Below are 56711 nucleotides of genomic sequence, written 5' to 3' on the forward strand. Positions count from 1 at the left end.
GCGGTATCCACCCCACCGGGAAACCGACACCCCAACCCCACCACCGCAACCGGCTCAACATCACCCTTCTCAGCGATCTGCAACCGCGCACTCAAATCATCAATCTTGCGCAACGCCTCAGTAATAACCACCCGACGATCCACCGATTGAGCCATCGCACTCAACCCAGCCATTCCGAAAGGTGCTGCAACAGCTCGGACTCTTGACCGGCGGCCCTTGCCAATTCGTTTGACGACGTCATGCGGTGTCCAGGCGGGTGAATTCGTTCTGCCGGTAACGTTCGGCGCACGCCGAGCGGCGAACCTTGCCACTTGTGGTGATCGGGATCGAGCCTGGCGGCACCAGGACCAGATCTGCGACCCGCAAGCTGTGATACCTCGAAATCGCTGATGTCACTTCGCGTTTCACGGTATGAAGCCTGCTCAGCGCTTCTTCAAGATTGTTGCCGCGTTTTTTGAATTCGGCGATCGCGACGAGCCGCTCCGTTCGATCGTCTGGGATGGAGATCGCGGCAGCACGGCCCCCGGTGATCTCCTGGATGGTCGCCTCGATATCGTCGGGGTAGTGGTTACTTCCATCCACGATCAGCACATCCTTGATGCGACCGATGATGAAGAGCTCACCGTCGGATATGACGCCCAAATCTCCGCTCCTGAGCCAGGGTCCTTGCGGCGTGCCGGCCGATGGATCGACCAACTGTGCATCGAAGGTCCGTGCCGACAGTTGCGGGTTTCGCCAATAGCCATCGGCGACATTGCCGCCGTGCACCCAGATCTCCCCGAGCTTGCCGGCCGGATTCTCGACACGGGTCTCGGGGTCGACGATCCGCACGGTGCAGGCGCGCGGTGCACCGTGGCTGACCAGCTCGACACCGCCTTCGTCGCAGCGCTTTGCATGGCCGGCCGACAGCTTCTCGTCGTCGAAACGGACGGCCGTCGGGGGGCGCCCGGCCGACGACGCCACGTACACCATCGCCTCGGCAAGCCCATACGATGGCCGCAGCGCGGTGTCGGGAAGGTTGAAGCGGGAGAACCGCTCCGTGAAACGTCTAATCGTCGCGGCGTGTACCCGTTCGCTGCCGGTGGTGATGCTGAGCACGTGCCCCAAGTCGAGCCCCGACATGTCGTCGTCGGACGTCCGCCGCACAGCCAGTTCGAAAGCGAAGTTCGGCCCCGCCGAAAACGGTCGGGTATTGCTGGCTAACAGCTGCATCCACCGGGCGGGCTTCTGCAGAAAGGCAATCGGGCTCGTCAGAACTGCGTGCAGTCCTGTCAATACCGGACCGACGATTCCGAGCAGCAGGCCCATGTCGTGATAGAACGGCAGCCACGACAGGAGCGTGGTATCCGGTGGTGGAACCTTCCCGTTGTCCTCGAAATGGTCGGACAACACCTGCTCGACATTCGCGAAGATGTTGCTGTGCGTCACGACCACGCCAGTCGGCTGACGTGTCGAACCGGACGTGTACTGCAGTAAGGCGGTCTTGGTCTGCGGCGTGCCGGTGGAGTGGAGAGCCGAAGGCGTATCGAGTTCGAGCGCGTCGATTTCGATCACTGTCGGCGGCGAGCCGGGGAGCGCACGCACACATGCGTCGACGTCGTTGACGACACTCGATGTAGTCAGGATTGCCACCGGCGAGCTGTCCGTCAACGCTGCGGAAAGTCGTTCGTCGTGTGCGCCGTATAGCGGCGCGGACACTGGGACCGCGATGAAGCCGGCCGCCACGGCGCCGAGGAAACCGACGATGTATTCGAAGCCCTGCGGAGCACAAATCGCCACGCGGTCCCCCGGCGATCCGCACGACGCGAGTTCCGCGGCGACCACCTGCGCCCGCCGGTGGACCTGAGACCACGTCAAGCTCTCGGAATACCCAGCAGGGTCGAGCTCGTAGTCGATGAACGTGTACGCGGGCGCATCCGGACGTTGCCGGGCACGCTCTTGCAGCACACCGGGTATGGACGATTCGATTGCCGACATTGAATCCCCCCTTCGGTTCAGAGTCGTGTGCACCCGCCGTCAGGCTCACGTCGGCCCTTGTCAAGAGCCGTCATGCGGTGTCCAGGCGGACGAATTCGTTCTGCCGATAACGCTCCGCGCACGCGGAGCGGCGGATCTTGCCGCTCGTGGTGATCGGAATCGAGCCGGGTGGTACGAAGACGAGGTCGGCTACCCGCAATCCATGGGTCTTCGAGATCGCTGATGTCACTTCGTATTTCACGGTGTGAAGTTTGTCCAGCGCATCCTCGTCGGAGCTACCCCGCTTCTTGAGCTCCACGACCGCGACCAACCGCTCGGTGCGCTCACCTGGGACAGAGATTGCTGCGACACGCCCTCCGCTGATCTCCTGAACCGTCGCCTCGATGTCGTCGGGATAGTGGTTGCGCCCGTCGACGATCAGCAGATCCTTGATACGGCCGATTATGAAGAGCTCGCCGTCGTAAATGACGCCCAGATCTCCGGTCCGAAGCCAGGGCCCCTCGGGCGTGCCGGGCGATGGATCGACGAGCCGTCCACCGAAGGTCCGCTCCGACAGTTGCGGCTTTCGCCAGTAGCCGCTCGCAACCTGGTCGCCATGCACCCAGATCTCGCCAACCTTCCCGGCCGATTTCTCAACGCATGCCTCAGGATCGACGATGCGCACGGTGCAGGCGCGCGGAGGCCCGACGCTAACAAGCTCGGAAGCGGCTTCACGTGCGCACGGCTTCGCGTGGCCGACCGACAGCTTCTCGTTGTCGAAACGGACGGTCGTCGGGCGGCGCGCCGGGGCCGCCGATCCGACGTACACCGTCGCCTCGGCCAGGCCGTACGACGGCGCCAGCGCGCTCTCAGGAAGGTTGAAGCGGGAGAACCGCTCCGTGAACCGCCGGATTGTCGCGGCCTGTATCCGTTCGCTACCGCTGAGGATCGTGTGCACATGCCCTAAGTCGAGCCCTGACATGTCGTCGTCGGAGGTTCGTCGCACAGCCAGTTCGAAAGCGAAGTTCGGCCCCGCCGAAAACGGTCGGGTAGTGCGAGCCAACGCCTGCATCCACCGGGCCGGTTTCTGCAGAAACGCCATAGGGCTCGTAAGCACTGCGTGAAGTCCCAACAGCACTGGACCCGTGACCCCAAGTAGCAGGCCCATGTCGTGATAGAAGGGCAGCCACGATACAAGCGTGATATCCGGTGGTGGAACCTTCCCGTTGTCCTCGAAATAATCGTCCACTACCTGCTTAATATTCGCGATGACGTTCTTGTGCGAGATCACAACACCGGCCGGCTGACGAGTCGAGCCGGAGGTGTATTGCAGCAGGGCCGTCGTTGTCTGTGACGTGCTGGTGGGGTGGACGGCGGGCGGCGCATCCAGGTCGAGGGCATCGATCTCGATAACTGCCGGCGGCGAGCCTGGGAGCACACGTGCATACGGGACGACGTCGTTGACGACCGCCGATGTTGTCATGATTGCGGCTGGCGTGCTGTCCTTTAGGGCCGCGAAGACCCGTTCGTCGTGCGTGCCGAACAGCGGCATCGGCAACGGGACCGCGACGAAGCCGGCTGCCATCGCACCGAGGAATCCAATGATGTAGTCAAGGCCTTGCGGGGCGAGGATGGCGACGCGATCACCCGGTGATCCGCAGCGCCTCACTTCCTGGGCGACAATCCGCACGCGCTGTTGGGCTTGACACCACGTCAGGGTCTCGAAGTATCCGTCAGGGTCAAGTTCGTAGTCGATGTACGTGAACGCCTGCGCATCGGGACGTTGTCGGGCTTGTTTCTGCAGCGCGGCCGGGATGGAAGATTCGCTCACGTGCATCGGGCCACCTCCCCGCTGTGGTTTACAAGCCCTCAGGCGCCAATCTCCCCAAGGGCGCTGACCTTCCGCGAGGCTAACACTCAATGTCCAATGTGTCGGATTATTGGTCCAACTATATGAACCACGTCGGCCAGTCCACGGTGACAAAACTCGCTGTCAGCGTGCGGCGTATGACGTGTTGATGGCATCCGGAGTGAGGCTGGCGCCAGCTGGGCCGTTTGCAGATGATTGCGCAGCAACCGTTATAACCCCAGTTCATGGGGTTCGACAGCTAAAATCTCTGTACGACGATGGATGGTCGGCCGAGCGCCGCGGACTGCTTGCGGATGGCAATCGACGTCCGGAACCCGTAGCAGACTTGATTGCTATTGTCCAATATGCCGGATACATTCTCTGCTTATGTTCCCAGACGACTCCGAGAAAGACCTCGGCGCGGTCCTCTCCTACATGACTGGACGCACCCTGAGTAAAGAAGAGATCTGGAGGGCGCTGGAACTCCCGCGGTCGACGTACTACGACCAGCTGGAAAAGGGAACTCTGATCACTGCGGACAATCTGCGGAAGGCCGCGACGAACCTCGGCATCAACCAGGTTGAGTTGCTGATTCGGTACCGGCTTATCGACCCCGAAGAAATCAGATCGCTGGCCGAAGAGATCGGCGGGTCCCAACCTTTCGCACTCCCCCCGTCACGGACGGGGGTGATCAGGAACCCGGTGAAGACCATTGCGCAAAAGCCGGCGACGATTTCCCATTTACGGCGACGTCATGATGCGCCGCCGCTATAGGGCGTCTGGGATTCGTTCGCTTCGCCACCTCGCGGGTGACTCCGAAGGTCACTATGGACGAAGAAGGCGACCTTGCCGGCCGACTAATTCGACGGCGTCAACTTTCGCTGGAGAAGGCTTTCGCGTAGCGGACGTAGTACTGCGCAGGACCGCGGCATGCGCCACAGCACCGTGAACCGCGTGCTCGGCGACACGGTTGGGGCGACGGCACCTACCGGGTCATCTAGATCGTCGGAGGTCGTGCGCGTGAATGCCGGGCGGGGTCATGATCAAGGGCGAAGGCGCAAACCTGAGTTGGTATTTTGCTGGCTATTTGATTTGTCCAAGAAACCGGATATTGTGGTGTCGTGTATCCCGATGACACCGGCAAGGACCTCGCCGCCGTCCTCTCCTACCTGATGGGCCGCACGCTCACCAAGGAAGAGATCTGGACCGCGTTAGAGCTGCCCCGCTCCACGTACTACGACCAGCTGGACAAGGGCACCTTGATCTCGGCGGATAACCTGAGCAAAGCCGGAGCCAATCTCGGCATCAACCGCGCTGAGCTTCTGACCCGATATAGGTTCATCGGCCCAGAAGAGGTTGCATCGCTGGCCGACGAGATCAGTGGGCGCGGCGCTGCCCCGCCCCCAAACGGGACCGGGGTGACAGCTCCGGAGCAGACAGACTTGTCCGAATCGCGCCTCCGCCCGGACGCGCCACCGTTGTAGGGGATGCGTCAAGGCGGTCGGGGACCGTCCAGCATCGAGTATTCCCGTGCGCCCCGGGAGAAATCGGGTGTTTCCCTCGAAAACTGTCACGGCCGCTTTGACAGCCAGCTGACCTGCGGGAACATGATCACCCCGTCAGACCCGACCAGACATGGGGTAGATCCCCGACGGTAACCGGCTCCGGCGGTCCGATGGTGAGCGGACGGCGTTCTGGTTGTGATCTAGCAATCCGTGAGTCATCAGATGGCGGAGTAGCTTGGCAATCACAGCCATGTCGCCGTGATCAACAATGAATCCGGCATAGAAGCCCATCCCCAGGAACATCGCGAGCAACATATTCGCCACTGCCGCCGCATCCATGCCCGGCGGGATCTCACCTCGCGCGATCGCGTCGTCGATCATCGACGTATAGAAAGCCTCCATCGCGGCGACGACGGGTCCGTCACCATGCCGAAGGGTCGGGCTTCGGTGGAATTCCAGGCGGGCGATGATGATGAACCGCATCATCGACCGCTCGGCAAACCCCAACCGTGAAGCTGCTGCAACAAACGACGACAGCTGCCCCAGAAGCGTGTTCTCACACCGGGCTTCGTTGATGCAATCCGCGACGATCGACGACGCCTCCTGAACCAGGCTGTCGTAGATCTCCTCCCGGGTGTGGAAGTAGTAGTGCATCGTCGGCCGGCTCAGCCCCGCCCGATCGGCGATGGCCTGAAAGCTCGCGGCCTCATACCCGCGGTCGTTGATCACCTCGCGCGCGGCGCGCAGGATGCCGGCCCGGGTTTCGGCGGAGTTGGAACCGATCGGACGCCCACGTCCGCGGCCGGCAGGTTCGGGCCGGGTGTCGAACGACATTGGCAAACGCTATGGCATTGCTGATGGCCGGTCAACCGGATACTTCGCGCAAACGCCGCGAGAGGTAGTCGGCCACCCCGGCATCGGTGGTCAGTTCGATGGCCTTGCGGTATGCGTCGGCGGCTGCGGCCGCGCGGCCGGCCCCGGCGAGCAGATGGGCTCGCGTCGTCCATGCGGGCTGAAACCGCTCGACGGCTGGGTCTGCGATCGCGTCCAGTGCGCGCAACCCCGCCTCGGGTCCGTCGAGTTCTCCGTCGATCGCGGCCGACGCCACCGCCGCGCCCAGCGACGGCGACACCCGCATCAGCGCGCGGTGCAGCCTTCGCAGCGCTTCGGTGTCCACGTGTCCGTGCGTGGCGCGGCCGCAATGGGCCGACTGGATCGCCGCCTCGTACTGAAATCGGGCCGGCCGACCGAACGCATGGGCACGGCGCAGCAGCGATTCGCCGCGGGAGATCAGCACTTCGTCCCACAGCGTGGTGTCCTGGTCGTCGAGCGGAATGAAGCGCCCGCCGGCGCTTCGACGTGCCGGTCGCCGTGCTTCCGACAGGCACACCAGCGCGGCCAGGCCCAGCACCTCCGGCTCGTCGGGTAGGAGCTCGGCGAGCACCAGCGCCAGATGAAGGGCCTCGGCCGACAGCGATTCGATCGGCGCGCCCTGCGGCGCGAGCTGCCAGTCGATCGAGTACGCGCCGTAGACGGCCTCCAGCACCGAGGGCAGGCGCCGGACGAGGTCGTCGCGTTCGGGCAGCACAAACGCGATACCGGCATCGCGGATGCGTTTCTTGGCCCGCACCAATCGCTGTGCCATGGCGGCGGGCTCAACAGCGAATGCCGACGCGATCGCCGCGGCGTCCACGCCAAGCACCGTCTGCAGCATCAATGGCGTGCGGACGTTGGCCGCGATGGCGGGGTGAGCGCAGACCAGCATCAGCTGCAATCGCCGGTCCGGTAGGGCAGTCATGTCGTCGGCTTCCAAAGTGCTTGGAACGTCGTGAGTTTCGTCAAGCGGCTCGGTAGTGCGGTATGCGGACGACTTCCACAGGTCGCGTAGTCGGTTGCGCGCCACGGTGAGTATCCACCCCTCGGGGTTGGCTGGTATGCCCTCGTCGGGCCAGCGGGACAGCGCACGTTCCAACGCGTCGGCCAGCGCGTCCTCGGCGGCGGCGATGTCGCGACTCGGCGCCGCGAGCACGGCAAGCAGCCGGCCGTACGAGTCCCGGGTGACCGCAGCCACCCGGGCCTGTGCATGTTGGTCTTCGCGCAAGCGGCTCATCCGGCCCTTTTACGGGGCATACCACCCGAGGTCGGCGGCGTATGTCCGCGCCACCGGGCGGATTTCGATCGAACCCCAGCCGTTGGCGGGGTTTCGTTGCGCCCACTTCAGCGCCTCATCGAGGTTGTCAACCTCGATGACGAAGATCCCGCCGAGCTTTTCTTTGGTGTCGACGAACGGCCCGTCCTGCACCTCCAGCGTGCCGTTGCGGGCGGTGACGGTGGTGGTGGAGACGACCGATTCGAGCACTTCGGTGTCGATGAGCACTCCGGCGGCCGACAGGTCGTCGGCGTAGGCCTTGAAGGCCTCCATCGCAGGGGCCATGTCCTCTTCGGACAGGCCGACCTCGTGGCCCTCCTGGTAGTGCATCAACAGGCAGTACCGCATCGTGGTGTCCTTTCTGTCGTAGATGGTGTCACCGGTATGACGACTCAGGCACCGCCCGATCGACACGTGCCCGCCGGATCGCATCGCCGCTGAACACTGCCAGCGCAACCCAGATCAGCGCCAAACCCAGCCACCGTGCCGCGGGCATCGGCTCGTGCCCGACGACCACGCCCCAGGTGAGCTGCATCACCGGTGTCAGGTAGAACAGCAGGCCCATCGTGACCATTGGCAGCCGCTGGGCCGCGGCGGCGAACAGCAGCAGCGGCAACGCCGTCAACACGCCCGACAGGATCATCAGCGCGACATGGCCCGCGCCGTGATTGGTGAACGTCTGATGGCCGCCGGCCTGTAAGACCACGAGGTAGGCCAGAGCAAAAGGAGCCGCCACCCCAGCCTCGATGCCGACACTCACCCGGGGATCGACCGGCACCACCTTCTTCACCGCGCCGTACAGCCCGAAGGACAGCGCGAGCCCGAGGGCAATGAGGGGCACCGTGCCGACCTCAACGGTCAGCACTACGACGGCGGACACCGCGACGGCGAGTGCGACGAACTGCGCGCGGTTGAGCCGCTCGCGAAATATCAACAAGCCCAACGCGACCGTGACAAGCGGGTTGATGAAGTAACCCAGCGCGGCATCCACCACATGGCCGTTGTTCACCGCGTAGATGTAGATCACCCAGTTGACCGAGATCAGGGCCGATGCGAACGTCAGCAGCAGCCAGGTGCGGCCCGTCATCGCCCGGATGTCGCCCAGTCGGCGCACCACCGCGACGACCACGACCATCAGCGCGAAACACCACACGATTCGGTGCGCAAGGATTTCGAATGCGCTGGCGGGCTTGAGCAGCGGGAAGAACGCCGGGAACAGGCCCCACGACGCGTAAGCGCCAACCCCGAACAGCAACCCGGAACGACGCGTCTCGCTCACAGTTCGTGGTTGCGCAACATGTCTAGAGCGTGCTGCAGGTCGGACGGGTACGGGCTGGTGATCTCGATGCGGCGACCGTCGGCGGGATGCGCGAATGCCAGCGACCGCGCGTGCAGCCATTGACGTTCCAGCCCAAGCTTTTTCGCCAGTGTCGGATCTGCGCCGTACGTGAGGTCGCCGCAGCACGGATGGTGCAGTGCGGCGAAGTGCACCCGAATCTGATGTGTGCGACCGGTTTCCAATTCGATGTCGAGCAAGCTGGCGGCCTGGTGCGCCTCCAGGGTGTCGTAGTGGGTGATGCTGTGCCGGCCCTGTTCGGTGACGGCAAACTTCCAGTCGTGTCCGCGGTGGCGGCCGATGGGTGCGTCGATTGTTCCGCTGGACGGGTCCGGATGTCCTTGCACCAGTGCGTGATAACGCTTTTCGACAGTGCGTTGCTTGAAGGCTCGTTTAAGCAGCGTGTAGGCGCGCTCAGATAGCGCCACCACCATGACACCCGACGTGCCGACGTCCAGCCGGTGCACGATGCCTTGGCGCTCATGGATTCCCGATGTGCTGATCCGGAACCCCGCTGCGGCAAGGCCACCCAGCACCGTCGGCCCGCTCCAGCCGACGGTGGCATGCGCGGCGACCCCGGGTGGTTTGTCGACCGCGACAATATCGGCGTCGGAGTACAGGACTGCCATGCCTTCGATCTCGACAGGCGTGTTCTCCACGGGCGCAGGCGCCTCCGGCAGCCGGACCTCCAACCATGCGCCCGCTGGCAGCTTGTCCGACTTGCCGGCGCGCGTGCCGTCGATGTCGACGCCGCCATCTTCGGCGAGCTCCGCCGCGGCCGTCCGCGACAACCCGAGCAGCCGGGCGAGCCCGGCGTCTACGCGCATGCCCGCCAGCCCCTCGGGGATGGGCATCGAGCGGGTGGCCATTACGCCGTGTTGGCCTTGCGGCGGCCGACCGTGTCGAAGTCAAATCCGAAGAGCGACAACGCAACCAGCAGGATGGCACCGCCCACTACCGACGGGTCGGCAACGTTGAACACCGGCCACCAGCCGATGGACAGGAAGTCCACGACGTGCCCGCGCAGCGGCCCGGGTGAGCGGAAGAAACGGTCGACGAGGTTGCCCATCGCGCCGCCGAGGATCATGCCGAGGCCGATGGCCCACCACGGCGACACAAGCCGGCGGCCCATCCAGATGATCCCGATCACCACACCGGTCGCGATCAGGGTGAGCACCCAGGTGTAGCCGGTGGCCATCGAGAATGCGGCGCCGGAGTTGCGCACCAGCGTCCACGTGACGGTGTCACCGATGATCGACACCGGCTGGCCTGGCGTCAGCAGCCTGACGGCGAGCACCTTGGTGACGATGTCGAGAACGAGAACCACCGCCGCAACGGTGAGCAGCAGGCGGATCCGCCGCCGGGGCCGCGGGCCGCGCGCCTCGTCTTCGGTCACCGGCTCCGCGGAGCCGGATGTTTCATCAGTCACTCCCCCATCATCCCCTAGCGGTCATGCGCGATGATTCCACCCATGGGTCGCCTCGTCGTCATCACCACGGGCGGCACGATCTCCACCAGTACCGACGAGGACGGAGTCAAGCGGCCGACCCGCAGCGGCACCGATCTGACCTCGGGTTTGGACGTCGACGTCGTCGATCTGATGGCGCTCGACAGCTCACAATTGGCGCCGGCCGACTGGGACAGAATTCGTGGCGCTGTGCCGTCCGAGGCCGACGGTGTGGTGATCACCCACGGCACCGACACGATGGAGGAAACGGCGCTCTGGCTCGAGCTGACCTATGCCGGCGAGGCCCCTGTGGTGATCACCGGCGCACAGCGCAGCGCCGACGCGCCCGACGCCGACGGCCCGCGTAATTTGCGCGACGCGTTGACGGTGGCGGCCAGCCCCGACGCCCGAGGCCTTGGTGTGATGGTGGCTTTCGCGGGCACCGTGTGGCAGCCACTCGGGCTGCAGAAGGTTGCGACGGGCGGCCTGCGCGGCTTCACCGGTGAGCCGATCGGTGATGTCGTCGACGGCCGCTTCACTGCCCACGCGGTGAAGGACCGGCCATATCTCGGCCCGCTCTCGGCTGCCGTCGCGCCACGGGTGGACATCCTCGCGGTGTACCCGGGCGCTGACGCCGTCGCCATGGATGCCTGCGTGGCAGCCGGAGCGCGGGGCATCGTCCTGGAGGCGCTGGGCTCGGGCAACGCGGGCGCCGAGGTCATCGAAGGAGTGCGCCGGCACTGTCGCGACGGCATCGCGGTCGTGGTGTCGACGCGGGTACCCGGTGGGCGCGTCAGTCCGGGGTACGGGCCCGGCCGTGAATTGGTGGACGCGGGTGCGATGGTGATATCGCGGCTACGACCGGCGCAGGCGCGGGTGCTGCTGATGGCGGCGCTGGCGGCAGGTTCACCCGTCGAGGACATCGTCGCCCGCTGGGGCTGACCGGGCCGCGAGGTCGCTGAGATAGTCGGGCCAGTCGAGGCTGTCTACCGGGTTCGCACGGGCGATATCGGGGGTGTCGTCGGCGAAGGTGCGTGCCTGCCCCGGCCCCGTGCCGCGGGTCTCGAACCGCACCGTCATCACACCGTGGCCGGCGCCCTGGATCCAGCCGTGCCCGTAGGTGGTGTGCGTGACGTCATCGCCGACGCGCCAGGCGGGCGCGGTCGCGGCGGCGTCTGTGCGTGTTTGCGGCAACTGGGTGTTGGACACCTCCTCGGCAACCAGCTCGAGGTCGGAAAACAGCGACTCCTGGCGGACGTCGGAGAGGCCCGAAAAGCCAACGCCGACAAGGCGAATCGGGCCGATCTCAATCGGGTCGAGCAGCAGCCTGCGGGCCATCGTGATCAACGTGGCGGCGTCGGTGGTCGCATACGGCAGCGTCGCGGAGCGGGTCAGAATGCTCATGTCGGACTTCTTGAGCTTGACGGTGACGGTGCGAGCGCCGCGGCCGTCTTTCTCAAGGCGTGTGTGAGCGTGCTCGCCGATCGGGCCGATGGCTTCGCGCAGTTGATCGAGAGTGGTCAGGTCCTCTGGGAACGTCGATTCGGCACTGATCTGCTTGGCAGGGGCGTTCTCGGCGACCGGCCGGTCGTCGATGCCTTGCGCCAGGCGGTGCAGAGCCGGGCCGATCGTGGCGCCGAGGATGTTGGCCACCTCGGCATCGGTCAGAGCGACGAGCTGGCCGATGGTTTCGATGCCGAGCCGGTGCAGTTTCTCCTCGGCGACGGGCCCGATGCCCCACAGCCGCCGCACGGGTAGCCCGTCGAGCAGTACGCGCTCCTCGTCTCGGCGCACCACCCGGATGCCGTCAGGCTTGGCCAAGTCGGAGGCGATCTTGGCGATCTGCTTGCCCGATCCGGCGCCGACGGAGGCGACGAGCCCCGTCTCGCCGCGGACCTTGGCCCGTAGCTCCTGACAGAAGGCCTCGACGTCGTCCGCGGACGCGCCAGCCAGTTCGGCGGGTTCGCCGAACGCCTCGTCGAACGAAAGTTGCTCCAGCACGGGGACCAAGGTGCGGACGGTCTCGAACACGCGGCGGCTGGCGACGCCGTAGACAACGCCGCGCGGCGGCAGCACCACCGCAGGGGCGCCGACCAGGCGGCGGGCCTGATGCATGGGCATCGCCGAGCGAGCGCCGTACACCCGGGACTCATAGCTCGCTCCGGCGACGACGCCGCGTCCGCCAAGTCCGCCGACGAGGACGGGCCGTCCGCGCAGGGTAGGCCGGGTCAGCTGCTCGACGGATGCGAAAAACGCGTCCATGTCGAAGTGCAGCACCCAGCGAGCATCCACATTGCCGATGCTAGGGCGGTACGTCGTCGCCGCGGTGGCGGCTGGCTCGCGAAACGTCAGCTAGGTCTTACTGATCGCCACCCGCACGCCGTCGCCGATCTCGGTTCCGTCGGCGGGCTCGCCGAATTCGAAAGTGGTGGCCAGGATTTCGCGGGCGATCAGGCCGCTGTGCGCGCTGGCCCAGTCCGCTCGCTCGGCAGGCACCGACATCACGACGCTGATGCGGTCGGACACGTCCAGACCGGTCGACTTGCGCAGGTCCTGCAGTTCGCGGATGCGATCTTTTGCCCAGCCCTCGGCCTCCAGCTCCGGCGTCACGGTGCCGTCGAGCACCACCAGCCCGGCGCCATCGGGCAGCGCGGTGGTGTAGTCGGGATCCGCCGCCACGAGCCGGGAGCTGTACTCCTCGGGCTGCAGCACCGCGGGGCCTGCGGTCAGCGTGCCGTCGGCGTTGACGACGGCTTCGCCGGCCTTGACCGCCTTGATCGCGGCCTGCACGTCCTTGCCCAGCCGCGGACCGGCGACGCGCGCGTTGACCGTCAGCTCGAAACGGCCGTACGCGTCGATGTCGTCGGTGAGCTCGACACGCTTGACATTGAGCTCCTCGGCAAGCAACTCGCGGTACGGCCGCAGCCGCTGCGGATTATCCACCGCGACAATTAGTTTCGGTAGCGGCAATCGCACACGCAATTTCTTGGCCTTGCGCAGCGACGACCCCGCCGACGCCACCTCGCGCACCTGATCCATAGCGGCCACCAGATCCGGGTCGGCGGGCAGCAGACCGGCCTCCGGCCAGTCCGTCATGTGCACCGACCGATCACCGGTCACGCCGCGCCAGATGACCTCGGTCACCAGCGGCAGCAGCGGGGCTGCGAGCCGGCCGGTCACCTCCAGTACGGTGTGCAGCGTGTCGATGGCGTCCGGGTCCTCTTCCCAGAACCGCGAACGCGACCGTCGCACATACCAATTCGTCAACGCCTCGGTGAATTGGCGAAGTTGGTCGCATGCCCCCGAGATGTCGCACACATCAAGCGATTCGGTCAGGTCGTCGCGCAGCTCGGCCAGCTTCGCCAGGATGTAGCGGTCCAGCACGTGCGACGAGTCAGTACGCCACGTCCCCTTGTTCGGCGCATAGAGAGCGAGGAACGTGTAGGCATTCCACAGCGGCAACAGCACCTGGCGTGCGCCTTCACGGATGCCCTGTTCGGTGACGACCAGGTTGCCACCGCGCAGGATCGGCGAGGCCATCAGGAACCATCGCATGGCGTCGGAGCCGTCCCGGTCGAACACCTCGGTCACGTCGGGATAGTTGCGCAGCGACTTGCTCATTTTCTGCCCGTCGTTGCCCAGCACGATGCCGTGCGCCACACAGGTTTTGAACGCCGGCTTGTCGAATAACGCAGTGGCCAGGATGTGCAGCGTGTAGAACCAGCCGCGGGTCTGGCCGATGTACTCGACGATGAAGTCACCGGGAAAATGCGCATCGACCCCGACCTGGTCGCCGTCACCACTGACGCCGTCAAACCATTTCTGGTTCTCGAAGGGGTAATGCACCTGCGCGTATGGCATGGAACCCGAGTCGAACCACACATCGAACACGTCCTCGATGCGCCGCATGGTCGAGTTGCCCGTCGGGTCGTCGGGGTTGGGCCGGGTCAACTCGTCGATGTACGGACGGTGCAGATTGGTTGGCCGTACACCGAAGTCACGTTCCAGCTCGTCAAGGCTGCCATAGACGTCGATGCGCGGATAGGCCGGATCGTCGGACATCCACACCGGAATCGGCGTGCCCCAGTAGCGGTTTCGCGAGATCGACCAGTCGCGGGCGCCGGACAGCCACTTGCCGAACTGACCGTCCTTGACGTGTTCGGGGTACCAGGTGATCTGCTGGTTGAGTTCGACCATCCGGTCGCGGAACTCGGTGACCTTGATGAACCACGACGACACCGCCCGGTATATCAACGGGTTTCGGCACCGCCAGCAGTGTGGATAGGAGTGCTCGTAGGTCTCGTGGCGCAGCAGCACCGCGCCATTGGCCGCAGCCGACCGGCCCTGGTTCTTAAGGTCACGGATGATCTGCGGGTTGGCGTCGAATACGTGCTGGCCGGCGTAGTCAGGGACCGTTTGACCGAACCGGCCTTTGGAGTCGACCGGTGTGACGGCGGAGATGCCTGCCGGCTGTGTGGTGGCCATGTCGTCCTCGCCGTAAGCGGGCGACATGTGCACGATGCCGGTGCCGTCGTCGGTGCTGACGAAGTCGGCAGGCAGCACCCGAAACGAGTTGGGCGCGTCCATGAAATACGGGAACGGTGGCAGGTAGCGAGTCTCGAGCAGATCCCGCCCGGTGTACGTCGCCACGACCTCAGGCTCCTCGCCGAGCTCGCGGGCGTAGGCGGCAAGCCGTGCCTCTGCCAGCACATAGCGCCGCCCGTCCGGGGCTTGCACTTGGACGTAGGTGACCTCGGGGTTGACGGCCACGGCCTGGTTCGACGGAAGCGTCCACGGGGTCGTGGTCCAGATCAGCAGATGGGCACCGTCGAGCGGGCCGCCGTCGACCTGGAAGCCCACCGTGATGGCGGGGTCTTGACGGCTTTGGTAGACGTCGTCGTCCATCCGAAGTTCGTGGCTGGACAGCGGCGTTTCGTCGTTCCAGCAGTACGGCAGTACGCGGATGCCCTCATATGCCAGGCCCTTGTCCCACAGCTGCTTGAACGCCCAGATCACCGATTCCATGAAGGTCGGATCGAGGGTCTTGTAGTCGTTGTCGAAATCGACCCAGCGGGCCTGGCGAGTGACGTAGGCGCGCCATTCGTTGGTGTACTTGAGCACCGATGCTCGACACGCGCCGTTGAACTTCTCGATGCCCAATTCTTCGATCTGGGCCTTGTCGGTGATGGCGAGCTGTCGCTGCACTTCGAGTTCGGCAGGAAGACCGTGGGTGTCCCAGCCAAAGCGGCGCTCCACTTTGTAGCCGCGCATGGTGCGGTACCGCGGAACGATGTCCTTGACGTAGCCGGTGAGCAGATGGCCGTAGTGAGGTAGCCCGTTGGCGAACGGCGGCCCGTCGTAGAAGACGTACTCAGGCGCGTCGTCGCGGCGTGCGACACTGGCGCGAAACGTGTCGTCGCTGTCCCAGTAGTCGAGGACGTCGGATTCGAGCGCCGGGAAGTTCGGTGCTCCGGCGGCCGGCTTCGGGTAGGCGGTCACTGTGGTGCGTTGTCTCCTGTGCCGAATTGAGGCCTCCGGCCTCGGAAGCCAATTGTTCAGGCACGGGGACGACGTCGCGCCGGTGCGCGAGCGCCGCGGTACCACCCCGCTTGCGCACAACCTGTGCGCCGCTCAACTCGGGCGATGACGGGCCCACCCGTTCGGGTCTACTGGGCTGTATCAGCTGTTCTTCCGAAGGCTCCCCGGTGATGGCCGGATCGGTGCCGTTGCACACGATTCTAGTGTCCGGCGCAAATTGACCCGGCTGGCGTCCCCTACCGGCTCGGCGGCTGACCATCGGGCGGCCAACTGGAGACTCCCTCCTCCAACGGCACCTCGAGGCTGTGCAGGATCGACGCGATCATCCGCCACGCCCCGATGGCCGTCACCAACTCCACCAGCACCGCGGAACTCGACCCGAGCTCGCGCTCGCAGGCGGTCCACGTCTCTTGGCTCACCGCACCTTCACGCACAACTTCGTCAGTCGCCGCCAGCACCGCGCGTTCGGCAGTACCGAACCCGTCGTGCGTCGTCCAGTCGCGCACACCGATGAGGTCCTCGGCCGGGACACCCAGCCCGCAGGCGACCCGCCAATGCTGTGTCCACTCGTAATCGCACGCCGTCAGCCAGCCAATCCGCATGATTACCAGCTCCCGCAGCCTCGGAGCCAAGGCGCCGTGCCACAGCATGGTGGCCAGCAGATCGTTGAGCGCCCGCGCCAGCGTCGGATGGTTCAGCAACACCTGGAAGATGGACAACTCGGCCATGTAATCGGGGATGCCGGCCTGGTCCGCAGCGGCCTTGGCCTCATCGAGCGGCAAGCGCGGAATGCGTGAGTCGCTCGCGGAGTCCGGCATAGCGGCACCTTAGACCGCGTAGCGTTGCGCCATGAGTGATCACACCTACCGAATCATCGAGATCGTCGGGAGCTCACCCGACAGCATCGACGCGGCGATCCGTAGTGCGATATCGAGGGCCTCGCAGACGATGCGCGGACTCGACTGGTTCGAGGTGCAGTCAGTACGAGGCCATCTCGAGGACGGCGCCATCGGGCACTTCCAGGTGACGCTCAAAGTCGGTTTCCGCCTGGAAGATGCCCGATGACGTCAGACCGGAGCGACGGCGTCTGAAGTCATTTCGACGAGCGCGAATGGGAACTGCTCCATCAGCTCTTCGACCGTGTAGCTGTCGAAGCGGCAGGTGTCGTACCACCAGTCGAGCTGCAACAGCCCGTCGACGCGGTACACGCGCAGCTCCAACGCATAGCCCAGGCCGGCCGGCGTCTCGTAGGTCGGGGTCGTCCCCGCGGGCACGGTGCCCACATAGTTGAGGAAGATCTCCGTCTGAACGTCTGCGCCGTGGCCAGGCGGCGCGGCGAGTGCTTGGTGCACCTTGCCCAGCATCTCGGTAGGCCCGACCTCATGGGCCGTCGCGCACATCAGAGGAATTGCGTGGAGAAGCCACCGACCTTCGCCAGTGACGTCGACTGCAACGATGCCCTCGCCGATGGTCCGTGCGATCGCACGTCCCAGTGCCGCCAGGAGAATTTCGTCAGCCGCGAGCCCGAGCCAGGCTGCCGCGCCGTCGACTTCAGCAGTTAGCTCGCTGTTCGCCGGGATCGACAATCGGTCGAGCTTCGGAGAGGCGCCATCGGCTATGTCATAGTCGGCGACCCGCAACGTCGCGGCCTTCATGCTGTCCATTTGATACGTGAGTTCGCTGCTCGTGTCAGCTAAGTAGGGAGCCACCATGCAGCTAACGCTACACGGGTTTCCCAAAAATGGGAGACCCATCCCAAAACTGTGACGGCCGTGTCAATTAAGAGCTTGGAATCCATTTGCCGGGAATGGGTGCCCATTGCCGGGAAGTCGGGTTATCGTGTGTGGGTGCCCCGCACCGATGAGAACGGCAGACAGCTGAAAGCCCTGCTCGATTACCTCCTTGATGGGGAGATCGATGCCAAGGACATTTACGACGCGCTCGGCATCTCCAGCAGTACCTATTACAGGCGCATCAAAGAGGCCGACTATCCGAACGCCGAGGAGCTGCGGCGGGTAGCTGACAGATTCAGTCTCAGCTATCCCGACCTGCAAATTCAGTTTGGCTTGATGAGTCGCCAAGAAGTCTGGAGCTACCTGGAATCGGCCCCTTTCACGATGACAACGGTGAAGGAGAAAGTGGACCAGGCACAGACGACGACCCGGCCCCTGAGGCTTTCTGAGCTGAAGCCACGAGAGGATGCTCCTCCCCTGTAGCCCGTTTTCGCCGTACACTTTGCTGGACTCGCTTTAGCAAGAAGGCAGCTCCCTATGGCACAGGCAACCCTCATTGTGATCACCCTCGTGTGCATCGCGTGGAGCCTGTGGATCCGGCGGGTCACGTGGTCGTGCCGGTGGGAGGTCGCCGCCACGCTCAACATCGCCTTGCAGGGTGTCGCCGTCCTGCTGATGTCACCGCTGGCCTCCGAAACCGTCGGCCATTGGCTGCATTCCCTGACTGGTATGTGGAACCTCGAGGACTACATCGGCCACGATGCCTACATCGTCGCCGCGTCCGCGGTCATCTACAACGCGCTCGGCAGGCTCGCCGACGACCATCACATGCAGAGCTCGTTCAAGCTGTATGTGGAACGCCCGGCGACCATATGTATCCCGCTGCTGCTGGCGACTTTCTCCCTCGGAAACGGCGCGAAGATCTACAAGCCGGACTTCTTCGAGGTGCCAACCGACTTCTGGTTGAACGCCTACTGGCTGCTGCTGTGCGGCACGCTGATCTACCTGCTGGTGTACGGCGCGCGCGCCTTGATGGTCTTGCGCAAGGATCCACGGTCCCGCCGGATCGCCAACATCTATCTCGTCGCGTCCGCGAGCGGGATCATCGCCTGCGCCGTGCGGATCACCACGGCGTACGTCACGCCGCTGCAGACGATCGAGGGCGGAACGCTGGTGTGGATCTTCGCGTGCCTGTGCGGCGCCGGGTTCGCGCTGACGTCGGCGCAGTCCTGGCGAATGAAGACCAAGTGGTTCACCAAAGCCAGCCGCTGAGCTGACTCTCAGCCTGCGACGGGTCGTGAGACGTCGTAGGGAGCGCCGAACGCCGGCGTGGTCTGGTAGCCGCGCTTGCGCGCCCGGGCGGCGTCGCGGCGGATGAGCGCATGCAGCCCGGCGAACGTCACCTGGTCGAGCACCATTCGGGTCAGCAGCCGGTTGTGCACGAACCCGAACGACAGCCCGGATTCCGGGTCCGCCCAACCCACCGAGCCGGCCAGCCCGGCATGACCGAATCCAGGCGTCAATCCGGTCGGGAAGGGCAAGGAGTGATAGCCCAGATGGAAACTCAACGGCACGAAGATGTTTCGGTCCGGCCACAGGCTTGGTTTGTGGGCCAAGCAGGCGACGCGCTCACGGGAAAGAAATTGGGTGCCGTCGATGTGACCGCCGTTTGCGATCGCCGCGTACATCTTTGCCAATGCGCGCGCCGTTGTGACACCGTTTGCAGCCGGGATCTCCGAGTCGAGGAACGGGACATCGCCCTGCACAACCGCTTTCATCCCGGGGAAGTACATCGAGCCGAAGACGCCCGAGTACTGCAGTGCGGCAACTCTGGGTGCCACGAAGTTGAACACCGGATTGGATAACGTGCCCTGCGGCACGAGGATCTGCGCGGCGTGCGTGGGTGAGTCGGCCGGTGGACGGCCCAGGTGCAAGCCGTCGGTGTTCAGTGGTTCCGCGAGTTCCTCGCGGATCAGATCACGCATGCCCTTGCCCGTGACCGAGCGAGCAAGCCCCGACATCAACCAGCCGTACGTCAAGGCGTGATAGGCCGGCTTGCCGTACAGCACGCGGTTCACCGGAGCGGCCGCGATCCGTTCCTCCATCGACCGGTGATCGAGCAGCTCGTCCTTGCTCGCGCCGTTGAGTTGGGAGAGCCCGGCGCGGTGCCGCATCACGTCGCGCACGGTGATGTGAGCCTTGCCGTTTGCGCCGAACTCCGGCCAGAATTCGGCGACCGGGACGTCGTAGTCGATCAGGCCGCGGTCGGCGAGGCGGTGGATGACCGTCGAGGCCATGCCCTTGGTGACCGACCAGACCATGGCGCCGGTGTCAGCGGTCCAGTACTGCTTGCCGCGGCGGTCGGCGTAGCCGGTCCACACGTCGACGACGGGCTCGCCGTGCAGGTAGACGGCCAAGGCGCCACCACCGAACCGCCGTCCCGGGAAGAGTCGGTCGAACGCCTGCACGGTGCAGGCAAAGTTCGAGTCCGCCGCGCCCTGAATACCGTGCGGGAGCGCGGCGCTGCGCTCCCGGTTATTGACGCCCGTCACAATGTATTGAATTTACCTGCAACCCCGGCAAATAAACGAGGTGTTATCCATTCGTTAAGTCACTGCGCGTCAGCGGCGTCGAGGAGCTGTTGCGCAGCAAGTGCCGGTGTCAACTCGCCGTCGCGCACCTGGCGTTCCACCTCGGCGCGGATCTTGCGCACAGACGGATGCGACAGCACGCGATCCAGCACGGTGTCGCGGACCATCGACCACGTCCAGTCGACCTGCTGCGCCCGTCTACGGGCGTCGAACTCCCCCGCTTCGGTGAGCACCTGACGGTGTTTGAGCACCGTGTCCCACAGCCCCTCAAGCCCTGTGCCCTCTAGTGCGCTCATTGTGAGAACCGGTGGACGCCATAGTGTTTCACGCGGATAGATGAGGCGAATCGCGCCGGTCAATTCGCGTGCCGCGGCCTTGGCCTCCATCGCGTGCTCGCCGTCGGCCTTGTTGACCACCACGATGTCGGCCAGCTCGAGCACACCCTTCTTGATGCCCTGCAGTTGGTCACCGGTGCGCGCCAAGGTCAGGAACACGAATGTGTCGACCATGTTGGAGACCGCCACCTCGGACTGGCCGACGCCGACGGTCTCGACCAGGATCATGTCGAAGCCGGCGGCCTCGAGCAGCACGATCGTCTCCCGGGTGGCCTTGGCAACCCCACCGAGCGTGCCCGACGTCGGCGACGGCCTGATGTACGCGTCAGGGTGAACGGCCAGCTGGGCCATCCGCGTCTTGTCGCCCAGGATCGATCCGCCGGTCCGCGTCGATGACGGGTCGACGGCGAGTACAGCCACCCGGTGCCCCTGCTCGATCAGGTACATGCCGAGCGCCTCGATGGTGGTGGACTTGCCGACGCCGGGCACCCCGGTGATCCCGACGTGCATGGCCTTGCCCGCGTCGGGCATCAACGCCATCAGCAGCTGCTGTGTCTGCTGACGATGATCGGGCCGGGTGGACTCGACGAGCGTGATGGCCCGCGGCAGCGCCGCGCGGTCGCCCGTGCGGACCGCCGCCGCCAGTTCGTCGACGAAGTCAGCCGAAGTCATACCCCAGCCGCTCGGCGAGCTTGTGCAGCAGGCCGATCGCCGCATCGGCGATGACGGTGCCGGGCGGGAAGATCGCCGTCGCCCCGGCGGCGTAGAGCTCGTCGAAGTCGCCCGGCGGGATGACGCCGCCGACCACGATCATGATGTCGGGCCTGCCTACTTCGGCAAGCGCGTCGCGCAGCGCGGGCACGAGAGTCAGGTGCCCCGCAGCCAGCGACGAGACACCGACGACGTGCACGTCGTTGTCGGCCGCTTGGCGTGCCACCTCTTCGGGAGTGGAGAACAGCGAACCGACGTCGACGTCAAAGCCGATGTCCGCGAACGCTGTTGCGATCACCTTCTGGCCGCGGTCGTGCCCGTCCTGACCCATCTTGGCGACCAGGATGCGCGGCCGGCGGCCGTCTGCCTCGGCGAACTTCTCCACTAACTCGGTAGCGCTAGAGATGTTGCTGACCTTTCCGACTTCGTCGCGGTAGACCCCGGCGATCGTACGGATCTCGGCCTGATGCCGTCCCCAGACCTTCTCCAATGCGTCGGAGATCTCGCCGACGGTGGCCTTGGCCCGTGCCGCGTCGATGGCCAGCGCCAGCAGATTGCCTTCGCCTCCGGCCGCATTGCTCAGCGCGGCGAGCGCGGCCTCGACGGCGACAGCGTCGCGGTCGGCGCGCAACTGCTGCAACTTGACGATCTGCTCGGCGCGCACCCGGCTGTTCTCGACCTTGAGGACCTCGATCTCCTGATCCTCGTCGACCTGGTACTTGTTGACGCCGATCACCGGCTGCTGGCCGGAGTCGATGCGGGCCTGGGTACGTGCAGCCGCCTCCTCGATCCGCAACTTCGGGATCCCGTCGCTGATCGCCTGCGCCATGCCGCCGTGCTCGTTCACCTCGCGGATGTGCTCGCGGACCTTCTCGGCCAGTTGATGGGTCAGCGACTCCACGTAATACGACCCGCCCCACGGATCGATCGGCCGGGTGGTGCCCGACTCCTGTTGCAGCAGCAGCTGGGTGTTGCGGGCGATGCGGGCCGAGAAGTCGGTCGGCAGCGCCAGCGCCTCGTCGAGTGCGTTGGTGTGCAGCGACTGGGTATGCCCCTGGGTGGCGGCCATCGCCTCGATGCAGGTGCGGGCGACGTTGTTGAATGGGTCCTGCGCGGTCAGCGACCAACCCGAGGTCTGCGAATGAGTGCGCAACGACAGCGATTTCGCGTCCTTCGGGTCGAACTCGGCGACGAGCTCACTCCACAGCAGCCGGCCCGCGCGAAGCTTGGCCACCTCCATGAAGAAGTTCATCCCGATGCCCCAGAAGAAGCTCAATCGCGGCGCGAACTTGTCGATGTCCAGGCCCGCGTCCAGGCCGGCCTTGATGTACTCGACACCATCGGCCAGCGTGTAAGCCAGCTCCAAATCGGCTGTCGCCCCGGCCTCTTGGATGTGGTAGCCCGAGATCGAGATCGAGTTGAACTTGGGCATCTTGGTGCTGGTGTAGCCGAAGATGTCGGAGATGATCCGCATCGACGCCTTCGGCGGATAGATGTAGGTGTTGCGGACCATGAACTCTTTGAGGATGTCGTTCTGGATGGTCCCGGCTAGTTTCTCGGGCGGCACGCCCTGCTCCTCGGCCGCGACCACATACAGCGCGAGGATGGGCAACACCGCGCCGTTCATGGTCATCGACACCGAGACGGTCGACAGATCGATGCCATCGAATAGCTGGCGCATGTCGAGGATGGAATCGATTGCCACCCCGGCCATTCCGACGTCGCCCTGCACGCGGGGATGGTCGGAGTCGTAACCGCGGTGGGTGGCCAAGTCGAACGCCACCGACAGGCCTTTCTGGCCGGCAGCCAGGTTGCGACGGTAGAACGCATTGGATTCGGCGGCCGTGGAGAACCCGGCGTACTGACGGATGGTCCACGGCTGGTTGACGTACATCGTCGGGTACGGGCCGCGGATGTATGGCGGCTCGCCCGGGAAGCTGTCCAGCGGGTAACCGGCCGCGGCGGCAGCGTCCCGGTCGGCGCCGACGTACACAGGCTTGACGTCGATGCCCTCGGGCGTGCTCCAGTCGAGTTGATCCGGCACGTAGCCGTGTGCGGCGGCGGCCGCTTCGACATGCTTCGCGACGGCGGCTAGCGAAACAGGCGAGGCCGCGAGTTTCCGATCTCCTTCGCCATCCAGTGGTATGTCGGCGAAGCTGCCGACGCCGGTCGTCGCTGGAGCCGGCTGGCCGGCGACATCATTGACAGTCACCTCAAGCCCCCAATCGGGTGAGCAGGTCCGACAACACTTCGACCGCGTTGATCTTCGCGGTCAGATAGCCGTCGGGCTTCGAATCGGCTTCGGCCACCGCCTTTTCAGGCCCGGCAAGAAGGACGTGGGACACGCCGGCCTTGCGCGCGGCGTCGACGGCCGCGGAGGCCTCGGTCGCGTACCGGGCGTCGGTGCCGCAGATCACCGCGACCGTGAAAGATCCAGTGTCGGCGCCGTCGGTTACCGCTTCGATACCGCCGGACGCCAGCAGGTTCGTCGCGAACGTCGCGCGAATGTTGTGCTCGGCCAGCGGCCCGAGCGGAAGCAACAGCACCTTCGGTCGCGCACCGGTCTTGTCCAGGAACGTGTCCGAACGCTCCCGCAGGGCCTCGAAGGCTGCCGCGTAGCGCACCACGGACTCAAGCGGATCACCTTGCGGTAGAGGCGGTTGAGCGAGGTTCGGATACTCGTTCACACCGGTGATCGCGGTACGCCGGTGAGCGATGTCGTCAGCGCGCCGGGCAGCGACCTCGGTGATCTGGTCGGTTATGTAGTCGTGGGCCGCTTCGAAGCCGCCGCGGGATTCGATGTCCTGGAAGTGCTTCCACGCGTGCTCGGCCAGCTTGTTGGTGAGGTCCTCGACGAACCACGACCCGCCGGCCGGATCCAGGACCTCGCCGATGTGGGACTCCTCGAGCAGCAGCAACTGCGTGTTACGGGCGATGCGGCGCGCGAAACTGGCTGGGGTACCGGGGAAGCCGCCGGGAATCGCAACGTCGAACGGGTGCACGAGCACGGTGTCGGCGCCTCCCACACCAGCGGAGAACGCCGCCAGTGTGGTGCGCAGCATGTTCACCCACGGATCGCGCTGTGCCATCATCGGCAGCGACGTCACTGCATGCAACCGCGCCGCGCCGGCGTCGGGCTCCCCGGCCACCTCGGCCACCCTGGCCCACATTTTGCGCGCCGCGCGCAGTTTGGCGATCGTCATGAATTGGTCGTCGTCGGCGGCGAAGCGAAAGCTGATCTGGCGCAACGCATCCCCGACAGACAGGCCGCCGTCGCCGAGAATTCGCAAATAGGCGACCGCCGCGGCGATGCCGGCGGCGAGCTCCCACGATGCGCTCGCTCCGCGGTTGTGGAACACGGGACCGTCGACGGTGATCGCGCGCACGCCGCCGGCGTAACCGGTGACCTTCGCAGCCACGTCCACGACGTCGGCCACACTCGGCGCTGCCCGTGAACTCAGCGGTGCGGTCAGCGGATCCGCGCCAAGGTCCACCGACAGCCGCGAGCGCTGATCGTCGTCGAAGCCGGCCAACAGGCCGAGCACAGCGTCGGAGGCGGCCACATAGTCGGCGCCGGCGTCGAGAACGACCGGGACGAGGTCGAGGAAGACGCCTTCGAGCAGCCGGTCAAGTTCGGCCGCCACCACGCCTCCCGAACCGACGTGCAGCACCAATGCGCTGACGCCTTCCGTCAGGGCGACCAACACCGCGCCGTTGCCGTCGCCGACCGCTGAGCCGTTGGCCGGGAACGCTTCTGCCACCCGCCACCCGGACTTGACGTCGCGAAGCGCGTCGCCGCCACGCACGAAGGGCCACCGCCCGGGCAGCGGCGGTTCGGGCAGCGTGTCTGCGCTCGTGTACAGCGGGCGGATCGGGAAGCCTTCGTATGTGGGCGAATCCAGCGACCGCTCCGGTTCGGCGGGCAGATCCGCCGGGTCGCGCTTGGTGCTCTTGGCCAGTACGCCGGCTACCGCCGAACGCCACCTCGCGAAATCGGAATCCGCAACACTGGATTTCTGCACGCCCATCAGGCTAATTGACGTCCTCCCCAGACTGACGTCCGGGGATTCCAACGTTATCCCACCGGCTTATGCGGCAGGAGTGGTGTGTTGAGGTTCACGGTTCGCAGACCGCCCAGCGGCGAGGTCTCCCCGTGCTATCACCGCCCGTCCGGCGGCTGGGCTTCGCGATCGCCCGTTTCGCCTTTTCGCGGCGATGGGACCCGCGCTTGCAGCGGGCCAGTCGTCGTTGCAAGACCGTCAACCGCTTCAACTCACCCGGCGTCAGACCGGGAGCGCGCAGAACTCGCCGGTCGACAGCGCGGCCGACACGACAACACCGCGGTCAATTCCGACCACGCTGCAATCGCCCGGACCGCAGATCGACCCGTAGGCTTGGTAGGCGTGAAAGCCGTCGTCAGCACACTGCGTGCACTACGTGCTGCGGCGATTGCGACGGCGTCGCAGGTGCCGCCGCGCCGGTTTGTCGCCATCTTGGCCGCGATTGTGATCCTCGTCGCAGTTGCATTGGTGGTTCCGTTGCCGACCGCCGTCCAGCTGCGCGACTGGGCCACGTCGGTGGGGCCGTGGTTCCCGCTCGCGTTCCTCGCCGCGCACATCGTGGTGACCGTCTTCCCGTTCCCGCGCACCGCGTTCACACTGGCCGCGGGCCTGCTGTTCGGCCCGTATCTGGGGGTTCCGCTGGCCGTCGTGGCCAGCACCGTCAGCGCCGTGATCGCGCTGCTGCTCGTGCGTGCCGCCGGTTGGCAGCTATCCCGGCTGGTCCGGCACCCGCGCGTGGACTCGCTCGACGCGCGGCTTCGCGAGCGCGGCTGGCCGGCGGTGCTGTCGATGCGAATGATTCCCGCGGTGCCGTTCTCGGTGGCCAACTACGCCGCAGGTGCGTCGGCGGTGCGGGTGCTGCCCTACACGCTGGCCACCTTCGTGGGCCTGATGCCCGGCACCGCCGCCGTCGTGATCCTCGGTGACGCGCTGACCGGCAACGTCAGCCCGCTGCTGTTTCTGGTGTCGCTGTGCACGGCGAGCCTGGGCATCGGCGGGCTGATCTACGAGATCCGCACCCATCGCCGACATCACCGCGAGCGCCTCGCCGGCTCGGCTACCGATACCGAGCCGGCGATCACCGGCTGACTGCGGCCTACAGCTGCGGGGAACCGCTGTGCCGTCCCGGCATCTGCGGCGGACCGTCCTGCGGCTGCTGTGACAGCGGCGGATACTGCATCGGCGGCAGGGGATCCTCCGGTGCGGCCGGGATGGCGCTGATACCTGAAGATGAACGCGCGTCCGCCTCGGCCTTGGCGACGGCCTGGGCGATCGCGGGATCCGTCTGCGTGGTGAACCACTCGGCTACCTCGTCGGAGTCGTCCTCGGGCTTGGGCAGATTCTCGTCCACCGGCGACGGCGTGTACCGGAAGACACCGTCCTCGCCCGGTGCGCCGAGCATCTTAGTGAAGCCCTGCAGCGCCGCCCCGAAGTCGCTGGGCACCAGCCAGACCTTGTTCGCCTCACCCTTGGCCATCTGCGGCAGCGTCTGCAGGTACTGGTAGGCGAGCATCTCCGGCGTGGGGCGGCCGGCCTTGATCGCGGCGAAGGTCTTCTCGATCGCCTTGGCCTGGCCCTGTGCCTGCAGGTAGGACGCCGCGCGTTCGCCCTGGGCTCGCAGCATGCGCGACTGGCGGTCGGCTTCCGCGGCCAGGATCGCCGCCTGTTTGGCACCCTCGGCGGCCAGGATCTGGGCCTGCTTCTGGCCCTCGGCCTGCTTGATCGACGCTTCGCGGGAGCCTTCGGCGGTCAGGATCATGGCCCGCTTTTCGCGGTCGGCGCGCATCTGCTTTTCCATCGAATCCTGAATCGACGGCGGCGGGTCGATGCTGCGCAGCTCGACGCGGGCGACGCGCAGACCCCAGCGACCAGTGGCTTCGTCGAGGACTCCACGCAGCTGCCCATTGATCTGGTCGCGCGAGGTCAGCGTCTGCTCCAGCGTCATGCCGCCGACCACGTTGCGCAGCGTGGTGGTGGTCAGCTGCTCGACGCCGACGATGTAGTTGCTGATCTGATAGACGGCAGCCTGCGGGTTGGTCACCTGGAAGTAGACGACGGTGTCGATGTTGACCGTCAGGTTGTCCTCGGTGATCACCGGCTGCGGCGGGAACGACACCACCCGCTCGCGAAGGTCCACCCTGGCACGGATCTTGTCGACGAACGGCAGCAGCAAGGTGAGCTGGCCCGACACGGTCTTGCTGTAGCGGCCCAGCCGTTCGATCACTGCGGCCTCGGCCTGTGGAATCAGCGCGATCGACTTGGCCACGATGATGGCGGCGAACACCACCAGCACTCCGACCAGGATCAAGCCGGCGACGGCACCATCCATGACGAGCAACCTTTCCGTTGATTGTCCAGTTTTCTCTAGACTTTTTGGACGACCGCCGTCGCGCCGTCGATGTGCACGACGGTGACATGGTCGCCCGGTTCGTAGACATCGTTGTCGTTCAGTGGGCGCGCCGTCCAGATTTCGCCGTCGAGTTTCACCTGGCCTTCATGGCGGGCCACCCGGTCGAGCACCAACGCGCTCTTGCCCTCCAGCGCCTTTACCGGTTCGGGCAGACCCTTGCCCGACATGAAATGCCGTCGCAGCGCGGGCCGCACCAGCACCAGCAAAAGGACCGAGACCACAAGGAAAACCGCGCCGCCCACCCACACGTCGTCGAACACCAGGCTCGTTCCGGCCGCGGCCAATGCGCCGCCGCCGAGCATGAGCAGGAACATGTCGCCGGTGAGCGCCTCGGCCCCGGCGAGGGCGAGCGCGGCGATTAGCCAGATCAGCGGGACGGCCATGACGTCAGCGTATCGCGTAGCCGACCCGATTCGCGGCTAACTACTACACTGCGAGCATCATGTGGTGCCCCAGTGTTTCGTTGTCGGTTTGGGCCAATGCCTGGCTCGCCGGTGCAGCCGCGCCTGACGATGTCCTCGACGCGTTATCACAATGGGCGCCAAGGCATTCGGTCACTGCATACGACTCGGTCGCGGCCGGCCGCACCGGTTTGCCGTGGCCGGACCTGACCGACGCGGGCGCGGTCTCGCTGCTGCAGACGATGCGCACCGCGGCCGGCCCTGGGCTCTCGGCGCCCGCCATCGGCGTGTCGCTGCCGGTGCCCGGCGACGTTCGCGGGCTTCCCGCGGGCACGCAGTTCCAGCGTGACGCGGTGACAGCGGGCGAGGCGATCATCGTCGGTCGCGACGAGTCCGCGGTGGGTCTGGTCCCGGACTTCGAGTACGACGACCTAGACGACGAATCCGAGTTCGAGCCGGAGCTCACGGCGTTGTCGTGGACGGTGTACTCGGTGCCCTCGGCTCAACCGCCAGAATCTCTGGACCTGGGCGAGTCGGAATACGCCCTGCGCGCGGCTGTTCGGTCGGCCGCTGACGCGCTGGGTGCCATCCGCGCGGCGGGCGCTGACGTCGCCGACCCGCGCGGGCTCGTCGAGCAAGTCCTCGAATCCGCACGGGGACACCGGGTGCCCGACCACGCACCCTCGCGGGCTGTACGCGTGCTGGAAAACGCCGCACATATCGACGCGATCATCACCGTCGGCTCCGGGCTGATTCCGATCGGCTTGCAGAGTTCATCGGAGGTCCAGATCGCCAGCGACGCACTGCGACCGCTGGGCGGAGTCGTGCGCTCGGCGCGAATGGCCGCGGTCAGCGCAATTCTGAACTCGGCCTGGAGCTAGCCGCAGTTCGGCGTGCAGAGCGCGCCGTTGACCGAAAAGCCTTGCAGCGGCGGGGCATCTGGTCCTTCTACCCGATCGGGTTCGCGGCCGTAACGGAGTTCGTCGATCAGCGTGACGGCCAGCCGTGCGAATCGCGAGTCGGCGTTGGGCGTGGCCGCCCGCGCGAACGCGATGCCCAATTCCGTTGCCTGCTGCCGTAGCTCGTGGTCGAGATCCCACACCACCTCGATGTGGTCGGCCACGAACCCGATCGGGCACACGATCACCGCGTTGGCGCCCGCTTCGGCCAGCGTCGTCAGGTGATCCGCGATGTCGGGCTCCAGCCACGGAACCTGTGGCGGCCCAGAACGCGATTGCCACACCTGGTCGTAATCGTCATAGCCGGCCGCGGTGGCGACCAGCCGCGACGCGTACGCCACCTGGCGGCTGTATAAGTCAGCCCCGCAACGGGACCGGGCCGCCAGCGGAATGGAATGCGCGGTGAAGACCAGCCGCGCGTCCTGCGGCACGGTCTGCGCCGCCGCCCCGACCGCTTCGCTGAACATCTCCACCAACAGCGGATGGTCGTAGTACTGGCGCAGCTTCACCAGTTCCGGCGCACCATCGCCGGCCGCCGCGCGGGCTCTCGCGATGTCCTCGACGTACTGGGTGCAGCTGGAGTAACCGCCCCAGGCCGACGTGGTGAAGACCGCGGCGCGACGAATGCCGTTGTCACGCATGGTCGCAACCGTGTCTTCGACATACGGCTGCCAATTGCGGTTGCCGAAGTAGATCGGCAGATCGATCTCGGCCTCGAGCGCCGTGATGAGCTGCCGGTTGATGCCGTTGATCGGCGAGACGCCGCCAAAATGCAAGTAGTGCTCAGCAACGGCGGCCAGCCGTTCCCGCGGGATGCCACGGCCCCGGGTGACGTTCTCCAGGAACGGCATCACCTGGTCGGGGCCCTCCGGCCCGCCGAACGACAGCAGCAGGACCGCATCAAAGGCGGGGTAGTCCATTTCCTTATAAAAGCTGTGTGCTGGCGCCGCCGTCGGCGTAGATGACGGTTCCCGTGGTGGCGGGCAGCCACTCGGAGATCAGCGCGCACACGGTCTTGGCGACCGGCGTGGGGTCCTTCATGTTCCAGCCCAGCGGCGCACGCTGATCCCAACCCTCTTCCAGCAGCTGGATCTGATCGCCGGCCTCGTCGCCGAGTGCACCGCCGACGATCGCGCTCATCGCGAGCGTCCGGATCGGGCCCGCCGCAACAAGATTCGACCGCACACCGTACGGACCCGCCTCGCGCGCCACGAACCGGTTGACGGATTCCAGCGCGCTCTTGGCGACGGTCATCCAGTTGTAGGCCGGCATCGCGCGGGTCGGGTCGAAGTCCATGCCTACGATGCCGCCACCGGAGTTCATGATCGGCAGCACCGCCTTCGCCAGCGATGCATAGGAATACGCCGAGATGTGGATGCCCTTGGAGACGTCTTCGTATGGCGCGTCGAAGAACGGGTTGATGCCCATCCCGGTCTGCGGCATGAAGCCGATCGAGTGCACGACGCCGTCGAGCTTGTTGCCCTCCCCGATCACCTCTGTGACCCGGTCGGCCAAAGTGTCCAGGTGCTTTTCGTTCTGCACGTCGAGTTCCAGCAACGGTGCCGGCTTGGGCAGCCGGTCGATGATGCGCTGGATCAGGCGCAACCGGTCGAAGCCGGTGCAGACGATCTCCGCACCCTCTTCCTGGGCCACCCGCGCGATGTGGAACGCGATCGACGAGTCGGTGATGATCCCCGTGACGAGGATGCGCTTGCCTTCGAGCAGACCTGCCATGTGTGCCTTCTCCTCTAGCCGTGTCTTCTTAGTGGCCCATGCCCATGCCGCCGTCGACCGGGATCACCGCACCGGATATGTAGCTTGCATCCTCAGACGCCAGGAAGCTGACCACCCCGGCGACCTCGTCGGCGGTGCCGACCCGCTTCGCCGGGATGAACTCCAGTGCCCCCGCCTGTATCCGCTCATCCAGCGCGCGGGTCATCTCGGTGTCGATGTAGCCCGGGGCCACCACATTGGCGGTGACCCCGGCCTTTGACAGCTCGCGGGCGATCGAGCGGGCCATGCCGATCAGACCGGCCTTGGAGGCCGCATAGTTGGCCTGGTTGCCGATACCCCAGGTGCCCGAGACCGAACCCACGAAGATCATCCGGCCGAACCGCTTGCGCTGCATGCTGCGCGATGCGCGTTGAGCCACCCGGAACGCCCCGGTGAGGTTCGCGTCGATGACCTTCTCGAACTTCTCCTCGGTCATTCGCATGAGGAACGCGTCGGCGGCGACGCCGGCGTTGGACACCAGCACCTCGACCGGACCCTGGTGCTCCTCGACCTCTTTGAAGGCGCGGTCGACGGCGTCGTTGTCAGTGACGTCACACTCGACGCCGAACAGCCCCTCGGGCGCGCCGGATCCGCGGTGCGTGACGGCGACCTTGTGACCGTCGGCGGCCAGCCGGCGCGCCACAGCCAGTCCGATGCCGCGGTTTCCGCCGGTCACCAGCACCGACCGGGAGACGAACGGCGGACGGCCGCCGGCGGTATCGGCCGGATTGTCGGTCACAGTCATGCGAGCCAACTTAGTGCCTACGGCGCATTCTTAAGAAATCGCCTTAGTTGGGGATGCGACGAGTTTCTGCGCCGTGGCTGTTCGCAGGCGGAAATCACCGCCCTGACATAGAAGTGGGCGCCAATCGCGTCGAAACTGCGGCCAGATCGTGAAAACGACCAAAATCGCGATCTCCCAGCAGTTTCGGCGCAAGAAATCGCCTTAGGTGGGCAGCCGGCGATTGATCAGCAGCGCCGCCAGCGCGGCCAATGCCAGCACCACGGCGCCAAGACGCAGCCAACCGACGCTGGCATCGCCCTTGATCGTCTCGTAGCCGATCTGCTGCTGGAGGTTGGTGAAGACCTCCTTCAGCTGTTCCAGGCTCGACGCGGAGTACGCCTCCCCGCCGGAGAGCTCGGCGATCTTCTTGAGCATCTCGTCGTCGACCGGAACGGGCTGGCGCTGATCGTTGATCTCGACGAAGCCGTACGGAGTGCCGAACGAAACCGTCGAGATCGGGACACCCTGATCCTTGGCGGTGCGCGCAGCGGTGTAAGCGCCCTTGGGGTTGTCCGGGTTCGACGGCACCGTCTCTTTGCCGTCGGACATCAGCACGATCCGCGCGGGCGGTGGCGTGTCACCTCCGCCGATCACCGCGCCGACGGTCGCGATGGCCTGCAATGCGGTGAAGATGCCCTCGCCCGTGGCAGTGCGATCAGCCAGTTGCAGCTTGTCGATCGCGGCTTTGGTCGCGTCACGGTTGGTGGTCGGCGATGCGAGCACGGTGGCGGTGCCGGCATACGCGATCAGGCCGAGGTTGATGCCCGGGGTGAGCTGGTCGGCGAACTGCTTGGCCGCTTCCTGCGCGGCGGCCAGGCGGCTCGGCGACACGTCAGTGGCGCGCATGGATTGCGACACGTCGATCGTCAGCATCACCACCGCGCGGTTGCGGGGAATCCGCACGTCGTGGGTGGGTCCTGCCATCGCGACCGTGAACAGGACAAGCGATAACACAAGCAGGATCGCCGGGATATGACGCCACCGCGAGGGCCGTTTGGGCGCAACGCTTTCCAGCAGCTCCATGTTGGCGAACCGCAGCATCCGCCTGTGGCGGGCCAGCTGCACGACGATGTAGAGCCCGACGAGCCCGAGCACGACGAACAGAAACAGGAAGAACCAAACGTGTTCGAAACCCGACAGCGTCATCGGTCCGAGCAACGGTAATGTCATATGCGCCTTGTCGTTTCAGTCCTACTAACGGCCGGCAAGAGCCCCGCGCCTGCGGCTGGCCACGAACCGGACCACGTCGGCGATCCAGTCCCGGTCGGTGCGCAGGGAAAGCAGCGGGGCGTCGCAGCGCCGAAGTGTGCGCGCAACCTCGGCGCGGTGCGCGGCCGCGGCCTTCTCAAAGTCATCGCGCAACTGCTCGTCGATGGTGAACTCGCGGGTGACGCCGGTTTCGGGGTCCTGCAGGATCACGTCGCCGACCGGCGGCAGTTCGACGTCGCGCGGATCGAGTACCTCGATGCCGAGCACCTCGTGCCGTCCCGCGATCGCCCGAAGCGGGCGCATCCAGTTGATCGGCCCGAGGAAGTCACTGATGATCACCGCCATGCCCCGGCGCCGCTCCGGCCGGCGCAGCGCATCGATCGCGGCGGCCAGGTCACCGCGCACGCCGGTCGGCGCCTTGGGCATGGTAGCGATGGTGCGCAGCATTTCCTGCTCGTGCATGCGACCGCTCAATGCCGGGACCCGCCGCACGGAGTCACCATTGGCGATGATCGCGCCGATACGGTTGCCGCCGCCGCTGTTGAGGAACGTGATCGCCGCGGCAGCCGCCACCGCCAGATCCCGCTTTTCGCAGCCAGTGGTGCCGAAGTCGAGGCTGGCCGACATGTCGACCACCAGCCAGGTCTCCAGCTCGCGGTCGGCGATCATCTGGCGCACATGCGGATGGGTGGTGCGCGCCGTCACCGACCAATCCATCCGGCGGACGTCGTCGCCTGGCTGATACAGCCGCGACTCCCCCGGCTCTGAACCTGGGCCGGGCAGCAGTCCCAGGTGGTCGCCGTGCAACACGCCGTCGAGCTTGCGGCGCACCGTCAACTCCAGCTTTCGCAGAGCTGCCGTCAGTGCGGGATCACGAATCTCCCCGCGTTTCAGTGACGGCAGGTCGACCGTGCGTCTGGACGTAGTCACAGATTACTGTCACCGACCGCTGGCCGCGGCCGCTGCGGCCGGCACGACGGGTGGCACCGAATGCCCTTGCTGCGGAATCGCATTCACCTGCGGCAGGGCGACGGTCTGCAGGATCCGGTTGATCACCGTCTCCGACGAGATCTCGTCGGCCAACGCGTCGTAGGTCAGCACCAGCCGGTGGCGCAGCACATCCGGGATCACCTCGACGACGTCCTGCGGCACCACATAGTCACGGCCGCGCACCAGCGCCAGGGCGCGCGATGCCGCGATGATGCCCAGCGATGCGCGCGGCGAGGCACCGTAGGCGATCCACGCCTTGGCGTCGGGCATGCCGAACTTCTCGGGATGCCGCGTTGCGGTGACGATGCGCACCACGTAGTCGACCAGCGCGTGATGCACGAAGTTGTTGGAGGCCACGTCTTGTAGCCGCAGCAGGTCACCGGTGGCCAGAACCTGCTTGGGCTCTGGTGGCTTGACGCCCATCCGGTAGACGATCTCGCGCTCTTCCTCCGGCGTCGGGTAGTCGATGTTGAGCTTGAACAGGAAGCGGTCGCGCTGCGCCTCGGGCAGCGCGTAGACGCCCTCCTGCTCGATCGGGTTCTGGGTGGCCATCACCAGGAACGGGGCAGGCAGCGGGAACGTCTTGCCGCCGATGGAGATCTTCCGCTCGGCCATGACCTCCAGCAGTGCGGACTGCACCTTGGCCGGCGCGCGGTTGATCTCGTCGGCGAGCAGGAAGTTGACCACCACCGGGCCGAGTTCGATGTCGAACTCCTCCTTGCCCTGGCGGTAGATGCGGGTACCGACGATGTCGGTGGGCACCAGGTCGGGGGTGAACTGGATGCGGGCGAAGGTGCCGCCGACCACCTTGGCGAACGTCTCGACGGCCAGCGTCTTGGCCACACCGGGGACGCCTTCGAGCAGCACATGGCCCTTGGCCAGCAGGCCGACGAGCATGCGCTCGACCAGTTGGTCCTGGCCCACGATGATGCGCTTGACCTCGAAGATGGCCCGCTCGAGCGTGTGGACTTCCTGCTGCAGCCCGCCATTGTTGGGCGGTGCGGCGTGAGAGCCGGGGGCGTAGCCCTGCGCGGGGCCCTGACCGGAAAATCCTCCGGCGCCCTGCGGCGGTCCACTCGGTGATGACATCAAAGGTCCTCCCACATCGTCTCAACACGCTGGTCGTAGCGGCATCGGCCTGTTTTGGCCGCACGCCCGTCGTCAACTATTCCAGGCAGTTCGGAATCCGTCGACGTTGCCCGTTTGGCTCTCAGGCCTGGCTCAGGATTCGATAATCCGGGACAGGTGCGGCGACATGCCTGCGGTACGTACCGGACTGACGGTCACCTTGCCCGCGGCGCTCGATGCTTCGAGCATCTTGCCGCCGCCGAGGTACAGCGCGACATGCTGGGTACCGCCGGGCCCGTAGAAGATCAGGTCGCCACGCTTGGCCTGCGACGGCGGTATCGGTCGGCCCGTGTTGTACTGGTCGCCCGAATACTTGGGTATCTGCACGCCGGCACCGGCAAAGGCGAAGCGCGTGAACCCCGAACAGTCGTAGCCGGTCTTGCCCGCGTCCTCATCCACGCCGGGACCAGGACCGGTGAGGGTGCCCCCGCCCCATGAGTACGGCACACCCATTTGCGAACCGGCCCTGCGGATCACGTATTCGATCGCCTGCGGGCCGCGAACACGCGCGCCCGCCGGCACGGCGGCCGCGGGACTGCCGCCGCCGAGGCCGAGGCTGGCCAGGAACTGCTTGCCCAGGTTCTGAGTGGTCTGGAGGGCCAGCTGGCTCACCTGAAACGACGCGTTCGCAATCGCCACCGGGTCTCCGGGAGCACCCGAACTCACGATCTTCGGCAGCGTGGGGTCCCACTCCCCCGGATCGGCGTCGGCAGGCGCAGCGAACCCAAGCAACAAGGCAAGCGCAACGAGGACCAGGATCAAGACACGATGGCAACGTAAAATGCTGGGGCGCAGGAGAATCACCATTCGATCAGTCGGGTCACATAGGGAGTCATGCCACTGGTGCGCACCGGCGAGACCTTGACCGTCGAACCCGTGTACGGCGCCTCGAGCATCTGCCCGTCACCGAGATACATCGCGACGTGCTGGCTGGCGTTGGGCCCGTAGAAGATCATGTCGCCGCGCCGCATCTGCGATGACGGGATCTTGCGACCGGCGTTGTACTGCGACCCCGAATAGTGGTCGAGCTTGATGCCGACGCCGGCGAACATGTACAGCATCAGGCCCGAACAGTCGAAACCGACTGTGCCAGCGCCATCGTCGATGCCGTTGCTCGGGCCGGCCGCGTTGCCGCCGCCCCACGAATACGGCACACCCATCTGCGACATGCCGCGCCGGATCACGTATTCGGTGGCGTCCCTGCCGTAGACGCGCGGAATGGCGCCGTTGGTGTAGCCGGTGGGAGTCGGAATCAGGCCGAGTTTTTGGAGGAAGCTGCGGCCCATGTCCGCGGTCGCCTGCGCGGACGTCGACACCATGCCCAGGATGGTGTTGATGATCGCAATCGGGTCGCCGCTGACGAACGCACTGGGAATGGCGGGCAGGAAAGGATCCCACGGCGTGGCCCAGTTTCCGGTGGCCGGGTCGCGCGGTGCGTGGTCCCAGTCCGTGGCAGGGTTGGAAGTGGTTGCGGCAGAGGCAGGCTGGGCGGCAGGTTGTGCGCCCGCCGGCGCCGACCAATTGCGGGCTTCGTCGAGCTTTGCCTGCGCCGCGGCTCGTTCGGCCGTGAGCCGGTCGAGGTCGGCCTGCTGGGTCTTGAAAGTCTGCTGGGCGTTGGTCAGAGCGGACACGGCCGTCTGCTGGCTGGCCTCGGCGTCCGCGACGGCCTGATCAGCGTTCTGCTTGGCCAGCCGTGCGGCGGATTCCTTGTTGACCTGCTCGGTGCGGGCGCGCTGCAGATCGGCGATCACCTGCTGCGCGCTGACCGACAGCGCCTCACCGGTGGCCGCGGTGTTGAGGATGTCGGCGGGGTCGCCCGCAGTCAGATACGAATTCGACGGTCCGTTGACATACGTTGCGGCGGCGAACGTGTCGAAACGTTTTTGTGCGGCCGCGATCGCGGTGCCGGCTTCTGAGACCCGCTGCTGGCTGGCCTCGACCTCCTGCTGCGCGGCGGCGGCGTTATCCCGTGCGGTCTGCACGTCGACGATCGCCTTGTTGACGCTTTCCTGCTGCGTCTGGATCGCGGCGCCGAGTTCTTGAAGTTTCTGATTGGTGTTTGCGACGGCGGCGACCAGCGACCCCAGGCTGTCGGGACTGCCTGGTTGGGCGGCGCTGAGACCGGGTGTTGCGACCAGCACGGCGACGACAAGTGGAACCGCGCAGGCCCTCCCGAACAGCCGGGAAGCAGAGGCGCCAGGGGTGCGTCTCATTCGACTCAAGTCTCCTAAGGCTCAACGCGAACGTGCCGGCACATTCGTGGGTGTCTATGCGTAGTCACAAAATTCACAACTGCAACATCAAGCACCGATTGCACCGTACGTCACATCTGACGCTAAGGAAACTTTAGTCACAAATTACAGGTTTGTAATTGAATGGAGCGTTATCCCGCTGTGACTCTTGAATTTGCCCGACGGGCTTATTAGCTCATTCCGGGATGTCGGAATGCACTTCTGCGGCGGCCGCGCGTTTGCCCCGAACCTGCAGTACACGAGTGGCGACGACGGCGGCGAGCACACCCAGCACGACCACAATCGTGAATGGCGTCCACGGAAAATGCTGCGTCGTCAACTCGCTGACGAAATTCTTCGACGACTGCACCGGATCACCAGTCTTGGCGACGTCCTGGCCAGCCTCCAATGTCACCCGGTCGTACACCGGGCTATACGTTCCGGCCCATATCGGGCTGATTGCCAACACGGTCGAACCCGGATAGGCGTGGCCGACCTGTGTCGCGATGTCACGCAGTGGCGTGTCGATGGGCGGGTTGGTCGGGACCACCACGACCTTCAGGTCGACACCTTTGGCATGGGCGTCGGCGACCACCTGACGCAGTTCGACCGCCTGCTGTTTCTGCGTGGCGTCACCGACCGGAGCGCTCACCCCGTCGTCGGCGACATCGGACAACACCTGATTCATGCAAACGTCCGGCGGAGTCACCGCTGGATCGAGACCCACCGTGCTGCAGACGTCCTTCGGGATGTAGGTCGGCAGGATCGGGATCACGTGCGGTCCGGTCACACGGGCACGGTACGCGATGAGTCGGTACGCGGGTGGCAGCACGCGCCTCGGAGGACAAGACTGAAACAGCCCTGGATGTCTTACAGGACAAGCGTACTGTTAGGATTACGAGCGCCGCCGACACAGCCCGTCGCGGTGAGAACTAACCGGGAGTTGATGTGAGCAGCAAGGATTCGGTGAATTCGTTTGGAGCCCGCGACACACTGAAGGTCGGGGACAACAGCTACGAGATCTACCGCCTCGACGCGGTAAAGGGAATCGAAAAACTGCCCTACAGCCTCAAGGTGCTCGCCGAGAATCTGCTGCGCACCGAGGACGGCGCCAACATCACCAAGGACCACATCGAGGCGATCGCGAACTGGGATCCGTCGGCCCACCCGAGCGTCGAAATTCAGTTCACCCCGGCGCGGGTGATCATGCAGGACTTCACCGGTGTGCCGTGCATCGTCGACCTGGCCACCATGCGTGAGGCGGTCGGCGATCTGGGTGGCGACCCGGACAAGGTCAACCCACTGGCACCCGCCGACCTTGTCATCGACCACTCGGTGATCGCCGACCTGTTCGGCACCGCGAATGCGTTCGAGCGCAACGTCGAGATCGAGTACGAGCGCAACGGCGAGCGCTACCAGTTCCTCCGCTGGGGTCAGGGCGCCTTCAACGACTTCAAGGTGGTGCCGCCCGGTACCGGCATCGTGCACCAGGTCAATATCGAGTACCTGGCGTCAGTGGTGATGAACCGCGACGGCGTGGCCTACCCCGACACCTGCGTCGGCACCGACTCCCACACCACAATGGAAAACGGCCTCGGCGTCCTCGGCTGGGGCGTCGGCGGCATCGAGGCCGAAGCGGCCATGCTCGGCCAGCCGGTCTCGATGCTCATCCCCCGCGTCGTCGGCTTCAAGCTGTCCGGCGAGCGCCAGCCCGGCGTGACGGCCACCGATGTGGTACTCACCGCCACCGAGATGCTGCGCAAGCACGGCGTGGTCGGCAAGTTCGTCGAGTTCTACGGCGAGGGCGTCGCTGAGGTGCCGCTGGCCAACCGCGCCACGCTCGGCAACATGAGCCCCGAATTCGGCTCCACCGCAGCGATTTTCCCGATCGACGAGGTCACCATCGACTACCTGCGGATGACTGGGCGCAGTGACGAGCAACTCGCGCTGGTCGAGGCCTACGCCAAGGAACAGGGCATGTGGCACGACCCCAAGCATGAGCCGAAGTACTCCGAGTACATCGAGCTGAACCTGTCCGATGTCGTGCCGTCGATCGCCGGGCCGAAGCGCCCGCAGGACCGCATCGCCCTCGGCGAGGCAAAGACGGCCTTCCGCAAGGACATTCACAACTACGTAGAAAACCCAGCGGAGAACCCCGTTCCGCACTCCAAGCTCGACGAGGCCGTCGAGGAGTCGTTCCCGGCCAGCGACCCGGCGGTGCTCTCGTTCGCCGACGCCGACGCCGTCGTTCCGTCGGCGGCCGCGGGGTCGAACGGCCGGCCGAGCAAGCCGGTGGACGTGAAGTCCGACGAGCTCGGGGAGTTCGTTCTTGACCACGGCGCGGTGGTGATCGCCGCGATCACCTCGTGTACCAACACCTCCAACCCCGAGGTCATGCTCGGCGCCGCCCTGCTGGCCAAGAACGCCGTCGACAAGAGCCTGACGTCAAAGCCGTGGGTGAAAACCACCATGGCGCCCGGCTCCCAGGTCGTCACCGACTACTACAACAAGGCCGGGCTGTGGCCGTACCTGGAGAAGCTCGGCTTCTACCTCGTCGGCTACGGCTGCACGACGTGCATCGGTAACTCCGGACCGCTGCCGGACGAGATCAGCAAGGCCGTCAACGACGCCGATCTGTCGGTGACCGCGGTGCTGTCCGGCAACCGCAACTTCGAGGGCCGCATCAATCCCGACGTGAAGATGAACTACCTCGCGTCGCCGCCGCTGGTCATCGCCTACGCGCTGGCCGGCACGATGGACTTCGACTTCGAGAACGAGCCGCTCGGGAAAGACGAGAACGGCAACGAAGTCTTCCTCAAGGACATCTGGCCGTCGCAGAAGGACATCAACGACACCATCGCCGCGGCGATCAACCAGGAGATGTTCGTCAAGAACTACGCCGATGTGTTCAAGGGCGACGACCGGTGGCGCAACCTGCCGACACCCAGCGGCAACACGTTCGAGTGGGCCGAGGATTCGACGTATGTGCGCAAGCCGCCGTACTTCGACGGCATGCCCGCCGAGCCGGAGGCGGTGACCGACATCCAGGGCGCCAGAGTGCTGGCGCTGCTGGGCGATTCGGTGACCACCGACCACATCTCCCCCGCAGGCAGCATCAAGCCGGGCACCCCGGCCGCGCAGTACCTCGACGAGCACGGGGTCGACAAGAAGGACTACAACTCCTACGGCTCACGGCGCGGTAACCACGAGGTGATGATCCGCGGCACATTCGCCAACATCCGGTTGCGTAATCAACTTCTCGATGACGTGTCGGGCGGCTACACCCGCGACTTCACCGAGGGCGGCGAGCAGGCGTTCATCTACGACGCCGCGCAAAATTATGCGGCGCAGGACATTCCGCTGGTTGTCTTGGGCGGCAAGGAGTACGGCTCCGGTTCGTCGCGCGACTGGGCGGCCAAGGGCACCAGTCTGCTCGGTGTGCGTGCGGTCATCACCGAATCGTTCGAGCGCATTCACCGCTCGAACCTGATCGGCATGGGCGTGATCCCGCTGCAGTTCCCCGAAGGGGAATCGGCAGCGTCGCTGAAGCTGGACGGAACCGAGACGTTCGATATCACCGGTATCGAGGCGCTCAACAGCGGCAAGACGCCGAAGACGGTGCATGTGACCGCGACGAAGAGCGACGGCGGCAAGGTCGAGTTCGACGCGGTGGTGCGCATCGACACCCCCGGTGAAGCCGACTACTACCGCAACGGCGGCATTCTGCAGTATGTGCTGCGCAACATGTTGAAGTCGTAAGGACTTCTCATGCCACGGGTGACCGATGACCATCTAGCGGCCCGCCGCCGCCAGATCCTCGACGGCGCCCGGCGGTGTTTCGCCGAATACGGCTACGACAAGGCGACCGTGCGGCGGCTCGAGCAGACGATCGGGCTGTCGCGCGGCGCCATCTTTCACCACTTCCGCGACAAGGACACGCTGTTCTTCGAGCTGGCCCGCGAGGACGCCGAACGAATGGCCGACGTCGCATCGCGGGAGGGCTTGATCCAGGTGATGCGCGACATGCTCGCCGCGCCCGATCAGTTCGACTGGCTAGCCACCCGGCTGGAGATCGCCCGAAAGCTTCGTAACGATCCCGCGTTCAACCGCGGATGGTCCGAGCGGTCTGCTGAGTTGTCGGCGGCGACGACCGCCCGGCTGCGCCGCCAGAAGCAGGCCGGCCGACTGCGTGACGACGTGCCCAGCGCGGTGTTGCAGACGTATCTGGATCTGGTGCTCGACGGTCTGGTGGCGCGGCTGGCTTCAGGTGATGACCCCGAAAAGCTCAGCGCCGTACTGGACCTCGTCGAGGCTTCCCTGCGGCAGCAGGAATCCTAGCCAACCAGGTCAGCCCGTCTAACTGGCTCGCCGGCTCCTGTGGTTGGGCCCTCCGCGGCTGCGCATCGTCGTCCCCGACTCGCGCAGCATGCTGTGAACCGAACCGTATGACCGCCCAGTCGATGCCACCAATGAGCGAATGCTGGCGCCGCCCTCATAAGCGCTGCGCAGCTCGTTGAGCAGTTGGTCCCGGGACTTTATTGATTTCTTCATCGACATCTCCCCGCCTCTGATGCCCCGACGCATTCCGTGCATACCCAGCGTAAGAAGCGTTCACACAGCAGCGGGCGGATTTGATGAAACGGTTCGCAATTCGGCTCAGGCCAACTCGATGAGGTCGCGATAGTCGTCGGACCAGAAGTCCTCGGTGCCATCCGGCAGCAGCACCACCCGCTGAGGGTCGAGCGCCTCGGCGGCACCGGGGTCGTGGGTCACGAGCACCACTGCCCCCACATAACTGCGCAGCGCGTCGAGGACCTGTTCACGCGACGCGGGATCGAGGTTGTTGGTCGGCTCGTCGAGCAGCAGCACGTTGGCCGTGGACGCGACAAGGCCCGCGAGCGCCAAACGCGTCTTCTCGCCTCCCGACAGCGTGCCGGCCGGTTGATCCAGCTGCGAACCGCTGAACATGAAGGCGCCCAACAGTCCCCGCAAGTCCTGCTCGCCGGTGTCTGGCGCGGCGTGACGGATGTTCTGCCACACCGTCGCGCCGTCGTCGAGCGTGTCATGTTCCTGGGCGAAGTAGCCGATCTTGAGGCCATGGCCGGGTTCCAACGCCCCGGAGTCGAGTGTCTCGACGCCCGCCAGCACACGCAGCAGCGTGGTCTTGCCCGCGCCGTTGAGGCCGAGGACGACGACGCGCGAGCCCCGGTCGATGGCCAGGTCGACGCCGGAGAATACCTCGAGCGACCCATAGTTCTTGGTCAAACCCTTGGCCACCAACGGGGTACGGCCGCACGCTGCCGGAGTCGGAAACTTGATGCGGGCCACCTTGTCGGCGACCCGTTCCTCGTCCAGCGCTGCCATCATCCGGTCGGCGCGGCGCAACATATTCTGTGCAGCAACGGCTTTCGTGGCCTTCGCACCCATCTTCGCGGCCTGGGCGCGCAGTGCAGAGGCCTTGCGTTCGGCGTTCGCACGCTCGCGGCGGCGACGCTGTTCGTCGGTGGCGCGCGCGTCAAGGTACTTCTGCCAACCCATGTTGTAAACGTCGACCTCACCGCGCACCGCGTCGAGGAACCACACCCGGTTGACGACGTCGGCGAGCAGGTCGACGTTGTGGCTGATGACGACGAGCCCGCCGGTGTGGCCGCGGAGGAATTCGCGCAGCCAGCCCAGCGAGTCGGCGTCGAGGTGGTTGGTGGGCTCGTCGAGTAAGAGCGTGGTCGCGGAACCTGATGCCCCGGCTCCGCCTTCACTCGCGGCGAACAAGATGCGCGCCAGCTCTACACGTCGGCGCTGCCCGCCGGACAGGGTGCGTAGCGCCTGGGTCAGAACACGTTCGGGCAGGCCAAGACTCACGCAGATGCGGCCCGCCTCGCTCTCGGCTGCATACCCGCCCAGGGCGGCAAACCGCTCCTCGAGCCGACCATAACGGCGTATCGCCTTATCGCGGGCGGCGTCGTCGGCGACCTCGGCCATCAGGGCTTGCTGCTTCTCGAGGTCGGCCAGCAGGCTGTCGAGTCCGCGTGCCGACAACACCCGGTCGCGCGCCAACACGTCGAGATTGCCCTCTTTGGGATCCTGTGGCAGATAACCGATTTCCCCGCTGCGAGCGATCGTGCCCGCGTAGGGCTGACCTTCGCCGGCAAGGATGCGCATGGTGGTGGTCTTGCCCGCGCCGTTGCGGCCGACCAGGCCGATGCGATCACCGGGCTGGATGCGCAGCGCAGCGCCGTCGGTGGACAGCAGCGTGCGCGCTCCGGCGCGGACCTCGAGGTCCGTTGCGGTGATCACGCTGCTACTCCTCTGCTATTTGTCGTCGGTGAAGGCCGGTGGACGCTTCTCGGCACGCGCCGCGACCGCTTCTTCGAAGTTGCCGGTGAGCAAACGGACGAAGAGCTGTCCGAGGCCCTCGGCCTGCATGTGCCCCTCCAGGCTAGCGGCGTCCAGTCCACTCCATAGTGTGCGCTTGGTCAACTCGGTTCCCGGCCGCGAAAACGACGCGATCCGCTCGCCGAGCTCGTAGCAAACGTCGAGCAGTTTGTCGTCGGGCACGGCGCGGGACACCAGGCCGATGCGTTCGGCTTCCTCGGCGTCGACGTCGCGGCCCGTCAGCATCAGCTCGAAGGCCCGAGACGTGCCGATCGCGCGGGGCAGCAGATAGGACAGCCCGAGCTCGCTGGCGGTCAGGCCGTTGTTGATGCCCGCCGCGCGAAAGTACGCCCCTGCTGCGGCGATGCGGATGTCACAGGCCAGCGCCAGGCACAGTCCCCCGCCGATCGCCGCGCCATTGACCGCGGCGATCACCGGCTGGTGCATCTTGCGCAGCGACAGGATGACGTCGTCGAGCACCTCCATCGACCGCAGCGCAAACGTCGGCCGGGTCAGCCCGTCGATATGAGGCACCGAGCCGGCTGACTTGTGATCGGCTCCAGACGAGAACCCGCGACCGGCACCTGTGAGCACAATCACCCGGGCGGAGTTGTCGTAGGTCAGTTCTTCGAGGACCTTCTTCAGCGGGACCATGACGTCGAACGCCATGGAGTTCATCCGCTCGGGCCGGTTCAGCGTCACCAGCGCGACTTGCGGTCGCGGGCGGTCGACGAGGACAAAATCCTTTTGCTCGGTCACGGACTGCACGCTATCGCGTGCAGGTCCCTAACCCTCCTGGCCGTTGCTCTGAGCGGCGATCGCGGCGTCGATATCGAACTCTTTGACCTTCTGGACCAGTTCCTCGAGCGCCGCAGGGGGAAGAGCACCGGCTTGGTTGAACACCAGCTTGCCCTTCTTGAAGGCCATCAGCGTCGGGATGGAACGGATGTCCGCCGCGGCCGCGAGCTGCTGCTCGGCCTCGGTGTCGACCTTCGCGTACACCACGTCGGGATGCTGCTCCGAGGAGGCCGCGAAGGTGGGTGCGAAGGCCTTACACGGGCCGCACCACGACGCCCAGAAATCCACCAGCACGATGTCGTTGTCCGTGATGGTGTCGTTGAACTCTTCGGCGGTGATGTCTTTCGTAGCCACGTTGGTCCTAACGCTGGTATCTAGCTGTGTGTTCCCAGCATATGGTCAGGGCAAACTGTCTGCGCTGATCACTGGAAGTTCTTGAACGCCTCGATCAGGCGGTTGCGGAAGGCGGGGTCGAGCTCGTCGTCGCGGATCTTGCCGACCGTGCGCACGGTTTCGCGAAACTGCTGCAGGTAGTTCTCGCAGCCGTCGCAGTCGAGCAGGTGCATGTCGAAACGCGCGCGGGTCTCTAGGTCGAGCGACCCGTCGAGGTAGGCCGTCACCAGCTCGACGAGTTCATTGCAGTCCATGGGTCCGGTACTCATGAGTAGTCCTCTAAGTAGTCTTCGAGCACCTGCCGGACCGCGGCCCGGCCGCGGTGTAACAGCACTCGCTGGTTGGCCACGGTGATGTCGAGCAGCTCACATACCTCGGCTGAGTCGAACCCGAGCAAGTCACGCAGGGTGACGACAGTCCGCTGGCGTTCCGGCAGCTTGTCGAGTTCGCGTCGGGCGATGTCGACGAGCTCCGTCCCCAGCACCGAGCCCTCGGGCGTGTCGGGAAAGGGCGAAGGTTCCTCCCCTACTTTCCAGTGCCCGGGCCATGGGTCATCGCCTGCGCGGAAGCGCGCAGGGTCGACGGTTCCGCCGGTGAACGCCAGCATCGCCGCGTCCGCGTCGCGACGCTCGCGTACGCCCCGAGCCTTGGCGATGTTGATCATCACGGTGAAAAGCCAAGTGCGAAGCGAGGATCGGCCTTCGAACTTCTCGGCGCCTTTCAGGAGTGCGATCCAGGTTTCCTGCACCACCTCTTCGGCGATCTCATGACTGCGCACGTATCCGCGCGCCACGCGCAACATCGAAGGTGTGTGTTGGTCGACGAGTCGGGAAAACGTTACTTCGTCGCCGTCGCGCAGCGCGGCGATCAGGGTAGTTTCGTCGATTGTTTCGGTCATTGCCGATCACAGTTCCCTTCGCCCGCGCTCGAAGAAATCGGCGATGCGCGAGGTGAGAGCGTCGACGTCATGCGCGGGATTGAGGGGGTACAGCGCCCCGAACGGCGCATTCCAGAATGGGCCGATGCGCTTGGTCCACGGGCTGACATATGCGTACGGCGCCGGGTGGTAATCGTCGCCGGCTGAGACGCCATAGTTGACCTCGTCCTCGGTGGCCGCGACGTCGAAGTGTTCAGGCCATAGCACCGGATGACAGTCGGGCAGAACACGCTTCAGCGCATAGCCGCCGGCGTAGTGGCTTCGGTTTATCCATTCGGCCCCGGCCGCGTCGAGTTTCAGCACGGCGTCGGGCGGCAGCGGGTCGACGATCTCGTACACCCCTTCAGGCGGCCCCGCGTCGATGCCTGCGATTTCGGCGATCACGTTGAGCGGCGCGGCGAGGGCAACCGCGTCGTTCGGCAACACGAGCTCCGTGCCGTGCACGGCCAGCGGAATGGCCACGCCGGCGAAACCGTCGGCGCGTACAGCGAGGCGGATGGTGCCGGCCGCCCGGTACTGCGGTCCGGCGATCAAGCTTTCGGCGACGCCACGCAATTGGCGTCGGGTGGCGACGTAGGTCTGGTCGAAACCGTCACCCATCGTGGCTCCTCTCCGGCTTCTCTGTCGTAGTGCCGTGACCCGACCTCAGCGTTACACATCCGTAAGGACACCGACGGCGCGAAACGAGCAATAGCCGAAGTTCGGGTGCCTATTCTCGGCCTCATGTGAAATAAGGAGGGCCGGATGGCTGTCGACCGCCAAACCGTGGACCTGAGCGAGTACCCGAACCTCGTGGTGATCTGCCTCGGCATGCGCGTGCGACGTCCACGCGGAATGCTGCACTTGGTCGGACTGGGACATCAGATCCAGAAGTCGTGGAAGACGCAGCCGGATGGCCTGCTCCTACACGAGGATTTCATCTGGTCACTGTTCCCACCGCACCTCGGGATGCGCCAATACTGGCGCGACCTCGACAGTCTGGAGCGCTGGACCCGGTCGGAGCCGCACAAGCGTTGGTGGCAGCAATTCCTGAGGGACTCTGGCGGAACTGGCTTCTGGCACGAGACATATTTGATGGGCGGCGGCATTGAAGCGATTTACGACGACATGAATCGTCCGAGCGGCATGGCCCGTTTTGCGCCGACGCGTCCAGCTCGCGGCGCGATGTTCTCGGCGCGGCGCAGGGCGCTACGTACGGAGGAGCCGACGATCGCGCCAGTGGTCGCCGAGGCTGACTACTACCCCAATTAGCCGCACTGCAGCGGTTTTTCGAATCAGTGTCGCCGAATTTACGTGGCCATCTCCGCGGTCATATCTCTGACGTCAGTCAGAAGTTTGCATAGCGGCGGCCATTTCCGCGGCGCGATCGGCATTGGCCATCAGCTGCTCCTGTCGCTTCGGCCACCAGAACAGCTCGACAAGCAGCAGCACAATATAGATGCCAGACGCCACGGCATTTCCCCACGTGCCGAAGACGCCGTCCCATATCGCGGTGGCCACGGCGACGACAAGAACGAGTGGCACCAGCCATCGAAACGGTCGAGCCTTATCGGCCGCCTCATGCATCCCGCGGCTGTAGTCGATAACCGCCTTGGCAAGCCCGACGTCGCCTATATGTTCGCCACGTCGGGCCGTCCGCGCGACGACCACCCGTTGCTCACCGGTGAGGTCACGTGCGCCGGGCCAATAGCGCGACATTCGGCGATGCATCCAGATGCCATAGAAGACGCCGGTGATGACGAGCACGATGACGGCGGACAACAGGAAGCCGGAATCGATCCATGCCAATGCAGCCAGTGCGATCCCGACGGCGCCGCCGACCGTCACTGCGCGACGAAAGGAACCGCCTCGCCATACAAGTGCCGGCACCGTGACCACGCGGTAATTGTGGCGGCTGGTGTAGCCCGGAGGCGTGCAATTCGCCACACCAAAGGCTGCGCGATCCACAGGCGAAGTGAGCAACTGCTATCGGGCGACGACTTCTGACTTAGGGTGGAGGGGTGGCGACGCTGGAAGATCTCGAGGCGCGGATTGCGGCTCTGGAAGCGTCGCAGGCCGACTACCGCGCGGTTCTGGCTGCCACGAACGCCCTCGGCGCGAACCAGCGGGAACAGTCGCTTCGCCTGGCCGCGCTCGAAACTCGGGTGGACGAAGGCTTCCTAGAGACCCGTGGGCGGTTCCGTTCAGTCGATGAGCAGCTCGCCGAAATCAAGGACTTGATCGTTGGCCGCCATAACGGCGCCTAGACGGTGAAGCCGAGAGCCCTCAGCTGTTCACGGCCGTCCTCGGTGATCTTGTCCGGTCCCCACGGCGGGTTCCAGACCCAGTTGATCTTGATCTCGTTCACCAGGCCGCTGCCGATGAGCGCGGTGCGGGACTGATCCTCGATCACGTCGGTGAGCGGACAGGCCGCCGAAGTCAGCGTCATGTCGATGAGCGCAACGTTGCCCTGCTCCCCTTTTTCGACGTTCATGCCGTAGACAAGGCCGAGGTCGACGACGTTGATCCCGAGTTCGGGGTCGACGACGTCGCGCATCGCCTCTTCGAGGTCGGCGAGCAGCTCGTCGTTAGGCGCTGCGGTCTCGCTCATCCTGTGTCTCCTCATTCATTCGAACCAAAACTCTGCCCGCTGCGCTCGCCTGCGCGAGCGCGTCCTTGAAAGCCATCCAGCCCAGCAGCGCGCACTTCACCCGCGCTGGGTACTTCGCCACACCTGCGAACGCGATGCCGTCGCCGATGACATCCTCGTCACCCTCGATGGTGCCGCGCGACGAAACCATTTCGGTGAACGCCGCGACGGTCTTGAGCGCGTCGCCGACGCTCTGGCCGATCACCTGATCGGTCAGCACCGAGGTGGATGCCTGGCTGATCGAACAGCCCTGTCCGTCATAGGAGATGTCGGCCACCTGCTCCCCGTCGTCGCTCAACGCGACCCGCAGCGTGACCTCGTCCCCGCACGTCGGATTCACTTGATACGACTGCGCGTGATACGGCTCCCGCAGCCCACGGTGGTGCGGATGCTTGTAGTGATCGAGGATCACTTCCTGATAGATCTGCTCAAGGCGCACTGTCAGTCCCTGCCAAAGAACTCGACGGCCCGACGCACGCCGGCCACCAGCCGGTCGACCTCGTCAAGCGTGTTGTAGACCGCGAAGGAAGCCCGCGCGGTGGCGGCGATGCCGAACCTGCGATGCAGCGGCCACGCGCAGTGGTGACCGACGCGGACGGCCACCCCGTCGTCGTCCAGCACTTGACCCACATCGTGCGCGTGGACCCCGTCGACCACGAAAGACACCGGTGAACCACGGTTTTCCAGCGACGTCGATCCGATGATCCGAACCTCGTCGATACCCGAAAGACCCGCCAGCGCCGCTGCGACGAGCTCGTTCTCGTGCTCTTCGACGGTGTCCATGCCGATCGCGCCGAGATACCGCGCTGCAGCGGCTAGCCCGACGACCTGTGAAGTCATCGGCGTACCCGCTTCGAACCGCTGCGGCGCAGGCGCGTATGTGGTGGCTTCCATCGTCACGGTCTCGATCATCGAGCCGCCGGTGATGAAAGGCGGCATCGCGTTCAGCAGCTCCCGCCGGCCGTACAGCACGCCAATGCCGTTGGGGCCCAGCATTTTATGGCCGGAAAAGGCCGCGTAGTCGACATCCAGCGCGTGGAAGTCGACGGGCTGGTGAGGCACGGATTGGCAGGCGTCCAGCAGCGTCAGCGCACCGACCGCCTTTGCCCGCGCGACAACCTCCGCCACGGGTGCGACGGCACCGGTCACATTGGAGTGGTGGCTGAACACAACCACTTTGACGCGTTCGTCGAGCTGCAACGACTCGAGGTCGATCCGCCCGTCGTCCGTCACGCCGTACCATTTGAGCGTCGCGCCGGTGCGGCGAGCCAGCTCCTGCCATGGAATCAGGTTGGCGTGGTGCTCGAGCTCGGTTGTGACGATCACGTCGCCAGGGCCGACCGCGCCGTCAAACCGGTTGTCGCCCAACGCGTACGAAACCAGATTGATGGCCTCGGTGGCGTTCTTGGTGAACACCAGCTCGTCGGTATCCGCGCCGACGAACGCCGCGATGTCCGCGCGGCCCTGTTCGTAGGCGTCGGTGGACTCCTCCATCAGCTGATGCGCGCCGCGATGGACCGCGCCGTTGGAGGTGAGCAGGAACTCACGCTCAGCGTCGAGCACCTGAACGGGTCGCTGCGACGTCGCACCGGAATCCAGATAGGCCAGCTGATTTCCGCCGCGCATCACTCGTTTCAAGATCGGGAAGTCGGCCCTGATCTTGGTGAGGTCAAGAGTCTTAGCGGCGGACGAGAGGAGCACCTCTTGTGCCCGAGTCATGTCAGGCTCCGACCGCCTGGGTGAACCGCTCGTAGCCGTTGGCATCGAGTTCTTCTGCCAGTTCGGGACCACCGGACTCGACGATGCGACCGCCGACGAACACGTGCACGAACTGCGGCTGGATGTAGCGAAGGATGCGGGTGTAGTGCGTGATCACCAGAATCCCGCCGTGTGTTTCCTCGGCGTACCGGTTGACCCCTTCGCTGACCACTCTCAATGCGTCGACGTCGAGGCCGGAGTCGGTCTCGTCGAGGATCGCGATCTTCGGCTTGAGCAGCGCGAGCTGCAGGATCTCGTGACGCTTCTTCTCACCGCCTGAAAAGCCTTCGTTGACACTGCGTTCGGAGAACGACGGGTCGATCTCGAGCGCTTCCAGCGCGGTCTTGACTTCCTTCACCCAGTGCCGCAGCTTCGGCGCCTCACCGCGCACCGCCGTCGCCGCGGTGCGCAGGAAGTTCGACATCGACACACCCGGCACCTCGACCGGATACTGCATGGCCAAGAACAGGCCGGCGCGGGCACGCTCGTCGATACTCATCTCCAGCACGTCCTGCCCGTCGAGCGTGATCGAGCCGGAGGTCACCTTGTACTTCGGGTGACCGGCGATCGCGTAGGACAGCGTCGACTTGCCAGATCCGTTGGGCCCCATCAGCGCATGCGTCTCGCCCGACTTCACCGTGAGGTCGACGCCCTTGAGGATCGGGATATCGGTCCCGTCTTCCTTGGAGACGACGCTGACATGCAGGTCTTTGATTTCCAACGTGGTCATGAGGTGGCTGTCCTCGATTCCGTGATCTCTAGTTCGTGTTCGATGGCGTCGGTGAGGCGTTCGCGGACCGCAGGCACAGCGATCTTCTGAATCAGCTCGCCGAAGAAGCCGCGGACGACCAGGCGACGGGCCTGGTCCTCCGGGATGCCTCGGGCCTGCAGGTAAAACAGCTGCTCGTCGTCGAATCGGCCGGTGGCGCTGGCGTGTCCGGCCCCGACGATCTCGCCGGTCTCGATCTCCAGGTTCGGCACCGAGTCGGCGCGCGCGCCGTCGGTGAGCACCAGGTTGCGGTTGGTCTCGAACGTGTCCGTCCCAGTGGCGTCGGCCCGGATCAGCACGTCACCCACCCAGACCGTGTGTGCGTCGGGCTTGTTCGACTCCGGATCGCCTTGCAGCGCACCTTTGTACGTGACGTGCGAGCGGCAATTGGGCTGGGCGTGGTCGACCAGCAGCCGAGATTCGAAGTGCTGGCCGTCGTCGGCGAAGTAGAGCCCGAGGAGCTCGGCGTCGCCGCCTGGCGCGCAGAACCGGGCACGCGCTGTGAGCCGCACCAGATCACCGCCGAGGGTCACCGCGACGTGCCGCAGCACTGCATCCTTACCCAGCGACGCGTGATGGCTGCTGATGTGCACTGCATCGTCGGCCCAGTCGGCGATCGAAACCACCGTCAGACGCGCCGCATCGCCGACGACGAATTCGATGTTGTCGGCGTAGGTGCCGCTGCCGCGCTGGTCGATGACGACCACGGCTTCTGCGAGTTCGTCGACGCGCACCTGCAGGTGCCCGTACGCGGTAGCCCCTTCGCCGGGCCCGGTGACGACGATCTCGATCGGCTCCTCGACGACGGCGCCCTTGTCGACGGTGACCAGTGTCGCATGGTTGAACGACGAAAAGGCCTGCGCGGCAACACGGTCGGCGGGTACGCCGCCCTGGCCCAAGCGTTGGTCACCACGGCGGACGATCTCCGTCGTGACGCCGGGGCGCTCCGTGACGTCAATGTGAGCGTGGCCGGTCGCCGTGGCGGAACCGTCGTGCAGCCCGCGCAGCCGGCGCAGTGGAGTGAATCGCCAGATCTCGTCACGTCCGTGCGGCACCTCGAAGGCGTCGACATCGAATGACGTGAACAGCTCTCCCTTGTTGATTCCCTCGACCGCAGTAGTCAGGTCCGCCACCTAGCCCACCGCGCCTTCCATCTGGAGCTCGATCAGCCGGTTGAGCTCCAACGCGTACTCCATCGGAAGCTCCTTGGCTATCGGCTCGACGAAGCCGCGCACCACCATGGCCATCGCTTCGTCCTCGGTCATGCCGCGACTCATCAGATAGAACAACTGGTCCTCGCTGACCTTGGACACGGTTGCCTCGTGGCCCATCGTGACGTCGTCCTCGCGGATGTCGACGTACGGGTAGGTGTCGCTGCGGCTGATCGTGTCGACCAGCAGCGCATCGCATTTCACGCTTGAGCGCGATCCGTGCGCACCCTTGTTGACCTGAACCAGGCCGCGATACGACGCGCGGCCGCCGCCGCGGGCCACCGACTTGGACACGATGTTGCTCGACGTGTTGGGCGCCAGGTGCAGCATTTTCGCGCCGGTGTCCTGGTGCTGGCCCTCGCCGGCGAACGCCACCGAGAGCACCTCGCCCTTGGCGTGCTCGCCGGTCATCCACACGGCCGGGTACTTCATCGTGACCTTCGAGCCGATGTTGCCGTCAACCCACTCCATGGTGGCGCCGGCCTCAGCACGGGCTCGCTTGGTGACCAGGTTATAGACGTTGTTCGACCAGTTCTGAATCGTCGTGTAACGGCAACGGCCACCGGGCTTCACGATGATCTCCACGACCGCCGAGTGCAGCGAATCGCTCTTGTAGATCGGTGCGGTACAGCCCTCGACGTAGTGAACGTAGGCGCCCTCGTCGACGATGATCAGCGTCCGCTCGAACTGGCCCATGTTCTCGGTGTTGATCCGGAAGTAGGCCTGCAGCGGGATGTCGACATGCACGCCCGGCGGCACGTAAATGAACGACCCACCGGACCACACCGCGGTATTCAGGGCCGAGAACTTGTTGTCGCCGGCCGGGATCACGGTGCCGAAGTACTGCTTGAAGACCTCCGGGTGTTCCTTCAGCGCGGTATCGGTGTCGAGGAAGATGACGCCAAGGGCCTCCAGGTCCTCGCGGATCTGGTGGTAGACGACCTCCGACTCGTACTGCGCGGCAACGCCGGACACCAGCCGCTGCTTCTCCGCCTCGGGGATGCCGAGCTTGTCGTAGGTGTTGCGGATGTCCTCCGGCAGGTCATCCCACGTCGCCGCCTGCTTCTCAGTGGAGCGCACGAAGTACTTGATGTTGTCGAAATGAATGCCCTCGAGGTTGGAGCCCCAGTTCGGCATCGGCTTCTTGTCGAACGTGCGCAGAGCCCGCAGCCGGGTCTCCAGCATCCACTCCGGCTCGTTTTTCTTCGCCGAGATGTCACGCACCACCGCCTCGGACAGCCCGCGCTGCGCGCTGGCGCCCGCCACGTCGGAGTCCACCCAGCCGTAGCCGTACCGGCTCAGCGAGGCGATGGCCTCGTCCTGGCTGAGCGGTTCGCCCACCTTGTGGATCTCGGGAGTGGTCGTCATGTCGACGCTCCTTGCTTGCTCGTGGTGGCTTCGACGCGGGCTGTGCGCCGAAGGATTGTTGGCTTGTCCAACGGGACGTGCGTCGTGCACGCACAGTCGCCGTTGACGATCGTGGCGAGCCGCTGCACATGCGTGCCGAGGATCTCGGCGAACGCCTCGCGCTCGGTCTCGCACAGCTCGGGGAACTCCTCTGCCACGTGCGACACGGGGCAATGGTGCTGGCAGAGCTGAATTCCGTGAATCGGCCCGCTGACCGGGGTGGTGCTGGTCGCATAACCGGCCTTGGTCAGCGCGGCGGCGACCCGATCCGCCTTTGACTCAACGTCGTCGGGTCCGTCGCTTAGTCCCGCCAGGATGCTGTCGATGCGCCGGCGCGCGAAGGTTCGCACCGCGTCGTCGCCGCCGATCTCCCGCAGCTGGCGCATCGCTGCGACGGCTAAGTCGTCGTAGGTGTGGCCCAGCTTGGCCCGGCCTGCGGCGGTCAGCCGATACCGCTTTGCGGGACGGCCGCGTCCGCTGTGCTGCCACGACGCCGCAGCGGACGACTGCGCATCACCGGCATCCATCAGGGCGTCCAGGTGCCTGCGCACGCCCGCGGCGGATATTCCGAGCCGTCCACCGATCTCACCAGCTGTGATGGGTCCGGCCTCCAGCAACAGCTGGACGATCGCACCGCGCGTATGGCGATCGCTGTCGGGACCGAATTTCACAACACTATTGTGACGGAATTCGGGGACGGGGTAAAGCAAGGGTGCCCTTATGGTGACGGGCGCCATAGCGGTGACGGCTACGCTGCTGTGATGGCTGCGAGCCTACTGTCCCTCAGCACGTCGATTGCCGGCTGGCACGGCGACGAGCGGACTGTCGGTTCCCCGCTGAACGATGCCGAGCTCATCGCGCTGCGGCGCACCCGCCTGTTCGGGGCCACCGGCACGGTCTTGATGGCGATTGGCGCCCTCGGCGCAGGCGCGCGGCCGGTCGTGCAGGATCCGACGTTCGGCGTGCGGCTGCTCAACCTTCCCTCGCGCATCCAGACAGTCTCGCTGACGATGACGACCACCGGCGCAGTGATGATGGCCGTCGCGTGGCTGATGCTCGGACGTTTCGCGTTGGGCAACCGGCGGATGTCGCGCAGCCAGCTGGACCGCCTGCTGCTGCTGTGGGCGATACCCCTGCTGATGGCGCCGCCGATGTACAGCCGCGACGTGTATTCCTATCTGGCACAAAGCGAGATCTCGCTACAGGGACTAAACCCGTACCGGGTCGGCCCCGCGCCGGGCCTGGGCCTCGACCACGTGTTCACGCTGTCGGTGCCGAACCTGTGGCGGGAAACACCTGCGCCCTACGGTCCGCTGTTCCTGTGGATCGGCCGCGGCATCTCGAGACTGACTGGCGAGAACATCGTCGATGCCGTGCTGTGTCACCGGCTGGTGGTGCTCGCCGGCGTGGGCCTCATCGTGTGGGCCACCCCGCGGTTGGCCCGGCGGTGCGGCGTCGCCGAGGTGAGCGCTATGTGGCTTGGGCCCGCCAACCCGCTGTTGTTCATGCACCTGGTCGCCGGCATCCACAACGAAGCGCTGATGCTCGGTCTGATGCTGGCGGGCACGGAGTTCGCGCTGCGCGGCATCGGAGCCGCGAAGCCGGCGACATCAAGCACCGCTGCAGTTCCATTTGTCCCCCGTCCGCTGGCCTGGCCGCGGGGCCGCGAGCAGTGGGCACGCTGGTATCCACTCGCAATGCTGGTATTGGGCAGCGCGCTGATCACGATGTCGTCGCAGGTAAAGCTCCCTTCTCTGCTGGCGCTCGGGTTCGTCGCGATGGCGTTGGCCTGCCGGTGGGGCGGCACGGTCAAGGCTTTCTTTGTCGCAGGCGGATCGTTGGGTACGGCGTCGCTGGCGGTGATGGCGCTGATCGGGTGGGCCAGCGGCCTTGGCTTCGGCTGGATCTACACGCTGGGCACCGCGAACGTCGTCCGCAGCTGGATGTCGCCGCCAACGCTGCTGGCACTCGGTACGGGACAGGTCGGGATCCTGCTAGGGCTGGGCGATCACACGACGGCCGTGCTGGCGTTGACTCGTGGCATCGGTGTCTTCCTGATAGCTGTCGTGGTGACGTGGCTGCTGATCGCCGTGCTGCGCGGCCGGCTGCATCCGGTCGGCGGGCTCGGGGTGGCACTGGGCGCCACCGTGTTGCTCTTCCCGGTGGTGCAGCCCTGGTACCTGCTCTGGGCGATCATTCCGCTGGCATGTTGGGCGACGCGGCCGCGGTTCCGCGCAGCCGTGATTGTGGTCACTCTGGTCATCGGCATTTTCGGGCCGACGGCGAACGGAGATCGCTTCGCGTTGTTCCAGATCCTTCTCGCGACGGCGGCCAGCTTCGTGATCGTTCTGCTGCTCATCGGCCTGACATACTCCCGATTGCCGTGGCGCAAGCTGCCCGACACCGGACCAGACGAGAGTGAGAGACCGGTGCCTCCCGTCGCCCAGCCGGTGCTACCGGCGCCGCAGCGCGCCAAGCCCGGCGCTTACGCTGAATCCCCGTGACCTCCGGCTCCGGTGTTGTCGGCTCCTCGCGCGAGCGCTCGTCGGCTGTCCCCGTGCAACTGCGCGGGGTCAGCAAGCGGTACGGGACGACGACTGCGGTGTCAGACCTCGACCTCGACGTGCAGACTGCCGAGGTGCTTGCGTTGCTCGGCCCCAATGGCGCCGGGAAGACCACCACGGTCGAAATGTGCGAGGGCTTCATCAAGCCTGACGCCGGCAGCATCGAAATCCTCGGCCTCAACCCCGTCACCGACAACGCGCGCGTGCGTGAGCGGATTGGCGTGATGCTGCAGGGCGGCGGCGGGTATCCGGCGGCGCGAGCCGGTGAGATGCTGAACCTCGTCGCCGCATATGCCGCCAACCCGCTCGACCCGCAGTGGCTGATGGACACTCTCGGCCTGACGGAAGCGGCACGCACCACGTATCGACGACTGTCGGGTGGACAGCAGCAGAGGCTGGCGCTGGCTTGCGCGGTGGTGGGCCGCCCGGAGTTGGTGTTCCTGGACGAGCCGACCGCAGGCATGGATGCGCACGCACGAATCGTGGTGTGGGAGTTGATTGATGGCCTGCGCCGCGACGGTGTCACGGTCGTGCTGACGACGCACCAGCTCACCGAGGCCGAGGAGCTCGCCGACCGGATCGTGATCATCGACCACGGCGTCGCCGTGGCCGCCGGCACGCCCGCGGAGCTGATGCACAGCGGCGCGGAGAACCAGCTGCGGTTCCGCGCGCCCCGCAAGCTGGACCTGTCGCTTCTGGTGTCGGCCCTGCCGGAGAGCTACAAGGCGACCGAGACATCGCCGGGCGAATACCTCATCGAGGGACACATCGACCCGC

57 protein-coding genes (1 of these 57 running past the window's edge) are annotated in these 56711 nt (G+C 65.6%); 14 read left to right on the forward strand and 43 right to left on the reverse strand.

Going from position 1 to position 56711, the window contains the following annotated elements; genetic code table 11:
• The 3 genes from VJV41_RS29040 to VJV41_RS28170 all read right to left on the reverse strand — a co-directional run.
• Window positions 1–155 (reverse strand): hypothetical protein (locus VJV41_RS29040; protein WP_414685078.1); only part of this gene is annotated, 155 nt, incomplete at its 3' end.
• A gap of 82 nt (window positions 156–237) precedes the next feature.
• Window positions 238–1977, reverse strand: coding sequence for an AMP-binding protein (locus tag VJV41_RS28165; protein WP_325339408.1), 1740 nt, complete (start codon window positions 1975–1977; stop codon window positions 238–240).
• Between the two features lie 70 nt (window positions 1978–2047).
• Window positions 2048–3793 (reverse strand): AMP-binding protein, encoded by a 1746-nt coding sequence (locus tag VJV41_RS28170; RefSeq protein WP_325339410.1) that lies wholly within the window; start codon window positions 3791–3793, stop codon window positions 2048–2050.
• Between the two features lie 399 nt (window positions 3794–4192).
• On the opposite strand from VJV41_RS28170, the gene VJV41_RS28175 reads away from it, so the two are divergent.
• Window positions 4193–4579: a hypothetical protein gene (locus VJV41_RS28175; RefSeq protein WP_325339412.1), complete on the forward strand. Its 387-nt coding sequence runs from the start codon at window positions 4193–4195 to the stop codon at window positions 4577–4579.
• A gap of 347 nt (window positions 4580–4926) precedes the next feature.
• Window positions 4927–5289 (forward strand): hypothetical protein, encoded by a 363-nt coding sequence (locus VJV41_RS28180; RefSeq protein WP_325339414.1) that lies wholly within the window; start codon window positions 4927–4929, stop codon window positions 5287–5289.
• A gap of 135 nt (window positions 5290–5424) precedes the next feature.
• Here the strand turns inward: VJV41_RS28180 and VJV41_RS28185 are convergent, their stop codons facing one another.
• From VJV41_RS28185 to lspA, 6 genes are read right to left on the reverse strand one after another with little or no spacing between them, the layout of a single operon-like run.
• The gene (locus VJV41_RS28185; RefSeq protein ID WP_325339415.1) at window positions 5425–6144 is read right to left on the reverse strand and encodes a TetR/AcrR family transcriptional regulator; all 720 of its coding nucleotides are present in this window, start codon (window positions 6142–6144) and stop codon (window positions 5425–5427) included.
• Window positions 6145–6175: 31 nt separating this feature from the next.
• Entirely contained in the window at window positions 6176–7420 is a 1245-nt protein-coding gene (locus VJV41_RS28190) for an RNA polymerase sigma factor (RefSeq protein WP_325339417.1), read from the reverse strand.
• A 9-nt stretch (window positions 7421–7429) separates the two neighbouring features.
• Window positions 7430–7807, reverse strand: coding sequence for a YciI family protein (locus VJV41_RS28195; RefSeq protein ID WP_325339419.1), 378 nt, complete (start codon window positions 7805–7807; stop codon window positions 7430–7432).
• 28 nt (window positions 7808–7835) lie between these two features.
• On the reverse strand, window positions 7836–8738 hold the full coding sequence (gene rarD, locus VJV41_RS28200) for an EamA family transporter RarD (protein ID WP_325339421.1): 903 nt from the start codon (window positions 8736–8738) through the stop codon (window positions 7836–7838).
• Entirely contained in the window at window positions 8735–9664 is a 930-nt protein-coding gene (locus tag VJV41_RS28205) for an RluA family pseudouridine synthase (protein ID WP_325339423.1), read from the reverse strand. The genes rarD and VJV41_RS28205 overlap by 4 nt, the downstream gene beginning before the upstream one ends.
• Window positions 9664–10224 carry a signal peptidase II gene (gene lspA / locus VJV41_RS28210; protein WP_325339425.1) on the reverse strand — a complete coding sequence of 187 codons (561 nt, stop codon included), beginning with the start codon at window positions 10222–10224 and terminating at the stop codon, window positions 9664–9666. The genes VJV41_RS28205 and lspA overlap by 1 nt, the downstream gene beginning before the upstream one ends.
• Before the next feature lie 42 nt (window positions 10225–10266).
• Between lspA and VJV41_RS28215 the strand changes: the two genes are divergently transcribed.
• Entirely contained in the window at window positions 10267–11184 is a 918-nt protein-coding gene (locus VJV41_RS28215) for an asparaginase (RefSeq protein ID WP_325339427.1), read from the forward strand.
• On the opposite strand, the gene VJV41_RS28220 is transcribed toward VJV41_RS28215, so the two are convergent.
• From VJV41_RS28220 to VJV41_RS28230, 3 genes are all read right to left on the reverse strand, one after another.
• Window positions 11149–12519 carry a DNA polymerase IV gene (locus tag VJV41_RS28220; protein ID WP_325339535.1) on the reverse strand — a complete coding sequence of 457 codons (1371 nt, stop codon included), beginning with the start codon at window positions 12517–12519 and terminating at the stop codon, window positions 11149–11151. The two genes, VJV41_RS28215 and VJV41_RS28220, sit on opposite strands and share 36 nt — an antisense overlap.
• A gap of 75 nt (window positions 12520–12594) precedes the next feature.
• Complete coding sequence (gene ileS / locus VJV41_RS28225; RefSeq protein ID WP_414685079.1) at window positions 12595–15768, reverse strand: isoleucine--tRNA ligase; 3174 nt, start codon at window positions 15766–15768, stop codon at window positions 12595–12597.
• A gap of 248 nt (window positions 15769–16016) precedes the next feature.
• Window positions 16017–16598: a carboxymuconolactone decarboxylase family protein gene (locus tag VJV41_RS28230; RefSeq protein ID WP_325339431.1), complete on the reverse strand. Its 582-nt coding sequence runs from the start codon at window positions 16596–16598 to the stop codon at window positions 16017–16019.
• Between the two features lie 31 nt (window positions 16599–16629).
• Between VJV41_RS28230 and VJV41_RS28235 the strand changes: the two genes are divergently transcribed.
• Entirely contained in the window at window positions 16630–16845 is a 216-nt protein-coding gene (locus tag VJV41_RS28235) for a dodecin (RefSeq protein ID WP_325339432.1), read from the forward strand.
• Window positions 16846–16847: 2 nt separating this feature from the next.
• Here VJV41_RS28235 and VJV41_RS28240 read toward each other — a convergent pair whose 3' ends face one another.
• Complete coding sequence (locus VJV41_RS28240) at window positions 16848–17492, reverse strand: hypothetical protein (RefSeq protein ID WP_325339434.1); 645 nt, start codon at window positions 17490–17492, stop codon at window positions 16848–16850.
• Between the two features lie 135 nt (window positions 17493–17627).
• Between VJV41_RS28240 and VJV41_RS28245 the strand changes: the two genes are divergently transcribed.
• Together VJV41_RS28245 and VJV41_RS28250 are read left to right on the forward strand one after the other, a co-directional pair.
• On the forward strand, window positions 17628–17996 hold the full coding sequence (locus VJV41_RS28245) for an XRE family transcriptional regulator (RefSeq protein ID WP_325339436.1): 369 nt from the start codon (window positions 17628–17630) through the stop codon (window positions 17994–17996).
• A gap of 54 nt (window positions 17997–18050) precedes the next feature.
• On the forward strand, window positions 18051–18785 hold the full coding sequence (locus VJV41_RS28250) for a hypothetical protein (protein WP_325339438.1): 735 nt from the start codon (window positions 18051–18053) through the stop codon (window positions 18783–18785).
• 8 nt (window positions 18786–18793) lie between these two features.
• On the opposite strand, the gene VJV41_RS28255 is transcribed toward VJV41_RS28250, so the two are convergent.
• From VJV41_RS28255 to mutA, 4 genes are read right to left on the reverse strand one after another with little or no spacing between them, the layout of a single operon-like run.
• On the reverse strand, window positions 18794–20065 hold the full coding sequence (locus tag VJV41_RS28255; protein WP_325339440.1) for a serine hydrolase domain-containing protein: 1272 nt from the start codon (window positions 20063–20065) through the stop codon (window positions 18794–18796).
• 59 nt (window positions 20066–20124) lie between these two features.
• Entirely contained in the window at window positions 20125–21111 is a 987-nt protein-coding gene (meaB, locus tag VJV41_RS28260) for a methylmalonyl Co-A mutase-associated GTPase MeaB (protein WP_325339442.1), read from the reverse strand.
• Window positions 21098–23362 carry a methylmalonyl-CoA mutase gene (scpA, locus tag VJV41_RS28265; protein WP_325339444.1) on the reverse strand — a complete coding sequence of 755 codons (2265 nt, stop codon included), beginning with the start codon at window positions 23360–23362 and terminating at the stop codon, window positions 21098–21100. The genes meaB and scpA overlap by 14 nt, the downstream gene beginning before the upstream one ends.
• Window position 23363: 1 nt before the next feature.
• On the reverse strand, window positions 23364–25178 hold the full coding sequence (gene mutA / locus VJV41_RS28270; protein WP_325339446.1) for a methylmalonyl-CoA mutase small subunit: 1815 nt from the start codon (window positions 25176–25178) through the stop codon (window positions 23364–23366).
• Window positions 25179–25553: 375 nt separating this feature from the next.
• Here mutA and VJV41_RS28275 point away from each other — a divergent pair, with 375 nt between their 5' ends.
• On the forward strand, window positions 25554–26300 hold the full coding sequence (locus VJV41_RS28275; protein WP_325339448.1) for a TVP38/TMEM64 family protein: 747 nt from the start codon (window positions 25554–25556) through the stop codon (window positions 26298–26300).
• 7 nt (window positions 26301–26307) lie between these two features.
• On the opposite strand, the gene VJV41_RS28280 is transcribed toward VJV41_RS28275, so the two are convergent.
• Window positions 26308–27540 carry an SPFH domain-containing protein gene (locus VJV41_RS28280; protein WP_325339450.1) on the reverse strand — a complete coding sequence of 411 codons (1233 nt, stop codon included), beginning with the start codon at window positions 27538–27540 and terminating at the stop codon, window positions 26308–26310.
• A 35-nt stretch (window positions 27541–27575) separates the two neighbouring features.
• Window positions 27576–28004: an NfeD family protein gene (locus VJV41_RS28285; RefSeq protein WP_325339452.1), complete on the reverse strand. Its 429-nt coding sequence runs from the start codon at window positions 28002–28004 to the stop codon at window positions 27576–27578.
• 59 nt (window positions 28005–28063) lie between these two features.
• Between VJV41_RS28285 and VJV41_RS28290 the strand changes: the two genes are divergently transcribed.
• Window positions 28064–28903 (forward strand): hypothetical protein, encoded by an 840-nt coding sequence (locus VJV41_RS28290; protein ID WP_325339453.1) that lies wholly within the window; start codon window positions 28064–28066, stop codon window positions 28901–28903.
• Here VJV41_RS28290 and VJV41_RS28295 read toward each other — a convergent pair.
• From VJV41_RS28295 to VJV41_RS28335, 9 genes are all read right to left on the reverse strand, one after another.
• On the reverse strand, window positions 28900–29901 hold the full coding sequence (locus VJV41_RS28295) for a ferrochelatase (RefSeq protein WP_325339455.1): 1002 nt from the start codon (window positions 29899–29901) through the stop codon (window positions 28900–28902). The two genes, VJV41_RS28290 and VJV41_RS28295, sit on opposite strands and share 4 nt — an antisense overlap.
• Before the next feature lie 4 nt (window positions 29902–29905).
• Window positions 29906–30715, reverse strand: coding sequence for an NADH-dependent enoyl-ACP reductase InhA (inhA, locus tag VJV41_RS28300; protein WP_325339457.1), 810 nt, complete (start codon window positions 30713–30715; stop codon window positions 29906–29908).
• 28 nt (window positions 30716–30743) lie between these two features.
• Window positions 30744–31499 (reverse strand): 3-oxoacyl-ACP reductase FabG1, encoded by a 756-nt coding sequence (gene fabG1, locus VJV41_RS28305; protein ID WP_325339459.1) that lies wholly within the window; start codon window positions 31497–31499, stop codon window positions 30744–30746.
• 201 nt (window positions 31500–31700) lie between these two features.
• A complete protein-coding gene (locus VJV41_RS28310) occupies window positions 31701–32708 on the reverse strand; it encodes a VWA domain-containing protein (RefSeq protein WP_325339461.1) in 1008 nt (335 codons plus the stop codon).
• 24 nt (window positions 32709–32732) lie between these two features.
• Window positions 32733–33677 carry a DUF58 domain-containing protein gene (locus tag VJV41_RS28315; protein ID WP_325339463.1) on the reverse strand — a complete coding sequence of 315 codons (945 nt, stop codon included), beginning with the start codon at window positions 33675–33677 and terminating at the stop codon, window positions 32733–32735.
• Window positions 33678–33686: 9 nt separating this feature from the next.
• Complete coding sequence (locus VJV41_RS28320) at window positions 33687–34826, reverse strand: MoxR family ATPase (RefSeq protein ID WP_325339465.1); 1140 nt, start codon at window positions 34824–34826, stop codon at window positions 33687–33689.
• 132 nt (window positions 34827–34958) lie between these two features.
• Complete coding sequence (gene ripB, locus VJV41_RS28325; RefSeq protein ID WP_325339467.1) at window positions 34959–35672, reverse strand: NlpC/P60 family peptidoglycan endopeptidase RipB; 714 nt, start codon at window positions 35670–35672, stop codon at window positions 34959–34961.
• Window positions 35666–37078 (reverse strand): NlpC/P60 family peptidoglycan endopeptidase RipA, encoded by a 1413-nt coding sequence (gene ripA / locus VJV41_RS28330; protein WP_325339469.1) that lies wholly within the window; start codon window positions 37076–37078, stop codon window positions 35666–35668. The genes ripB and ripA overlap by 7 nt, the downstream gene beginning before the upstream one ends.
• 214 nt (window positions 37079–37292) lie before the next feature.
• Entirely contained in the window at window positions 37293–37886 is a 594-nt protein-coding gene (locus VJV41_RS28335) for a DUF6676 family protein (RefSeq protein WP_325339470.1), read from the reverse strand.
• Window positions 37887–38044: 158 nt separating this feature from the next.
• Here VJV41_RS28335 and acnA point away from each other — a divergent pair, with 158 nt between their 5' ends.
• On the forward strand, window positions 38045–40855 hold the full coding sequence (acnA, locus tag VJV41_RS28340) for an aconitate hydratase AcnA (protein ID WP_325339472.1): 2811 nt from the start codon (window positions 38045–38047) through the stop codon (window positions 40853–40855).
• A gap of 9 nt (window positions 40856–40864) precedes the next feature.
• Window positions 40865–41434 (forward strand): helix-turn-helix domain-containing protein, encoded by a 570-nt coding sequence (locus VJV41_RS28345; RefSeq protein ID WP_325339474.1) that lies wholly within the window; start codon window positions 40865–40867, stop codon window positions 41432–41434.
• Between the two features lie 18 nt (window positions 41435–41452).
• Here the strand turns inward: VJV41_RS28345 and VJV41_RS28350 are convergent, their stop codons facing one another.
• From VJV41_RS28350 to VJV41_RS28380, 7 genes are all read right to left on the reverse strand, one after another.
• Window positions 41453–41647: a helix-turn-helix domain-containing protein gene (locus VJV41_RS28350; protein WP_325339476.1), complete on the reverse strand. Its 195-nt coding sequence runs from the start codon at window positions 41645–41647 to the stop codon at window positions 41453–41455.
• A gap of 105 nt (window positions 41648–41752) precedes the next feature.
• Window positions 41753–43390 (reverse strand): ABC-F family ATP-binding cassette domain-containing protein, encoded by a 1638-nt coding sequence (locus tag VJV41_RS28355; protein ID WP_325339478.1) that lies wholly within the window; start codon window positions 43388–43390, stop codon window positions 41753–41755.
• 15 nt (window positions 43391–43405) lie between these two features.
• Complete coding sequence (locus tag VJV41_RS28360; protein WP_325339480.1) at window positions 43406–44236, reverse strand: enoyl-CoA hydratase; 831 nt, start codon at window positions 44234–44236, stop codon at window positions 43406–43408.
• Between the two features lie 18 nt (window positions 44237–44254).
• A complete protein-coding gene (trxA, locus tag VJV41_RS28365) occupies window positions 44255–44620 on the reverse strand; it encodes a thioredoxin (RefSeq protein WP_325339482.1) in 366 nt (121 codons plus the stop codon).
• A 68-nt stretch (window positions 44621–44688) separates the two neighbouring features.
• The gene (locus VJV41_RS28370) at window positions 44689–44928 is read right to left on the reverse strand and encodes a zf-HC2 domain-containing protein (protein WP_325339484.1); all 240 of its coding nucleotides are present in this window, start codon (window positions 44926–44928) and stop codon (window positions 44689–44691) included.
• Window positions 44925–45557, reverse strand: a complete 633-nt coding sequence (locus tag VJV41_RS28375; RefSeq protein WP_325339486.1) for an RNA polymerase sigma factor — start codon at window positions 45555–45557, stop codon at window positions 44925–44927. The genes VJV41_RS28370 and VJV41_RS28375 overlap by 4 nt, the downstream gene beginning before the upstream one ends.
• 6 nt (window positions 45558–45563) lie before the next feature.
• On the reverse strand, window positions 45564–46196 hold the full coding sequence (locus VJV41_RS28380; protein WP_325339488.1) for a hypothetical protein: 633 nt from the start codon (window positions 46194–46196) through the stop codon (window positions 45564–45566).
• 144 nt (window positions 46197–46340) lie between these two features.
• Between VJV41_RS28380 and VJV41_RS28385 the strand changes: the two genes are divergently transcribed.
• The gene (locus VJV41_RS28385) at window positions 46341–46847 is read left to right on the forward strand and encodes a phenylacetaldoxime dehydratase family protein (protein ID WP_325339490.1); all 507 of its coding nucleotides are present in this window, start codon (window positions 46341–46343) and stop codon (window positions 46845–46847) included.
• 72 nt (window positions 46848–46919) lie between these two features.
• On the opposite strand, the gene VJV41_RS28390 is transcribed toward VJV41_RS28385, so the two are convergent.
• Window positions 46920–47474 (reverse strand): hypothetical protein, encoded by a 555-nt coding sequence (locus tag VJV41_RS28390; RefSeq protein WP_325339493.1) that lies wholly within the window; start codon window positions 47472–47474, stop codon window positions 46920–46922.
• Between the two features lie 122 nt (window positions 47475–47596).
• On the opposite strand from VJV41_RS28390, the gene VJV41_RS28395 reads away from it, so the two are divergent.
• Window positions 47597–47842 carry a hypothetical protein gene (locus tag VJV41_RS28395; RefSeq protein ID WP_325339495.1) on the forward strand — a complete coding sequence of 82 codons (246 nt, stop codon included), beginning with the start codon at window positions 47597–47599 and terminating at the stop codon, window positions 47840–47842.
• On the opposite strand, the gene VJV41_RS28400 is transcribed toward VJV41_RS28395, so the two are convergent.
• The 7 genes from VJV41_RS28400 to VJV41_RS28430 are packed head-to-tail and all read right to left on the reverse strand — an operon-like array spanning window position 47839 to window position 54107.
• Window positions 47839–48186, reverse strand: a complete 348-nt coding sequence (locus tag VJV41_RS28400; protein ID WP_325339497.1) for a metal-sulfur cluster assembly factor — start codon at window positions 48184–48186, stop codon at window positions 47839–47841. The genes VJV41_RS28395 and VJV41_RS28400 overlap by 4 nt on opposite strands.
• The gene (gene sufU / locus VJV41_RS28405; RefSeq protein WP_325339537.1) at window positions 48164–48670 is read right to left on the reverse strand and encodes a Fe-S cluster assembly sulfur transfer protein SufU; all 507 of its coding nucleotides are present in this window, start codon (window positions 48668–48670) and stop codon (window positions 48164–48166) included. Before sufU ends, VJV41_RS28400 begins: the two co-directional genes overlap by 23 nt.
• Window positions 48667–49944: a cysteine desulfurase gene (locus VJV41_RS28410; protein ID WP_325339499.1), complete on the reverse strand. Its 1278-nt coding sequence runs from the start codon at window positions 49942–49944 to the stop codon at window positions 48667–48669. The genes sufU and VJV41_RS28410 overlap by 4 nt, the downstream gene beginning before the upstream one ends.
• A 1-nt stretch (window position 49945) precedes the next feature.
• Entirely contained in the window at window positions 49946–50713 is a 768-nt protein-coding gene (sufC, locus tag VJV41_RS28415; RefSeq protein WP_325339501.1) for a Fe-S cluster assembly ATPase SufC, read from the reverse strand.
• Entirely contained in the window at window positions 50710–51885 is a 1176-nt protein-coding gene (gene sufD, locus VJV41_RS28420) for a Fe-S cluster assembly protein SufD (protein WP_325339503.1), read from the reverse strand. Before sufD ends, sufC begins: the two co-directional genes overlap by 4 nt.
• Window positions 51886–53331, reverse strand: coding sequence for a Fe-S cluster assembly protein SufB (gene sufB / locus VJV41_RS28425; protein ID WP_325339505.1), 1446 nt, complete (start codon window positions 53329–53331; stop codon window positions 51886–51888).
• Window positions 53328–54107: a helix-turn-helix transcriptional regulator gene (locus VJV41_RS28430; protein WP_414685076.1), complete on the reverse strand. Its 780-nt coding sequence runs from the start codon at window positions 54105–54107 to the stop codon at window positions 53328–53330. The genes sufB and VJV41_RS28430 overlap by 4 nt, the downstream gene beginning before the upstream one ends.
• A 24-nt stretch (window positions 54108–54131) precedes the next feature.
• Between VJV41_RS28430 and mptB the strand changes: the two genes are divergently transcribed.
• Window positions 54132–55874, forward strand: a complete 1743-nt coding sequence (gene mptB, locus VJV41_RS28435; RefSeq protein WP_325339510.1) for a polyprenol phosphomannose-dependent alpha 1,6 mannosyltransferase MptB — start codon at window positions 54132–54134, stop codon at window positions 55872–55874.
• On the forward strand, window positions 55871–56711 hold the 5' portion of the coding sequence (locus VJV41_RS28440) for an ABC transporter ATP-binding protein (RefSeq protein WP_414685077.1). Its footprint extends 125 nt past the window's final position; the window shows 841 of its 966 coding nt (coding positions 1–841); its start codon is at window positions 55871–55873; its stop codon lies off the right edge, out of view. Before mptB ends, VJV41_RS28440 begins: the two co-directional genes overlap by 4 nt.

The organism is Mycobacterium sp. (assembly GCF_035274705.1).
GTDB lineage: Bacteria > Actinomycetota > Actinomycetes > Mycobacteriales > Mycobacteriaceae > Mycobacterium.

What these genes read in the sequence shown, in the direction of transcription:
- VJV41_RS28165 (WP_325339408.1), bottom strand. Translation starts at nt 1,977, where the DNA reads ATGTCGGCAATCGAATCGTCCATACCCGGTGTGCTGCAAGAGCGTGCC.
- VJV41_RS28170 (WP_325339410.1), bottom strand. Translation starts at nt 3,793, where the DNA reads ATGCACGTGAGCGAATCTTCCATCCCGGCCGCGCTGCAGAAACAAGCC.
- VJV41_RS28175 (WP_325339412.1), top strand. Translation starts at nt 4,193, where the DNA reads ATGTTCCCAGACGACTCCGAGAAAGACCTCGGCGCGGTCCTCTCCTAC.
- VJV41_RS28185 (WP_325339415.1), bottom strand. Translation starts at nt 6,144, where the DNA reads ATGTCGTTCGACACCCGGCCCGAACCTGCCGGCCGCGGACGTGGGCGT.
- VJV41_RS28190 (WP_325339417.1), bottom strand. Translation starts at nt 7,420, where the DNA reads ATGAGCCGCTTGCGCGAAGACCAACATGCACAGGCCCGGGTGGCTGCG.
- VJV41_RS28195 (WP_325339419.1), bottom strand. Translation starts at nt 7,807, where the DNA reads ATGCGGTACTGCCTGTTGATGCACTACCAGGAGGGCCACGAGGTCGGC.
- VJV41_RS28205 (WP_325339423.1), bottom strand. Translation starts at nt 9,664, where the DNA reads ATGGCCACCCGCTCGATGCCCATCCCCGAGGGGCTGGCGGGCATGCGC.
- VJV41_RS28215 (WP_325339427.1), top strand. Translation starts at nt 10,267, where the DNA reads ATGGGTCGCCTCGTCGTCATCACCACGGGCGGCACGATCTCCACCAGT.
- VJV41_RS28230 (WP_325339431.1), bottom strand. Translation starts at nt 16,598, where the DNA reads ATGCCGGACTCCGCGAGCGACTCACGCATTCCGCGCTTGCCGCTCGAT.
- VJV41_RS28235 (WP_325339432.1), top strand. Translation starts at nt 16,630, where the DNA reads ATGAGTGATCACACCTACCGAATCATCGAGATCGTCGGGAGCTCACCC.
- VJV41_RS28240 (WP_325339434.1), bottom strand. Translation starts at nt 17,492, where the DNA reads ATGGTGGCTCCCTACTTAGCTGACACGAGCAGCGAACTCACGTATCAA.
- VJV41_RS28250 (WP_325339438.1), top strand. Translation starts at nt 18,051, where the DNA reads ATGGCACAGGCAACCCTCATTGTGATCACCCTCGTGTGCATCGCGTGG.
- meaB (WP_325339442.1), bottom strand. Translation starts at nt 21,111, where the DNA reads ATGACTTCGGCTGACTTCGTCGACGAACTGGCGGCGGCGGTCCGCACG.
- mutA (WP_325339446.1), bottom strand. Translation starts at nt 25,178, where the DNA reads ATGGGCGTGCAGAAATCCAGTGTTGCGGATTCCGATTTCGCGAGGTGG.
- VJV41_RS28280 (WP_325339450.1), bottom strand. Translation starts at nt 27,540, where the DNA reads ATGGATGGTGCCGTCGCCGGCTTGATCCTGGTCGGAGTGCTGGTGGTG.
- VJV41_RS28285 (WP_325339452.1), bottom strand. Translation starts at nt 28,004, where the DNA reads ATGGCCGTCCCGCTGATCTGGCTAATCGCCGCGCTCGCCCTCGCCGGG.
- VJV41_RS28290 (WP_325339453.1), top strand. Translation starts at nt 28,064, where the DNA reads ATGTGGTGCCCCAGTGTTTCGTTGTCGGTTTGGGCCAATGCCTGGCTC.
- VJV41_RS28295 (WP_325339455.1), bottom strand. Translation starts at nt 29,901, where the DNA reads ATGGACTACCCCGCCTTTGATGCGGTCCTGCTGCTGTCGTTCGGCGGG.
- inhA (WP_325339457.1), bottom strand. Translation starts at nt 30,715, where the DNA reads ATGGCAGGTCTGCTCGAAGGCAAGCGCATCCTCGTCACGGGGATCATC.
- fabG1 (WP_325339459.1), bottom strand. Translation starts at nt 31,499, where the DNA reads ATGACTGTGACCGACAATCCGGCCGATACCGCCGGCGGCCGTCCGCCG.
- VJV41_RS28310 (WP_325339461.1), bottom strand. Translation starts at nt 32,708, where the DNA reads ATGACATTACCGTTGCTCGGACCGATGACGCTGTCGGGTTTCGAACAC.
- VJV41_RS28320 (WP_325339465.1), bottom strand. Translation starts at nt 34,826, where the DNA reads ATGTCATCACCGAGTGGACCGCCGCAGGGCGCCGGAGGATTTTCCGGT.
- ripB (WP_325339467.1), bottom strand. Translation starts at nt 35,672, where the DNA reads ATGGTGATTCTCCTGCGCCCCAGCATTTTACGTTGCCATCGTGTCTTG.
- ripA (WP_325339469.1), bottom strand. Translation starts at nt 37,078, where the DNA reads ATGAGACGCACCCCTGGCGCCTCTGCTTCCCGGCTGTTCGGGAGGGCC.
- VJV41_RS28345 (WP_325339474.1), top strand. Translation starts at nt 40,865, where the DNA reads ATGCCACGGGTGACCGATGACCATCTAGCGGCCCGCCGCCGCCAGATC.
- VJV41_RS28350 (WP_325339476.1), bottom strand. Translation starts at nt 41,647, where the DNA reads ATGAAGAAATCAATAAAGTCCCGGGACCAACTGCTCAACGAGCTGCGC.
- VJV41_RS28370 (WP_325339484.1), bottom strand. Translation starts at nt 44,928, where the DNA reads ATGAGTACCGGACCCATGGACTGCAATGAACTCGTCGAGCTGGTGACG.
- VJV41_RS28375 (WP_325339486.1), bottom strand. Translation starts at nt 45,557, where the DNA reads ATGACCGAAACAATCGACGAAACTACCCTGATCGCCGCGCTGCGCGAC.
- VJV41_RS28380 (WP_325339488.1), bottom strand. Translation starts at nt 46,196, where the DNA reads ATGGGTGACGGTTTCGACCAGACCTACGTCGCCACCCGACGCCAATTG.
- VJV41_RS28385 (WP_325339490.1), top strand. Translation starts at nt 46,341, where the DNA reads ATGGCTGTCGACCGCCAAACCGTGGACCTGAGCGAGTACCCGAACCTC.
- VJV41_RS28400 (WP_325339497.1), bottom strand. Translation starts at nt 48,186, where the DNA reads ATGAGCGAGACCGCAGCGCCTAACGACGAGCTGCTCGCCGACCTCGAA.
- VJV41_RS28410 (WP_325339499.1), bottom strand. Translation starts at nt 49,944, where the DNA reads ATGACTCGGGCACAAGAGGTGCTCCTCTCGTCCGCCGCTAAGACTCTT.
- sufC (WP_325339501.1), bottom strand. Translation starts at nt 50,713, where the DNA reads ATGACCACGTTGGAAATCAAAGACCTGCATGTCAGCGTCGTCTCCAAG.
- sufB (WP_325339505.1), bottom strand. Translation starts at nt 53,331, where the DNA reads ATGACGACCACTCCCGAGATCCACAAGGTGGGCGAACCGCTCAGCCAG.
- VJV41_RS28430 (WP_414685076.1), bottom strand. Translation starts at nt 54,107, where the DNA reads ATGGCGCCCGTCACCATAAGGGCACCCTTGCTTTACCCCGTCCCCGAA.
- mptB (WP_325339510.1), top strand. Translation starts at nt 54,132, where the DNA reads ATGGCTGCGAGCCTACTGTCCCTCAGCACGTCGATTGCCGGCTGGCAC.